Consider the following 57,671-nt stretch of genomic DNA (forward strand, 5'->3'; position numbering starts at 1 on the left):
GTGCTTGATCAATCCCAGCAGGCGTTGGTCTTCCTTGGCGCGCTCACTGTCAGGCGAGCGTAACCAGGCGTAATAACCCGCCCGGTTGACGCGCAATACCCGACACATCGCGCATACCCTGAATTCCCTGCGATGGTCTTGCATGAACGCGTACTTTGCCTTCACCCCTTGGCAAAGTACGCGGCGGCCTTTTTTAAGATGTCGCGCTCCTCGGTCACGCGACGCAACTCTGCCTTCAGCCGCCGAACCTCGGCGCTCTGGTCCACCTCGGCGCGATGCACCACGCCAGGCTTGCCGAACTTGCGCAGCCAGGCGTACAGGCTGTGCGTCGTGACACCCAGTCGCTCGGCGACCTCTGCCACCTTGAACCCACGATCGGTCACTTGCCGGACCGCTTCGATCTTGAACTCATCCGTATACCGCTTGCTGCTCATGGACACCTCCGAATCTGCCATTTTCCATGGCCTTGAGATGTCTAGGAAAGCCTGGGCGTATCAGTTCGGATGTGGTGGTGATCGAGGTACCCAAGAGAACTTCGTTCGCGCAAGCCGATGGAAGGTCGCCGCGGAGTTGGTCGAACAATGCGAGCAGTTCGGTGGCTTCCTGCTGCAGTAGGACCAGAGCGCTCTTGTTGGGTTCATCCATTGCATGTCGTCCGACGGCGCTCCCCAGCGCCCTTGATGCAGGCAAAGCAAACTGCGTGCCAGCGTGGTGCTGAAGACGCAGGCCAGGCAGCCGGCTGAGGCCCGCAATCACTGACCTGCGCCACTCCCGCCATCTCGAGCTGACTGTTCGCTGGCGCAGGCTCGGTCAATGCCGCCGTCAAACCGGCAGCTCACCTCAGCTGTAGTCGAGCTGCCGCTGCGTTTCGGCGTGCATGGCTTCCAGCGTCACCATGCCGGCAATGCGCGCGGCAGACATGGCGCTGCGGTGATCGGGAAACGTGGATGCAAGGGTTGCGCCCGCGAGTTCGCCCGTTTTCCTGCCCGTACTGATCTGTTCGATGCGCCAATCGGCGCTCCAGGTGGCGTCGGTGCCGAGGCTCGGGGCGGCGTGGCAGATCAGCTGATAGCTTCCAAGAAAAATAACCAAACTGTGCTCGGCTCTTCGGTGCGCTGCGAGCATACCGTCGCACGATCATTGCGGCGAGTCCGGCCCCGTCTGCCAGCTGACTGGACCGTGGAGGCACGCTACTTGCATCGGCCTCAACCACACCATCGGTGTCGGGAAACAAGATGCTGACCAGGAAAGCCAAACGCCGTGCCGCCGGGGCCTTGCTGCTGGGTGGCGCCATTTTTGTACTGATCGGTGTGGGCGGCTACTTCACCACCCAGCGCTCGCTGGCCAATGCCGGCTGGGTGACGCACACGCAGGAAGTGCTTGCCGGTATCGACGAAATCCAGGCCGGCCTGCTGTCGGCCGAGTCATCGGTGCGCGGCTATGTGCTGACCGACAACGAGGCGTTTCTGGGCGTGTATGCCGATGCCATCGGGCGCCTGCCCGAGCGTATCGTGCGGCTGGAAGCACTGGTGCAGGACAACCCGGTGCAAAGGCGCAACACGCTGGCGCTTGGCCGCCTGGTGGACCAGCGCCTGGTACAGATCAACGACCTGTTGCACAGCTACCGGACGCATGGCCTGGAGGGCGCGCGCAGCTCGATCGCGCGCGGCGTCTTCCAGACCTCGTCGGCGCTGCGGCGACAGGTGCAGACCATGACCGAGCTGGAACGCCACGCATTGGTGAAGCGTACCGAGGCCACGACGGTCAGCGCACAGTGGGTGCTGCGCATGACGGTAATCGGGATCGTCAGCGGGCTGTTGGTGATGCTGCTGGCCTACCGCCTGTTGGCGCGCGAACTGCAACGCCGCGTGCGTGCCGAGGACGCGGCCAGCCTCGCCAGCGAGCGGCTGGTCGATTCGTTTGCTACGCTCGAACGCACCTCGGCCGGACTGGAAGCGCTGGCGCGCTATTCGGGGCTGCTGCAGAACTGCCGCGACGCCGAGGAGGCACTGGAGATCACCGCTCGCACGATTGCTCCGCTGATTCCCGGCGCGTCGGGAGCGGTGTACCTGCTGCGCGCCTCGCGCGACCGCGCCGAGCAGGTCGTGGCCTGGGGCGCGATGGCCGACGACGGCAACGCCAGCATCGCACCGGATACCTGCTGGGCATTGCGCCGCGATCGCACGCATGTGGTGGAAGACGCCAGCGCCGGCATGCTGTGTCGGCATGCCGGCACCACCGTTGCGGCGCACGCCAGCACGGTCTGCATTCCGTTGTCGGCACAGGGCACCCAACTGGGCATGCTGGCGCTGCGCAGCGACGCGCCCGGTGGCCTGGCCTCGCTGACGGTGGCCGAGGCGGCGGCGGAACAACTGTCGCTGGTGCTGCACAGCCTTCGCCTGCGCGAAACGCTGCGCCAGCAATCGATCCGCGACCCACTGACCGGCCTGTACAACCGCCGCTACCTGGAAGAGGCGCTCAATCACGAACTGGCGCGCTGCACGCGACGGGTGCAGCCGCTGTCGGTCCTGATGCTGGACGTGGACCACTTCAAACGCTTCAACGACCTGCATGGGCATGGCGGCGGCGACCGCGTGCTGGCGGCAATCGGCGAGCTGCTGCTGGCCCAGACCCGTGGTGAAGATATCTGCTGCCGCTATGGCGGCGAAGAATTGACGATCATTCTGCCGGAGGTGGACCTGGCGACCGCCCGCATGATGGCGGAGAAGTTGCGTGCCGGAATCGAGGCCTTGCAGGTGATGGCCGATGGCGTGTCGCTGCCGAAGATCACCGCATCGTTTGGCGCGGCGAGTTTTCCCGAGCATGCCGGTAACGCAGCGCAACTGCTGCGGCGCGCGGACGAGGCGCTGTATCGGGCCAAACAGGGCGGGCGCAACCAGGTGGTCAGCGCACCCGTGGCGGCACGTGCCGAGCTGACGCAGGGGTTTTGAAGTCGGGGAGTTTGCCGGAAACAGCGCAGACGCGCCGCGCGGCAATGCCGCTGCGGGCCGTGACAGGCCGACAAGCGCTTTCACAACGCTGATTACCCCTGACCGCGTCGGCAGTTCTATGCGTCAATATGCATAGCGACCAGGGCATCGCCCGCCAGCGATTGCGCTCCATGCGTGCACGCTCCCAAAAACTTTCGCGCATCCTGCATGCCCGGATACAGCGCATGTCACGCATGGCGACACGCGCCGGATTGTCGTCGTACTGGCACGCGCCTCAACGCGGGGCTTGTCCATCCTCGTCGCCCGGAATCAGGCCGGCGCCAGCCAGCATGCCGTCGATGCGGGTGCGCACATATGCCACGTCGTCAGGCGCGGCGCTACGGAGTTCCGCTTCGGCACGCGCCTGGAAATCGAGGTAGTCGAAGTCTGCGTCCTCGTCGGCAGACAGTTGCGGCAGTGAGTCCTGTAGCGCATCCAGGCGTGTCTCGAGTTCTTCGCGTGTAGGCATAGCAGACTCCAACGACAGAGCCACTACGGTTGCGACAAGGCCGTCAAGGATGTGCGAAGCCTTGCCGGACAACGCTTCATTTTCCTGCCGGCCACTGCGGCACCTTGCATGCTCAACTTTCGCAGCGGCCGGCCGATAATGATGCCGACTCCTACAGAACCTTCCATGTGATCCTCCACCTGCGGCGGGATTTCCGCCTTGGCATCGTCAAGATGCTCGGGCCAATCACCGCGCTGTTGCTTTGCCTCTATGCGGTGTACCTGGCCATCACCGGCCAGGCCGTGGCGTGCCTGATCACCGCCGCACTCGGCATGCTGGCAATCTGGCGTGGCTGGAAGATGCGCAATGCCGAGCGTACCGGCGCTGGTGGCCTCTGGCTGGCATCGATCAACGTCGCAGGCTGTCTGGTGGCTTGCTGGACCGGTGGCGATGGCGCCCTGCCCTGGTTGTTCCCGGTGCTGGCCACCAATTATTTCCTGTGCGGGCCGCAGCGGGCGGTGTTGCTGAGTCTGCCGCTGATGGCCGCGCTGCTGTTCCTGCCCGGTCTGATCGTCAGCCCGGGCCAGGGCGTGTCGACCGTGGTGGTAACGCTGGTGACGCTGGCGGTGGGGTACTCCTTTTCGCTGCGCATGCAGGACGACCGCGTGCATCTGGAAGAGCTGGCCTCGCTGGATGCGCTGACCGGCCTGCCCAACCGGCGCATGCTCGAACGTGCGCTCACCCACCAGATCGACCAGCGCCAGCCGCAGGACCGGCTCAACAGCCTGATCATCCTGGACCTGGACCATTTCAAGGAGGTCAATGATCTGTACGGGCACGCTGCCGGCGATGCAGCGTTGTCGGATCTGGCCACCATCCTGCGCTTCGAAGTGCGTGAGCCGCACCAGGTGTTCCGCTTCGGCGGCGAAGAGTTCGTGGTGCTGCTGCGGGCCGGGTCGCTGGCCGAACTGGAAGCGGCCACCGAGCGCCTGCGCAAGGTGATCCGCAACGGGCTGCGCGGCCCCGGCGGGCGCATCACCGTCTCGCTGGGCGCTGCGCGTCACGATGGCGAGACGCATTGGCAGGACTGGTTTTCGCGCGCCGATGCAGCGCTGTATCTGGCCAAGAACAGTGGCCGTGACAGCGTGCGGGTTGCCGACTGAGCGCAGTGACCTAGCGTTGCTGCGCAGGCAGGAGGTCTGGGCTTGCGATGCGTGATGCCGTGTCTTGCCGGCGTGCCGCGTCCGGGGCAGCGTCAATGCGTCTACACATTCCAGCGTTGCCGGTCCTGGCCGTGTCGCTGACAGCGGCTTATCGGTCGCACGGTAGACGGCCATTGCGATGCTCGCCAAGCGCCTGCGCGTGCTGATCGAGCCATCTGATCCATCGGTCTGATCGCGCGATGCGCGTTTGCTGCTATCTCGCGTGCGCAGCGCGGCAGCCAGCGTGGCCGGAGTGGGGTTTTCACAGGCCCCAGATTTGGTCGATGGCTGACCACTGACGCCGCAGAGTTCGGACAAGCGTGTGATCCCATCGTTGGCAATCGCCATGCAATGGATCACCACCGCGCTATCAGCAAGCACCGGAATTCACGCGTGGTCCCTGCCCGCTTCCGGGCATCGGCCGCGCCCGCCTGACGGCTGTGCGTTCGTTTTATTCGCTGATCTTGCGCAATTGGCACTCGCGCATTAGGCCTGCGCTACGCCTGTCTTATCAGAATGCCCACGTGGCCAGATGCGGCAGCGGACGCCAACGCGCGGCCGTCACGGTGCACCTGTGACTCTGCACAGCGCTTGGTAGATCACCGCCGCATGCCGCATCGACGGGGCGACCTGCAGGCCGCCCCGTCCGCTGCTTATCGGTTGACCACGGCCACCGGTGCGGCAGGTGCTTCGCCCTGTTTCCAGCCGCCCAAGGCCTTGTACACCCCGACCACGCCGACATTGACTGCCGCCTCGGCCTGCGCCAGGGCATCGTCGGCCGCCAGCTGGGTGCGCTGTGCATCCAGCAAGGTCAGGAAGTCCTCCGAACCCTCGCGATAGCGGATCTGCGCCAACTGTTCGGCACGCCGTGCGGCATTGGCCTGCTCGACCACGATGGCCAGGCGCGCCTGTTGGCGGCCGTAGCCGGTCAAGGCGTTCTCCGTGTCTTCCAGCGCCAGCAGCACGGTCTGCTGATACTGCGCCAGCGCACCTTCGGCCTGCGCCTTGCTGGCACGCAAGCGCGCCCGCACGGTGCCGAAATCGAACGCCGCCCAGCTGATCGACGGGGTGATCGACCAGGCCTTGGCATTGCCCTCGGTCAGCCGCGCTGCATCGCCGGACAGGAAGCCGACGAAGCCGCTGACGCTGATACGCGGGAACAGATCGGCCGTGGCCACGCCCACCTGCGCGGTGGCCGCCGCCAGCCGGCGTTCGGCGCTACGCACGTCCGGGCGTTGACGCAGCAATCCGGCCGTATCGCCCAGCGGCAACGGCCGCGCGAATGCCGGCATGCTGCGTGCGACCAGGGTGGCGTCCAGCGCATTGGGCTGTTGGCCAAGCAACACGGCCAGACGGTGGCGGTACTGCGCCTCGGCGGTTTCCAGCAACGGAATATCCGCCTCGATCGCCTTCAACCGCGCCAGGCTGCTCTGCACATCCAGCTCGCTGCCGGCACCCAGGTCCCAACGCGTCTGCGTCAGTTTCTGGGTGTCGCGCAGATTGGTCAGGGTGCGCTTGGAGACATCGAGCTGCTTCTGGGTGCCGCGCAATTCGAAGTAATTGCGCGCCACCTCCGCCGCGACGGTGACCTGCACGTCCTGCAGATTGGCCTGTTCCGCGTCCAGGTCCGCACGCGCGGCTTCCGATGCACGGCGCTGGCGGCCAAACAGGTCCAGCTCCCAGGCCGCATCCAGGCCCAGCGTGGTCTGCTCGGTGAGGAAGCGCTGATTGCCCGCGATCACCTGCTGCTGTTCGCGACGATCGAAGCTGCCTTGTGCGGTGATGTGCGGTGCCTGGTCCAGGCGACGTTCGACGAACACCGCACGCGCCTGCTTGACCCGCGACACCGCAATGCGCAGATCGTGATTGGCGAACAGCGCATCGCGCACCAGCTGTTCCAGCACCGGGTCGTCGAATTGCGACCACCAGTTGCCGACCGGCGATTCGGTGCTGAAGGATGCGTCCTGCGCGCCCTGCAACGTGACCGAGGCCGGCGGGTCGGGCCGGTAATCCGGCCCCACCGCGCAACCACTGAGCACCAGCGCGGCCAGTGCCGTGCCGAGCAATGTTCTTACCATGGCAAGGTGTCTCCCAGATGGGTGAAGCTGCCGGTCGGGCCGTGCGCATCGATCAATGCCATCTGCACGCTGCTGTGCGCGCCCTGCTCGATGTCGATCTCGCCCTCGCCACCGTTCATGTCGGTTTTGACGTAGCCGGGATGAATGGTGTTGACCTTGACCGCGGTGTCGCGCAGCTCGTAGGCAAGATGCACGGTCCAGCTGTTCAAGGCGCTCTTGGATGCGTTGTAGGCCGGCACCTTGAAATTGTAGATCGGCGAGCCAGGGTCGCTGTGCAGCGTCAGCGAGCCGAGAATGCTGGACACATTGACGATGCGGCCGGCCAGCGACCGCTGCAGCAGCGGCAGGAACGCCTTGGTCACGCCGACTACCGCAAACAGATTGGTATCGAAGGTGCGCTTCCAGGTGTCCAGGCTCTGCTCGGACGGCTTGCGCTGGATGTCATCGATCATGATGCCGGCATTGTTGACCAGGATGTCCAGGTGGCCGTGACGCTCCTTCACCGTGCCGACCGCCGCAGCGATGCTGATGTCGTCGTTGACGTCCAGTTGAATCGCTTCCACCGGCAGGCCTTCGGCCTGCAGCTTGAGCGCGGCGGCCACTGCGTCGTCGCGCTTGCGCCCGGCCAGCAGCGTGTGCACGCCGGCCTGTGCGAGTTGACGAACGGTTTCCAGGCCGATGCCGCGAGTAGCGCCGGTGACCAGTGCGATCTTGGTGTTGCTCATGTGGTGAATCCTCTTTAATTGGGGGAAGCGAGTGGCTTACGCCTTGACGGCGTCATGCGAAACGGCAGCCGGTGCAGCGGGCCCACGACGGGTCACCCACTTACGCAGCGCCACATAGAACACAGGCGTCAGAAACAGTCCGAACAGGGTCACGCCCAGCATGCCGGCGAACACCGTGATCCCGGTGACCGAGCGCACTTCGGCGCCGGCGCCATGGCCGAACACCAGCGGCACGGTGCCGGCGATGAAGGCGATGGAGGTCATCACGATGGGGCGCAGGCGCAAACGGCAGGCTTCCAGTGCCGCTTCAACAATGCCCTTGCCATGCATCTCGAGTTCGCGCGCAAACTCCACGATCAGGATCGCGTTCTTGCATGCCAGGCCCATCAACACCACCAGGCCCACCTGCACAAACACGTTGTTGTCGCCATTGGTGAGCCACACACCGAACAACGCAGACAGCAAGGTCATCGGCACGATCAGGATCACCGCCAGCGGCAACGTCCAGCTTTCATACAACGCGGCCAGCACCAGGAACGCCAGCAGCACCGCCATCGGGAACACGATCAGCGCCGAGTTGCCCTGGGTGGACTGCTGATAACTCAGGTCGGTCCATTCGATATTCATGCCGTTGGGCAATACCTGCGGCGCCATGCTGGACAGTTTTTGCATCGCCTCGGTGGAGGACAGCACGCGCGGATCCGCTTCACCGATCAGGTCGGCGGCCGGGTAGCCGTTGTAGCGGATCACCGGATCCGGGCCGTAGGTCTGGCCCAGCGTGACCATGCTGCCGATCGGCACCATTTCGCCATTGGCATTGCGGGTACGCAGGTTGGCGATGTCTTCGACACTGTCGCGGAACTGTCCATCGGCCTGGGCGATCACCTGATAGGTGCGACCGAAGCGATTGAAGTCGTTGATATAGGCCGAGCCCAGGTAGGTCTGCAACGTATCGAACAGGTTGGTCAGCGGCACGCCCTGCGCCTTGGCCTTGTCGCGGTCGACCTTGGCATCGAGCTGCGGCACGTTGGCCTGGTAGGTACCGATCGGGAACTGCATGCCGGGCGTTTGCGAAATCGCACCGGACATCGCATTCACCGCGCTCTGCAGCTGGCCATAGCCCAGGCCCGCGCGGTCCTGGATGTACAGCGAATAGCCCGAGCCCTGGCCCAGCCCCAGAATCGGCGGCGGCATGAAGGCGAACGCAAAGCCCTGCTGGATCTGGCTGATGCGCGCATTGATTTCCGCATTGATCTGCACCGCGCTACGGCTGCGCTGACTGAACGGCTTGAGGGTCAGGAACACCGTGCCGGTATTGGGCGTGTTGGTGAACTGCAGCGGATTCAGGCCCGGGAACGCAATTGCATGGTCCACGCCTTCGGTCTGCAGCGCGATCTGGGTAATCTGACGGATCACCTCATTGGTGCGCTCCAGCGATGCGCCTTCCGGCAGCTTGGCGCCGGCGATCAGGTAGAGCTTGTCCTGGGTCGGAATGAAGCCGCCCGGCACGATCTTGAACATGAAACCGGTGCCGACCAGCAGCAGCAGATACACCATGAACACCGCACCACGCTTGCTCAACGTCCGCGACACCGCACCCTGGTACTTGTGCGAGCTGCTGTTGAAGAAGCGGTTGAACGGACGGAACAACCAGCCGAACAACCGATCGATCAACCGCGACGGGCCGTCCTTGGGTGCGTCGTGCGCCTTGAGCAGCATGGCCGCCAGCGCCGGCGACAGGGTCAGCGAGTTGATTGCCGAAATCACCGTGGAAATGGCGATGGTCACCGCGAACTGCTTGTAGAACTGGCCGGTCACGCCCGACAGGAACGCCATCGGCACGAACACCGCGCACAGCACCAGCGCGATGGCGATGATCGGCCCGGACACCTCGCGCATCGCCTGATGCGCAGCGGCCAATGGGCTCAGGCCTTCTTCGATATTGCGCTCGACGTTTTCCACCACCACGATCGCGTCGTCGACCACGATGCCGATCGCCAGCACCAGCCCGAACAGGCTCAGCGTGTTGATCGAGAAACCCAGCAGGTACAGCGCGGCAAACGTACCGACCACCGACACCGGCACTGCCAGCAACGGAATGATCGAAGCGCGCCAGGTCTGCAGGAACAGGATCACCACCAGCACCACCAGCAGCACCGCCTCCAGCAGGGTGTGCACCACTGCGCTGATGGAGTCGCGCACGAACACGGTGGGGTCATACGCCGCCGACCAGGCCATGTCCTGCGGGAACTGCTTTTCCAGCTCGGCCATCTTGGCGCGCACCGCATCGGACAATTCGATCGCGTTGGCGCCGGGCGACTGGAACACGCCCATACCCACCGCATTCTGGTTGTCAAGCTGCGAGCGCAAGGTGTAGTTGCCCGCACCCAGTTCCAGCCGTGCCACATCGCTCAGCCGCACGATCTCGCCGCTGTTGCCGCTGCGGATGACGATGTTGCCGAACTCCTCTTCGGTGGTCAGGCGGCCCTGCGCGTTGATCGAGAGCAGGAAATCGCTCTTGTTGGGCATTGGTTCTGCGCCGAGCTGGCCGGCGGAGACCTGCACGTTCTGCTCGCGGATGGCGGCGACCACGTCGCTGGCGGTGAGCCCGCGTGCGGCCACCTTGTTGGGATCCAGCCAGATGCGCATGGCGTAATCGCCCGAGCCGAAGATCTGGATCTGGCCCACGCCGGGCAGGCGCGACAGCTCGTCCTTGACCTTCAAGGTGGCGTAGTTGCTCAGGTACAGCGAGTTGTACTTGCCCTTGGGCGAGGTCAGATGCACGACCATGGTCAGCGTCGGCGACTGCTTCTGGGTGGTCACACCCTGGCGCCGCACGTCCTCGGGCAGGCGCGCCTGCGCCTGGCTGACGCGGTTCTGCACCTGCACCTGGGCCTGGTCTGGATCAGTGCCGGGCTTGAAGGTCACGGTGACCACCAGCACGCCATCGGAGCCGGCCACCGACTTCATGTACATCATGTTTTCCACGCCGTTGATGGCTTCCTCAAGCGGCGTGGCAACGGTCTCGGCGATGACCTTGGGATTGGCGCCCGGATACACCGCGCGCACCTGCACGCTCGGCGGTACCACTTCCGGGTATTCGCTGATCGGCAGCAGCGGCATGGCGATCAGGCCGGCCGCGAAGATGATGATCGACAGCACCGCGGCAAAGATCGGCCGGTCGATGAAAAAACGGGAAAAGTCCATTGGGGTGGTCCTGAAAGAGGGTGCCGCCGGGTGGCGGCGCGGCACGGCGGCCCCGAACCGGCCTGGTCACCAGGCCGGTGGTCGAAAGCGCGATGCAGCGATGGATCAGTTCGAGGCGGTGCGCTTGTCCGGTGTCGATGCCATGGCCACGGCCTTGGCATCGACCGGCATGCCGGGCATGAAGATCTTCTGCACGCCATCGACCACGACGCGGTCGCCGGCAGCCAGGCCCTTGCGCACGATGCGTAGCCCGTCGGCGCTGCGACCGAGTTCCACATCGCGGCGCTGCGCCTTGCCGTCCTTGTCGACCACGTACACGTATTTGCGGTCCTGGTCGGTCAGCACCGCCTTTTCGTCGACCAGCATGGCCTTGAACTGCCCGCTGCCCAGCAACTGCACGTGCGCATACAGGCCCGGCGTGAACTGCCGCTGCGCGTTGTCGAGCACGGCACGCACGCGGATGGTGCCGGTGCTGCGGGTCACCTGGTTGTCCAGGAAGTCCACCCGACCAGCGTGCGGAAAGCCCTGCTCGCCGACCAGGCCGATACGCACCGGCAGCTGGCCGCCGCGCTCGTCCGGGCGCTCGCCGCTGCGCGCCATCTGCGAATAACGCAGGAAGGTGCCTTCATCCGCATCGAAGTACACGAACACCTTGTCCAGCGATACCAGGGTGGTCAGCACGCTGGCACTATCGCCGGCGGTGACCAGGTTGCCGGCGGTGACCATTGCACGCCCGGCGCGGCCGTCGATGGGTGCACGCACGCGGCTCCAGTCCAGATTGAGCTCGGCGGTGTCCACCGCCGCCTGCGCGGCCAGCAGGTCGGCATCGGCCTGATCGGCGGCGGCGCGGCGCTGCTCCCAGATCTCGGTGGAAATGGCCTGTTGCTCGGAGAGCTTGCGCGCGCGGGCTGCCTCGCTCCTGGCCAGGGTGGCCTGGGTACGCGCACGCACCAGCGCGGCATTGGCACGCGCGAAGTCGGCGCGGTAGCTGCGGTCGTCGATGCTGAAGAGTACATCGCCCTTCTTCACTTCCGCGCCTTCGGTGTAGTTGACCTTGTCGATGTAGCCGGACACGCGCGGGCGCAGCTCGACGCTTTCCACCGGCTCGATGCGGCCGCTGAATTCGTCCCACTGGCTGATGTCCTTCATCAGCACCGGAGCGACGCTGACGCTGGGCGGCGGTGGTGCGCCGGTCTGCGCGGCACCGCCGCCGCACGCGGCAAGCACGGCCGCCAGGACAGCGGCGGTCAGGACCGGGCGCACGGGAAAACGGAACGGGGTGGCGTTCGGGGTCATGGGGAGATCTCTCGAGTGGTGATAGGCAAATGCAGACCGGCCAGCCGGTCCGCCGACGGAGCGGCATGCGGACGGCGGCTGACGGTCACGATGGGTTGTCCGGGCTGGCCGGGCCCGGCGATCAGGGAAACGGCGGCGCGACCGACATCCACGGCGCGAATCCATTCCGGACACGCGTCCTTGGCACGGCCCGGCGTGCACACCGGCTGCTCGACCGACAGCAGGTGCACGCGAACGCCCAATGGCTTGGCTTCCTCGTGCAGCACCTGGGCCAGCATGCGGTTGGCGGCCGCGGCCACCGAACGATCGCCGTGCGCCGACCATGCGCGCAGCGCGCACGGGCTGCCCAGCAGCAGATAACGGCCGCCGCCATCGGCCTCGGCCAGCAGCGGCAGCAGATGGCGGGCGGCTGCCAGATGCGGCAGCACGTCGCGCTCCAGGCGGCGGCGTAACGCGGCCACCGGCCGATCCAGCAGGCGGCCGGCCTTGGGCGGGCTACCCAGGCTGGCAATCACCGCGCCCAGCGGCCGCGGCCGCTGCGCCAGTTCGGTGGCCAGGCGCTGCGCGGAGGCATCGTCGGCCACCGAGCCCTGCAGGGTGTCCAGCAGCGCCGAATCGCCATGCCGGGCTCGCAGGCCGGCCAGCTTGGCGGCATCGCGCCCGATCGCCAGCACCGGCATGCCGGCATCGAGCAGCGCGGCCACAATGCCGGCGCCCACATCGCCTGCGCCGCCGATGACGGCTGTCTCGGATTGGACCATCCCGCTCATGGGACTTTTGTTCCCGACATCGGGACAATACCGCGCTGCACCCAACGCGAATTCAGTCCAGCCCGCTTCGTCGGCGCACCACCGGCCTGCCGCTTTGGCGAGGCGGCAAAGCGGCGCGAAACGCTGGCGCGCTGGCCTTTCGCCGGAGAGCGCACCGGGTCGAAGGCGCTTTCAATGGCGCTGCGGGCGGGAGAGGACAAGCCGAAGACATCGCACAACCACATGGCCGTGCTCCTGGATGGAAGGGATGCCGCATAAGCTAGGCCTCAAAGCAGCACTTGATTAGTCCGGATTTAGGGGAATAATCGTCCCGTAAGCGGTCTAATCCCTCCTGACCCCCGGAAGGCAGTCCCATGACACACGATCTCAACGACACCCTGATCTTCGTCAAGGTGGTCGAACAAGGCAGTTTCATCGCCGCGGCCAACGCACTTGGCCTGCCCAAGACCACCGTCAGCCGCAAGGTGCAGGAGCTGGAAACGCGCCTGGGCGCGCGCCTGCTGCATCGAACCACGCGCCGCATCGGGCTGACCGAAGCCGGCTCGGTCTATCACGAACATTGCCAGCGCATTGCCCGCGAGCTGGAAGAAGCCGAAAGCGCGGTGGGGCAATTGCAATCCGGCCCACGCGGCTGGTTGCGGTTTACTGTGCCGTATTCGCTGGGCATCACCTGGATTGCGCCGTTGCTGGGCGAATTCCATGCGCAGTATCCGGAAATCCAGCTGGACATGCATCTGGGCAACGAGAAGCTGGACCTGATCGGTGGCGAAGCCGATCTGGCCCTGCGCGTCGGTGCCCTGCCCGACTCCAATCTGGTCGCACGCAAACTCGGCAGCCTGCGCACGCAGGTGTTTGCCAGCCCGTCGTATATCGAACGCTATGGCGAGCCGTTGCATCCGGACGAGTTGCAATTCCACCGTACGCTGGCGCTACGCAAGAACCGCAACGTGCACAACAACCGCTTTTTCTGGTCGCTCAGCGACGGCAGCGACGTGCGCGATTTCCCGGTCAATCCACTGATGGTCGCCAACGATCCGGCCGCGCTCAACGGCGCAGTGCTGTGTGGCGAAGGCCTGTTGCTGACCGGCGACGTGATGGCCAAGCCATTCGTGCAATCGGGCCTGGTGCGCCGCGTACTGGCTGGCTGGACCGGGCCGGAAGTGGATTTCAATGCCGTGTTTGCCGGTGGGCGACTGGTTTCGCCCAAGGTGCGCGCGTTCGTGGACTTTCTGGTCACGCGCATGAACTTCGACGCCGACTACATGATGGCGCAATGCCCTGCCCGGCTGGCTGCGCAAAAGGCCCACAGCGAGGCAGAGGTGGACGTCGAACTGGAGGCCGAGCGTGCGGAAGGCAAGCGCATTCTGGAACACGTGACTGCGTAAGCCGGACCGAGACGAGGCACTGAGCATCCTTCTCCCACCGGGACATTGTCCTCCTTCATGGAGGAGAAGTTGCCCAAAGGGCGGAATAGACGAAGAACTGAAGCCAGCAAATAGTACGCTGCGCTTGCGAGCTCCAGCCGACACCATGAAAAACAGGCCGCTTTCGCGGCCTGTTTTCTTTACTGCTGCGGCGCTAGCGACTGACCCGCCTTGCGCTGCATGACTGCGCGTTACTCAACGCATGCCGGTATTGCTGGCGGCGCCTTCCGCACGCAGCGGAATCAGGCGGATTTCCACGCGACGGTTCTGCGCGCGCCCGGCGTCGGTGCTGTTGTCCGCAATCGGGTAACGCTTGCCGGCGCCCATGGTTTCCATGCGCTCGCGCTGCACGCCCTGCGCGGTCAGGTACTGCGCCACGGCACCGGCGCGTTCTTCGGACAGACGCTGGTTCACTGCATCGCTGCCCACGCTGTCGGTGTGGCCCACCACTTCCACCATGGTCTGGTTGTATTCGCGCAGCGTCGAGGCAACGCCGTTGAGTGCGCTGTAGAACTGCGGCTTCAACGCAGACTTGCCGAAATCGAAGGTGATGCCGTCGGGCAGGTTCAAGGTGATGTTGTCGCCCTGGCGCTGCACGTCGATGCCGGTATTGGCGGTGCGCTCACGCAGCGCGCGTTCCTGGCGATCCTGGTACTGGCCCACGGCCGCACCGCTCAGCGCACCAATGCCGGCGCCGATCATCGCGTGCTGACGACGCTCTGTGGCGCTGTCGCCGGTGAGCAGGCCGGCAGCCACACCAATGGCGGTACCGATCAGCGCGTTGCGCCCGGTGCGATTCTGCTGTTGGGTCTGGTCGCCGTACTGGTCACGCTGCACGTACGATCCGCCGGTAGCGCAGGCGGACAACGCGGTGGCGCTGGCCAGCGCAACGGCAAGACTCTTGGTGGCTGCTGAGGACATGGTGTTCTCCTATCGCCGGATCGTCCGGCACTCAATCGTGTCGGCGAGGATAAACAGCGCCACGCGACTGGCACATGATGAAAGTACACGCTGGAGGCGTGCGGCAGGCTCACCATTCAGGAAAACGTTTTCGGCGACATGGATCGAACCGCCGATCAGCAGTGCGTGTGCCCGCAGCCATCCCACAGAAGTGATAGCGCAGACAAACTCGGAGGTTGAAACGCCGTCACTCCAGACAGCATGCTGACCTCACGCATCGTCGAGGGAGCGGAGTCCGCCACGACCACACCGGATTCCAGTCACAGGCCGATCAAGCCAGCTGCACCACCGTTGCGCAGATCGATGCGGCAGGCAGGTGCTTGCATACGCGCGGCAACGCACGCACGCGGCGCAGTGCGCTACCCGCGTGTCTTTGCATACGCTGCCAGGGCCGCATCGCGCCCCTCGGCCAGCCCGATGATGGGTGAGCGCGGATACTCCGGCGCCAGGCGTGCGAGCGACAACGGATGCTGCCATGGCGCAAAGCGCTCCTTCACTGGCAACTTGCCGAGCTCGGGCACCCAGCGCGTGATGTACGCCGCTTGCGGATCGAATTTTTCCGCCTGTGTCACCGGATTGAACACGCGAAAATACGGCGCGGCATCGGCGCCGGTGCCAGCCACCCATTGCCACCCCATGGTGTTGTTGGCCAGGTCCGCATCCACCAGCGTGTCCCAGAACCAGCGCGCACCTTCGACCCAGTGCACGCGCAGATGCTTGCACAACAGACTGGCCACGATCATGCGCACGCGGTTGTGCATCCAGCCGGTATGCCACAGCTGGCGCATGCCGGCATCGACGATGGGGATGCCGGTGCGCCCGCGTTGCCAGGCCTGCAACGTCACCGGATCGGCCTTGGCCCAGTCGAAGCCTTCGAAGCGCGGATTGAGATTCTGGTTGGTGGTCTCCGGGAAATGGTGCAGCAGGTGATAGGCGAAATCGCGCCAGCCCAGCTGCCGGATATAGCCATCGATCTCTGCACCGTTGCGCGCATTGCGCTGTGCGTTCAACGCAGCGGCGATCCGCCACGGCGCGATCTCGCCGAAGTGCAGGTGCGGCGACAGTTGCGAGGTGCCGACACGATCGGGACGGTCACGATTTTCGCGGTAGCCGGACAGCGCGCCATCGATGAAGATTTCCAGCAGCTCGTGCGCACCGGCCTCGCCTGGCTGCCAGTGCTCCCAGAAACCCTGGTCCCAGCTCAGCGTCGGCACCAGCCCCAGGGTGTCCAGCGCTTCGCTCTTGAGTTTGGCTGGCAACGGCGGCAGGCTTCGCGGTGCCGGCACCGCGTCGGGCAACTGCAGCTGGGTCAGCGCGTTGCGCCAGAACGGAGTGAAGACCTTGTACGGGCCGCCCTGCTGGGTGCTCAGCTGCCAGGGCTCGAACAACAGCGCCGAATTGCAGCTCTGCACCTCGATGCCGCGCTCGCGCAGGCTGCGTTTGATCTGTGCATCGCGCGGCTGGGTGGCCGGCTCGTATTTGCGATTCCAGTACACCGCCACCGCATCGGTTTGCGCGATCACCTCATCGAGCACCCGCGCGCTGTTGCCGGCGCGAATCACCAGGCCGCTGCCCAGCGCGCGCAAGCCCGCATCCAGCGCCGCCAGCGCGCGATGTCGCCAGCTGCGCGAGGCCGCGCCCGGTGTCCACTCGCCTTCTTCGTGCGGCGCATCGATATAGAGCGGGATCGGATGGTGCCCGGCATCGAGTGCGGCACGCAGGGCCGGATTGTCTTCCAGGCGCAGATCGCGACGGAACCAGACGATGGCGTATGACATGCGGACTCGGCAGCGACGGCAGGGCTGCGCAGCATAAGCCAGCAGATGCAACGATGGCGCGATACGGCGGCGGGCGTTTCTGCTGCGGCAAGGACCCTGCAGCAAACTCTCAGCCTCGGTCGAGTGCGCGGTGCCCTCACCGCTGGCGGGACACGCCGTTAACCCGTCCATGCGGGCTCGGTGGCGGCATCCATGCCACCATCGCTTCCGCAATCGGCGAGGACACCGCACCGGACAGTTGCCTGGTGGTTTTTGAAAACTCTACGCACCGACCAACTTGCCTGGTCCTTGCCCGCTCACCGTCGCAGAACCTTTGGCGGCGTGGACGCTGCCGAAGGGCTTACATGTACATGGATGTACTTGCGGCGTGTCCTGCGATGGCGGGCGGGCAAGGACCACCCAGCCAAGCCGCAGATCGCACGTTCTGTACCTGATACATCCGCACCGTATCCGCGCAACGCTGGCGCCCCCCGCGTAGCGCGAGCGCAATAGTCATGCGATCGACTCCATCACCTGCCGACTACTCAAAACTGCCCACCGAATCGTGCGACAGATTGTCGAAGCGGGTGTATTCGCCGAAGAACTTGAGCTTGCAGGAGCCGGTCGGGCCGCCGCGGTGCTTGCCGATGATGATCTCGGCCAGGCCCTTGTCCGGCGAATTTTCCTTGTTGTAGTAATCGTCGCGGTAGATGAAGACGATCATGTCCGCGTCCTGCTCGATTGCGCCGGATTCGCGCAAGTCGGCCATCACCGGGCGCTTGTCGGTACGGGTTTCCAGCGAGCGGTTGAGCTGCGACAGCGCAATCACCGGTACGTTGAGCTCCTTGGCCAGGCCCTTGAGACCACGCGAGATTTCCGAAATTTCGGTCGCGCGGTTCTCGCTATTGCCCGGCACCGACATCAGCTGCAGGTAGTCGATGACGATCAGGCCCAGGTCGTGTTCGCGCTTGAGCCGGCGGCACTTGGAACGCAGCACTTCCGGCGACACGCCCGGCGTGTCGTCGATGAAGATCTTGGTTTCCTTCAGCATCTTGATCGCGCCGGTCACGCGCGCCCAATCCTCGTCTTCCAGCGCACCGGTACGCAGGCGCTGCGCATTGATGCGGCCGTTGGAGGAGATCAGGCGCATCGCCAGCTGCGAGGCCGACATTTCCATGGAAAACACCGCAACGCCCTTTTTGGACTTGATCGCGGCGTATTCGGCAATGTTCAGCGCGAAGGTGGTCTTGCCCATGGCCGGACGCGCCGCCAGGATGATCAGGTCGGTCGGCTGCAGGCCGGCCGTCATCGCATCGAAATCGTTGTAACCGGTCGGCAGGCCGGTGATGTTGCCGCCATTTTCGAAGCGGTTGCGCAACTCTTCGAACGCATCCTTCAAGGCGCCGGGCATTGCCACGAAATCGGTACGCCCGCGCGCGCCGGCTTCGGCGATCTTGAACACGGCTTTTTCGGCCGAGGACAGCAACTCGACGCTGTCGCGCCCCTCTGGCTGGAAGCCATCGTTGACGATCGTGGTGCCCACTTCGATCAACTGCCGCAGCACCGCCTTGTCGCGCACGATTTCCGCATACGCGGCGATGTTGGCTGCCGACGGCGTGGTGCTGGCCAGCTCGATCAAATAAGCACCATCGCCCACCTGCTCCAGCTTGCCCTGCGATTCGAACCATTCGCCCAGGGTCACTGCGTCGAACGGGCGATCCTTCTCGTTCAATTCGCGAATCGCGCGGTAGATCAACCGGTGGTCGCGGCGATAGAAGTCGTTTTCGGTCAGTTGATCGTTGACGCGGTCGAACGCGTCCGGCGCCAGCATCAGCCCGCCAAGTACGGCCTGCTCGGCCTCGACCGAATGCGGCGGTACGCGCAGTTGATCAAGGCGCGGCTCGGGACGATCGTAATCGTCGTCGTCGCGATCGCGATTGCGCTTGGAACGGAAACCAGGACGAGCGGACATGGACAAACAGACCTGACGCAGGGACACGAGGGCAGGAAGCATAGTCACCGGCGACGCCGACGACCATGCACAACTCTGTGGATAACTAGTGGACAGCCGGTGCAGCACTTTTCTACGCCGACCCTGTCGCACCGGCCGCGACCCTTGCCCTGCCTGGGTTTGCCCGCCCCCGCCGGGCCCTGCGGCCCGCGCGATGTCGGCACCACAGGCTGTGATCAACTCAACGCTTCAGGTGCTCGACCAGGCCCAGGAAGGCATCGACGAAGCCCTGCAGGAATTTGCGGCTGTCGGCATTGGCAATGGTGTCGTCCGGGCCGAACAGGCCATCCTTGTAGTGCAAGAACACCTCGGGCTGGCCGAGCACCTGCATGTTCAAATACGCCAGCACGTTGCGCAGGTGTTGCTGCGCGGTCGCGGTGCCGATCGCACCGACCGAGATGCCGACCACCGCCGCCGGCTTGCCGGCAAACGCACTGTCGCCATACGGCCGCGAGCCGGTGTCGATGGCGTTCTTGAGCACGCCGGGGATCGAGCGGTTGTATTCGGGGGTCACGAACAGCACCGCGTCGGCGGCGCGGATCTGTTGCTTCAGGCGCGTGCCTTCGGCCGGGAAATCACCGTCGCGGTCCTGGTTGTACAGCGGGATATCGCCGATCTCCACATACTCGAACACGGCCTTGTCGCCAGCAAGATGCGCCAGCGCGCGCGCCAGCTGGCGGTTATAGGACTCTGCACGCAGGCTGCCGACCAGCACGGCGATGGTGAGCTTGCTCATGGGTACGCTCCGTGGAAACAGGGCCCCACCCTACCCAGCAGCATGCTCAGGGTTGGTGAAACGGCGCCCGGCTCCGGCCACTGCGTCGCAACTGCAGGCAGTGCGCCGATCCCTTCCCGGCCCGATTTCCGATTTCCGATTTCCGAGTCGAAGCTACAAGCAACAGCAACACTCCGCGCACCGCAGTGCCATTTTCAGCACCTAACCACTGCGCGCCGCCACAACCCCGATCAGCGCGTGATGGCCGCGCGTTGTTCGCGCCAGTGCGCCTGCCAGGCCTGGAACATCAGCACCGTCCACAGGTGCGTATGCCATTTGCGTTCGCCGCCGTTGAAGTCGCGCCACAAGCCGGCCACGGTATCGGCGGCAAACACGCCCTCGCGCTGCAGCGTGCCATGCGCCAGCAGATCATCGGCCCAGCCATGCAGATCGCCGCGCAGCCACGCGCTGACCGGCGCGCCGAAGCCGCGCTTGCCGCGGTAGACCATCGGGTCGGGCAGATACCGGCACAGCACGCGCTTGAGCAGGTACTTGCTGACCCCGTCGCGGTACTTCAGCGATAACGGCAACGACCAAGCGAATTCGGCCACGCGCCAGTCCAGCAGCGGCGCGCGCGCCTCCAGTCCCACCGCCATGGTGGTGCGATCCACCTTGCACAGCAGATCGTCGGGCAGATACGCGGCGAAATCGGCCAGCATCATCGCGTCGGCCGGCGTACCCGACCCATGCAGCGGGTCGGCCAGGCTGTAAAAGCTTTCCGGCTCGGTGGCACCCAGCACCACCGCGGCCGGATCGCGCCAGCGCGAGATACGGTTGCGGTAGATGTCGCCGATGCCCCGTGCGCCGGCTTCGGCCACCAGCGCGGCCAGCCCACCGGTACGCGAGGATTCGCCATTGCTGCGCGCTGCCAGCGCCATCAGCCGACGCAGCGGGCCGGGCACCAGCCCATGCATGCGCCAGTTACGCAGCGCGCGCTGGTAACGGCCATAGCCGAAGAACAATTCGTCGCCGCCATCGCCAGACAGCGCCACCGTCACTCCACCGCGCGCCAGCCGCGCCACCAGCGCCGTAGGCACCTGCGAGGCATCGGCAAACGGCTCGTCGAACATGTCCGGCAGGCTCGGCACCACCGCCAGCGCGTCGGCGCCGCTGACGTACAGCTCGGTGTGGTCGGTATGCAGATGCGTGGCCACTTCGCGCGCCAGCGGCGCCTCGTCATGGTGCGAGCCTTCGAAGCCGATGCTGAAGGTGTGCACCGGCTGCGTGCTCTGCGCCTGCATCATCGCGGTGACGATGGACGAATCGGTCCCGCCGGACAGGAATACGCCCACCGGCACATCGGCCACCATGCGCAGCGCCACGGCATCGCGCAGCACGCCGTCCAGCTGGTCTTCGGCCTGCGCATCGGTGCCGGTGAACGGCGTTGCCAGCGCGCGCTGCATCGCCTCGCGCGCATTCCAGAACGGTTGCTGTGCCTGATCGGGTCGATGCGCGGCCGCACCGGCGGCGACAGTCTGCGCATCCACGCGCAGCACCCGGCCCGGCATCAGCTTGAAGGTGTGCTCGTGGATGCAGGCCGGCGCCGGAATGTAGCCCAGCCGCAGCAGCAGGGTCAGCGCATTGCGATCGACCCCGTTGTCGAAGTCCGGGTGCTGCCACAGCGCCTTGAGTTCGGAGCCGAACACCAGCGTGTCGCCGGCCCAGCCGTAGTACAGCGGCTTCTTGCCGACGCGGTCGCGCGCCAGGAACAGGCAGTTGTCGCGCTCATCCCACAATGCGAGGGCGAACATGCCGTTGCAGCGGGTCAGGGTGTCGTCCAGCCCCCACTCCACCACCGCCGCCAGCAGCACTTCGGTATCGGAATGCCCCCGGAAGCGATGCCCCAGCGCGGCCAGCGCGCCACGCAGCTGCGCGAAGTTGTAGACCTCGCCGTTATAGGCCAGCACGTAGCGGCCATCGGCCGAGCGCATCGGCTGATGGCCCAGCGGCGACAGATCCAGGATGCTCAGGCGCTGATGCGCCAGGGCCACGCCGGCCTGCGCATCGCACCAGCTGCCGGCATCGTCGGGGCCGCGATGGCGCAACGCCGCGCCCATCGGCCGCACCAACGCCTCGAGCTGTTCGCCATGCAGCCGCGGCGAGGCCATCAGCAATCCTGCCAGTCCGCACATCGTCAGCGCTCCCCGCGCAATGCAATGCTGCCGGCAACGCACCATCGCGCTGCGGCTGCGGCGCCTGGAGCCCGATCCGAGCGCCGCGCGCCGCTTGGCGCAGGAGAGCGACCATGCAGGCACGACAGTGGCAGGACCGTACCAGACCGGTGGCGCACGCCGCTCATGCCGTCACCGAAACGGGTGCCGGCATCGGCACGCATCCGGGCAGCGCGCGCACGCGCTGCAGCCAGGCGCCGATCGCCGGCCAGCGTTCCAGGTCGAAGCCGCCGTCTTCGGCGCAATGGGTGTAGGCGAACAGGGCGATATCGGCGATGCCGTAGTCGCTGCCGGTAAACCAGGCCTGCTGCTGCAGGTGCTGCTCCATCACTGCCAATGCCTGCTCGCCGCGCACGCGCAGCTGCGGCAGCTCGGCGCGACGCGCCGCATCGGGCGCGGTCCACAGGCTGATGAAACGTGCCACCGCCACGTACGGCTCATGGCTGTATTGCTCGAAGAACATCCAGCTCAGCGCCTGCGCGCGTTGCCATGCGTCGGTGGGCAGGTACGGGGTGCCCTCGGCCAGCCAGAACAGGATCGCATTGGACTCGGTCAGCACGCGGCCATCGTCGCGCTCCACCATCGGCACCTTGCCGTTGGGATTCTTGGCCAGGTACTCGGGCATGCGGGTCTGCCCGGCCACGCTGTCGACCTCGACCCAGTGGTAGCGGCTGCCCAGCTGTTCCAGCAGCAGGCGCACCTTGTAGCAGTTGCCTGAACTGGACATGCCATGGACGGTCAACGGGGGACGCACGGTCGACATCAAGCTGGCTCCGCGGCAGCGACGAGGGGGCTGGCAGTGTCACAGCCCCGTGCGCCTTTGCAAAGCCCTGCGCGCAGCGGCAGCGGCCGGTTGCCACGGCGACAGGGCGGCAGTTCGGGCGGCGTGGATCTCTCGCCCGCCCCTACCCCATCGCGACGATGGCCACCGGCACCCCCAGCAGCGCGCTCACCACACCCAGCAGCGATAGCGCCAAGGCCCAGGCGCCGAAGGCACGGGACCGCGCACAGCCGGTGGCGCCGGCAATCGCCTGCACCGAGCACACCGACCACCACAGCCCGCCCAGCAGCAACAGCAGGATGCACATCGCCAACTGCGCCATACCGGCCGGATCGCTTGCCCCGGTCTGCAACAACGCCACCCGGCCCTTCAAGGCCACCAGCGCGGCGAGCACGCACACCAGCCAGGGCAGCACGCTGCCCGCCACCGCCGGCAGCAGACGTTGCACCTGCGCTGCAGTGCCCATCCAGCGCAGCACGTACATGAGCAACACGCAGCCCAGCGCCAGCAGCGCCGCCACCGCGATGGCACCGGCAACCTGCAGCCACCACGGCAGCGCCTGCAACCACAGCCATGCCGACACCAGCGTGGTCAGTGCGAACACCACCCAAGCGCCACGGCGCAGGCTGTCCTGCTGCGGCATGCGCTGCACCGTGGCATGCGGGTCGAACAGCATCCCGCCCAGTCCACCGCCGCGCCACCAGACCAGACAGGCGAGCACCGCCACCAGCAGCGCCAGCAACGCGGCCAGCGGAAAGCCCAGCGCGCGCCAGTCGGTTGGCTGCCTGCTGCGCCGTGGCTCAAGGTCGTGATCGAAGTACACCAGCGCGCGCGCGCGCTCCATGTCGGCTGCCGCACGCGCCACGCCATCGGCGGGAATGCGGTCGCTGAAGCGCTGCCATTCGCCGACGATGACGATGCGGCCCTCGCGCTGCGAGATCGTGCGCGTGAAGCGGAACCAGGGGTTGGAGATGGTCTGGGTGTCCGCCTTCAGTTGCACCGGCGGGTCCACCTGCACGCGTACGGTCTGCCGCGCCAGCCGCGGGCCGCCCAGCGCCAGGGGACTCTTGCGCACCTCCTTGGGCAAGCTGTCCATCCAGTCGCTCAGCTGGAACAACGGAAACCCGAGTTCGTCGCCCTCCTCTGCCGGCCATTGCAGGCGGTAGCGCTCGCGCGTGCGCACGTTCAACGGATCGGTCGCGTCGATGGTCGGCACATCCACCTGGGTCAGCGCGGTGTAGTACTGCTGCATGAATTCCAGATAGTGCGCGCCAATCGTCTCCGCACCGTCGTTCTCGAAGCTCGCCGCAACGCGCTCGCCACGCCCCTGCCGGTAGAGGGTGTCCACGCTGAAGGTCGCCACCCGCTGCGGCGTGCGCAGCGAGATCACGATGTCTTCGTTCACCTCGACCTGCGGCAACGCCGGCATTGGCGAGGGCACTGCGACCAGCGCGTTCTGCCCGGCCAGTACCGGCAATCCACGCACGAACGGCAGCGGCCGGCGCTGCGCCAGCGGGCCGTCCTCGCGGTCGCGGGTGGCGTCCACCCACACCTCGCCCTGCGGCAGGTGCGCACGCACCACCACATGATCGAACGCGTACGGGCTGGGCAGGCGCTTGTCCAGCGCGCTTCCCTTGTCGCTGCTGACCAGCACCGGCTCGGCCCGGATGCCGGCCAGCTGCAACAGCGCGATCAACAGCGTGGCCTTGTCCTTGCAGTCGCCGTAGCGGTTGCGCAAGGTCACTTCCGGCGCATGCGGGGCGTGCGAGTTCTCGCCCATGTCCAGGCCGACGTAGCGGATCTCGCCCTGCACGAAGGCCACCGCGCGCAGCAACGCGCCCTGCGGGTCGTCGCGACGCAACTGCAGGCTCTGCACCATGCTGGCCGCCACCTGCCGATCGTTGAAGGCATCCGGATACAGCTGCGCCGCCCAGTCCGCCACGGCGGCCCAGTTGCCGGCGGTGGACACTTCGATCAGGCCGTACGGGTCCACATCGTCGGGTGCATCCTTTTCCTGCTGCATGGCCGCGATGCGGCTCGCGGCAATGCTCAACGTGGTGATGCCATCGGCGCTGTCGACGCTGCGGCTGAAACCCGGCGCGCTGATCCGCCACTGCAGCGCCAGGCCGGACGGGTAGCGCAGCCGAACCCGGCGCTCACCCAGCGGCACGCCGTAGCGCGCATCGAACACGTCGTAATAGCCCTTGCCGAATACCGGATTGCTACCGGTGATGGTCACGCCATAGTCCACCCGGTCACCGACGCGAAGATCCGGCAGGGTGATCGACAAGGTCAGCGCTCCGTCGATCAGGCCGTCTTCCAACCCGCTTTCGCGGCGCAACCTGGCGTAATGCGCGCGGTTGCGCATGTCGATGCGTTTGCCATCGCGCCAGACCTCCAGGCTGTTGAGTTCCAGCGTCTGGTACTGCGGCTGGTAGTCGATCGAAATCTGCCCGGCCTCGTCCAGGCTCTTGGCGCGCAGCACGGTATAGCTCAGCCGCCGATAGGCGCGCGCGGCGCGCCCGGTCAGATCGATCTGGTCGGAGACCAGCTCATAGCGCAGCCCGCCTGCGCCAGGCACGCTGTCGGGCACTGCATCGGCCACCACCCAGGCCGGCGCAGGCACCATGGTCGGCGCCTCGTTCGCCAGCGCCGGCGCAATCGTCATGGCGGCCAGTACCCACATCACCCACAGCGCCCGGACCACGCCCGGCACACGCGTCATCACATCCTTGCTGATCAACACCTGCTCCTCGTCAAAACGCATTGAGTCCGGTCAGCGCACGCCCCACCACCAGCTGATGCACGGTTTCGGTGCCTTCATAGGTGATCACCGATTCCAGGTTCAGGGCATGCCGGATCGCCACATGGTCGGTGGTGATGCCGGCCGCGCCCAGCAGATCGCGGCACGCGCGCGCCACGTCCAGCGCCATGCGGCAATTATTCCATTTCGCCAGCGAGATCTGCTCCGGCCGCAGCGTACCCGCCTCTTTCAGGCGACCGAGCTGCAGCGCCAGCAGCTGCGCGGTGGAGATCCGCCGCGCCATCTCCGCCAGTTTGATCTGCGCGCTCTGCGTGGCAGCCAGCGGACGCCCGAACAGGATGCGCTCGCCGGCGTAGGCCAGTGCCTCGCGCAGGCAGGCCACCGCCGCGCCGATCGCGCCCCAGGCGATACCGTAACGTGCCTGGCTCAGACATCCCAAGGGCGCCTTCAGCCCGGCCGCGTTCGGCAGCCGCATCTGCTCGGGCACGAACACGTTGTCCAGGAACAAGGCCGAGGTGACCGAGGCGCGCAGACTCATCTTGTGCGCGATGTCCTGCGCGCTGAAGCCGGGGCTGTCGGTTTCCACCAGAAAGCCGCACACACCATCGTCGGTATGCGCCCAGATGATCGCCAGCGCGGCGATGCTGCCGTTGGTGATCCACATCTTGGCGCCGTTCAAGCGCCAGCCATCGCCGTCGCGCACCGCGCGCGTCGTCATCGCCGCCGGGTCCGAACCGCCTTGCGCCTCGCTCAGGCCGAAACAGCCAATCACCCGGCCGGCTGCCATCTCCGGCAGCCAGCGCTGCCGCTGCGCATCGCTGCCATAGGCGTGGATGGGGTACATGCATAGCGAAGACTGCACGCTGACAAAGCTGCGCAAGCCGCTGTCGCCGCGCTCCAGCTCCTGGCAGATCAGTCCGTAAGACACCGCGCCCAGGCCCGCACCGCCGTCGCTGACCGGCAGGCTGGCACCGAGCAACCCCAATCCGGCCAGTTCCGGCACCCATTCGTGTGGGAAGCGCCCCGCATCGAAGGCAGCGCCGATCGCTGGCAGCACGCGCTCGTTGGTGAAGCGCGCCACCGCATCCTGCACCGCCCGCTCTTCGTCGGTCAGCAATGCACGTACATCGAACAGATCGTCAGGACGCAGCGGCATCGTCGCTTCCAGCCAGGAGAGAAGCGCTAATTATCGGCCAGTTCCCAACGCGATATCGCTGTGTCCACGCACCGGCCAGCCACAAAAAAAAGAGCCGGCAATACCGGCTCTTTTTTTACACACCATGCCGCAGTCGATTACTGGCGGCTGCTCATCGCGTCCTGACGAACGCCGGCATCGCCAGCCGTCGAAGCGGTCTGGGTCACCAGCTGGCCATCAACCACCGCCAGGCGATCGCTGGCCGGCTTGTCGTTCATGCGCACGGTCTTTTCGAAACCGTCGTAGCGGTAGGTCACGTCGTAGGCCACCACGTTATCAGCGTCGCCCAGCGAGATGCGCTCGCCCGGTTTGTTGTCCATCCGCATGGTGCCCGTGGTGCCGTCGGCATTGCGGTAGGTCACGTCATACCCAACCACGCGCGAGGACGAGGAGTTGGCATTTTCGGTGTGGCACTGGCGCTCGGTACGATCCACCACGCGGCCGCCGACATGGTTGCGGTCCACCCGGTTACCGATGAAGCCACCGCCCACCGCACCAGCGGCGGTCGCCAGCTTGCGGCCGTTGCCGCCGCCGACCTGATTACCGATCAGGCCACCGATGACCGCACCGGCGACGGTGCCGCCGACGTTGCCATCGCGCTCAGGCAGGCGCTCCTGCACCACCACGTCGCGGCACACTTCGCGCGGCGACGAACTGGTGGTGGTTTCGCGGATCGCATTGCTGTTGATGACCTGCGCGTACTGCGGCTCGCGCTGGGTGATCGGCGCCACCTTGACCACATCGGCGTATTCCAGACCGCGCGGCGCCGGCTGGCCGTTGGCGACGAAGTCACCGGACGACGGACGGTTGTTCATGAAGGCGGCCGTGGCCACACCTCCAACCAGCAAGGCACCAGCAGCGACCAGTATAGTTGTCGTATTGCTCTTCATAACCAGCTCCCTGCGGACGCACCGCGTTGTTGACGGCGTGATTCCAGCACGGGAACCCTGAACGAAAACGCCCTCGCTCATGAATGGCGCGGTTAAGTTCAGCTAGCGGTTACTTCATGCACTTCTAACAGCGGGAGCCAATGCATGCGAAATCCTCTGACCACACGCGCGCTGGAATGGGCCGGCACGTTGCGCTATCCCACACTGTTCAAGCTGGCAGCTGTGCTGTTTGCGGTGGACCTGTTGCTGCCCGACCCGCTTCCCTTCCTGGACGAGTTGCTGTTCGGACTGACCACGCTGTTGCTGGCGAACTGGAAGACCCGCAAGGCACCGCTGCCGGCACCGGCACGCCGCCCCTGATGGAGTTGATCGACAGTCACTGCCACCTGGACGCCGGCGAATTCGACCATGACCGCGCTGCGGTCATTGCCCGCGCACATGCTGCCGGCGTGATGCAGCAGGTGGTGCCCGCCATCACCGCGGCCAGCTGGCCGGGCTTGCGCGCGGTGTGCGCCCAGGCACCCGGGCTGCATCCGGCCTACGGGCTGCATCCGATCTTTCTGGACCAGCACCGCCCCGAACATCTGGAAGCGCTGGCGGACTGGATCGAGCGCGAGCGCCCCTGCGCGATCGGCGAGTGCGGGCTGGACTTCTATCTGGAGGGGCTGGATGCGCAGGCGCAGCGTGACTATTTCGATGGCCAGTTGCGGTTGGCCAAGCGCTTCGACCTGCCGCTGATCGTGCACGCGCGGCGCGCCACCGAAGAAGTCATCGCCCGCATCAAGGCCATCGGCGGCCTGCGCGGTGTGGTGCACAGCTTTGCCGGCAGCCCCGAACAGGCCCGGCAGCTATGGACACTGGAGTTCATGATCGGGCTCGGCGGGCCGGTAACCTACCCGCGCGCCAATCGCCTGCGCGGGCTGGCGGCGACAATGCCGCTGCAGCACCTGTTGCTGGAAACCGACGCCCCCGATCAGCCTGACGCCAGCATGCGTGGCCAGCGTAATGAGCCGGCCCAGCTGCGCACGGTGCTGGACTGCATCGCCCACCTGCGCGGGGAGGATGCCGCGGTGATCGCGGCGCAGACCACCGCCAACGCACGCCGCTTGTTCGGCTTGCCGCCCAGCTGATTGCCCCGCACGCCGCGCAGGGCCCCGCGCCTGGTGCGATTACGAGGCCGCGGCAATCGCGGCCGCCGGCTTGGCGGCACCGGCCTTGGGCTTGGGCTTGGGCTTGAGCAGCATCTCCAACGCCTTGCCTACCGCCACGAATGCGAAGGTGCCGGTGATATGCGTGGCCGCGCCCAGCCCGGCGCCGCAGTCCAGCTTGAGCGTGGCATCGGCGTCGAGCTGCGGACGGATGCCGCACACGCTGCCGTCGGCCTGCGGATACTTGACGTTCTCCAGCGAGTAAACCGCCGGCACACCGAAATAGCGCTGTGGATTCTTGGGGAAGTTGAACTCGCTGCGCAGCTTCTTCCGGATCAGCGCCAGCATCGCATCGTGCTCGGTACGCGAGACATCGCGCACCCGCACCAGGGTGGGATCGGTGCGCCCGCCGGCGGCACCCACGGTCAGCAGCGGCAGCTTGCGCCGGCGGCACCAGGCAATGGTTTCCACCTTGACCCGGAAGCTGTCGCAGGCATCGATCACCAGATCGAAGCCGTCGCCCAGCAGCGTCTCGATGTTGCCGGCGGTGAGGAAGGATTCCACCGCATCGGCCTCGATCTCGGGATTGATCGCCACGCAGCGTTCGGCCATCGCACGCGCCTTGTTGCGTCCGTAGTGCCCGGCCAGCGCCGGCAACTGCCGATTGGTATTGGACACGCACAGATCGTCCGCATCGATCAGGCGTAGATGGCCCACGCCGGTGCGCGCCAGCGCCTCCACCACCCACGAGCCCACCCCGCCCATGCCGACCACCGCCACGCGGCAGACGGCCAGGCGCTCCACCGTGCCGACTCCATACAGCCGGTCGATACCGGCAAACCGTTCACGCCATTGTGCTTTCATCGCCCTATTTTACGCGCGCCATCCGCGGCGCGTCCGCCCAACTGCACGCCTTGCTGCCGGAGCACTTGTCATGACCGACTCCCCTCCCAATCAATCGCGCGCGGCGCGCTACGCCTTCATGCTGGTGCTGGGCGTGCTGATCGGACTGGTAACCACGGTGATGGTGGCGCGGGTGCTGCAGGCCCGACGTGATCCGGTCCCCGACAGCCTGATGCAGGTCATGGCCTACCAGTTGCGCGCGCTGCAGCAGCCGCCCGGCTCGAGCTGCGCACCGGCGCAGCAACAGGCGCGCCTGCGCTCGCTCCGCCTGCTCGCCGACGAACTGGAGCCCGCATTTGCGAACCTCGGCGAGGACCGCCGCTTTGGGGAACATGCCGAGGCGCTGCGCGCGGCGCTGGACCGCGCGCAACTCGCGCCAGGCGCCGATTGCGCGGCAGTTGCGCGCTTGAAAACGCCGATTTCCGATGCCTGCGACGCCTGCCACCGTGACTTTCGATGAACCGGATGCTCTGGTTTCGTTAAGCCTGGAGTGATCCAGTTGGCAAACCGTTCACCTGGACCATCAGAGGATGACGTCGCCGCGGCCCCGACCGCCTTCAGAACATCCGGAGACACCTCATGAAGACCCGACTGCTCGTTATCGGCCTGGCTGCAACCGCGACCCTGGTCGGCTGCGCCACGTCCCAGCCCCAGTACGGCAGCTACCGTGGCGACCGTGGTTATGACCAAGGGTATTCGCAGCAGGCTCCGCGTTGCGTGGACTGCGGCATCGTCACCCGCATCGATGAAGTCGGCCCCACCCGCACCGCACCGACCGGCACCGGCGCCGTGCTTGGCGGCATCGTCGGCGCGGTGGCCGGCCGCCAGATTTCCAAGGAAACCGGCGGCAGCAAGGGCAACAAGAATGTGTCGGCCGTGGCCGGCGCGGCTGCCGGCGCACTGGCCGGCAACGCCATCCAGAACAATGTCACCAGCGACAGCTTCGACGTGCAGGTGCGCATGGACGACGGCCGGGTGATCGTGGTGAACCAGCGTGACCTGGCCGGCGTGCGCGAGAACGCGTACGTGCGCGTGGTCAACGGACGGGTGGTGTTGCGCTGATCAGCGCACCACGCATCTGGCAGACAGCAGAAAGGCCCGGTGACGGGCCTTTCTGCTGTCTGCGCAGTGTGCTCATGCTGCGGCCGATCAGACCACCTGCACTGCATCGGCCTGCAGGCCCTTCTGGCCCTGCACGACGGTAAAGCTGACCTTCTGGCCTTCCTTGAGGCTCTTGAAGCCCTGGATCTGGATTGCACGGAAATGGACGAAGACGTCTTCGCCGTTTTCGCGACTGATGAATCCAAAGCCCTTGGCATCGTTGAACCACTTCACGACACCATTCTCGCGTTCGATGTTGGACATCTCGACTGACTCCCTACGACACTGTGATGGACCGGCGGTGGTGGCTGTGATTGCAAGGAGGAAGCGAGGTACAAGGATGTAGCGGATCGGAGGATCTACCGCATCAGGCCACGATTCACGGTGACCTTTGCAAACAGCAGCGGCTGCAACTTAACCCGCACAAAATGAATTTTCAAGCACCCCTTGCGTATTTCCGTCAAGCCTGAAATAGGACATTTCTAAACGATCATGGACACGACTGTCGTCTACTACGTACTGGCCGCAGCGCTGGTGTTGATTGGCCTGGCCGGGGTCATCCTGCCGGCCCTGCCGGGCCTGCCACTGGTGTTCGCCGGGCTGCTGCTCGCGGCCTGGGCCGATGGGTTCACCCACGTGGGATGGATCGCGCTGGTGATCCTGGGCGTGATTACCGCACTGTCGTTCCTGATCGACTTTCTGGCTACCGTCTACGGCGCCAAGCGCGTGGGCGCCAGCAAGATGGCGTTGTGGGGATCGGTGGTCGGCGCCATCGCCGGCATCTTCTTCATGCCGATCGGCCTGTTCGTCGGCCCGTTCGCCGGCGCCTGGATCGGCGAGTACTACCAGACCCGCAAGACCGATCAGGCCACAAAAGTGGGCATCGGCACCTGGCTGGGCATCGTGCTGGGCACGGCGACCAAGCTGGCGTTGGGCCTGTGCATGCTGGGCGTGTTCGCGATCGCCTGGTTCTTCTGAATTACCGCGCTTCCGAGCCTGGCTCTTGTAGAAAGAGCGCTCCCGGCAACCGCACCGGCAGATGTCAGGCATGCACTGTGTGGCGTGGGCAGCGCAGCACAGCGCCGTGCAACCCCATTCCCAGTTGCATGTTATGCCACCGTGTACACACGGCGTATGCAGACGCGACCGTTAAGCTGCGCGTCTTCGCGCCGGCCTGGCGCCCTCACTTCGGCCAGACCGTCATGTCCACGCACCGTACCCGCCCTTTGATACTGATTGCCCTGGCCGCTGCGCCATTGGCACACGCGCAGGAAATCGCACCGCAGCCCGCCTCGCCGCAGGCCTGTACCTCGGTCACCTCGGACGCGGCGCGTCTGGCCTGTTATGACCAGGCGCTGGGCTATACCCCGCAGGCCGTCCAGGAGGCGGACGCGGCAGCGCAACTGGCCAAGCAGGCCGCCGCCAAGCCCGACGACGCCCGCACGCTCAGCCGCGTGGGTGACTTCTTCCGCGCCGATGGCCAGGACCCGTCGAAGGAAGAAGCCGTGGCCAATGCCGGGCGCGGCTCGTTGCTGGACCGCCGCTGGGAACTGGCCAAGGATTCCAAGCTGGGGACCTTCCAGTTGCGCGGCTACAAGCCGGTGTACCTGCTGCCAGCATTCTGGACCAGCGATACCAACCGCACCCCGCAGTCGCCGAACCCGGCCAACTCGGTGTCCACGCCGCAGCAGCTGGACAGTGCGGAACTGAAATTCCAGCTCAGTTTCAAGACCAAGGTGGCCGAGGACCTGTTCGGCGACAACGGCGACATCTGGATGGGCTACACCCAGAGCTCGCGCTGGCAGGCCTACAACTCCGAGGCCTCGCGCCCCTTCCGCGAGACCAACTACGAACCCGAAGCGATGCTGGTGTTCCGCAACAACTACAGCATCTTCGGCTGGAAGGGCCGCATGAGCGGCATCAGTCTCAACCACATGTCCAACGGCCGCGCCGATCCGCTGTCGCGCTCCTGGAACCGGGTGATCCTCAATATCGGGCTGGATCGCGAGAACTGGGCATTGACCCTGCGCCCGTGGTTCCGCATCAAGGAAGACCGCGCCGACGACAACAACCCGGACATCGAGGATTACATGGGCCGTGGCGATGCCACCCTGGTCTATAACAAGAACGGCCACGAAGTGGCGCTGATCGCCCGCCACTCGCTGCGCGGCGGCGACCGCTCGCACGGCTCGTTGCAGGTGGACTACGGGTTTCCGATCACCAACCTGCTGCGCGGCCACGTCCAGGTCTTCGATGGCTACGGCGAAAGCCTGATCGACTACAACCACAAGGCCACCTACATCGGCCTGGGCGTGTCGCTGCTGGAATGGTTCTGAGCGCGATAGCCCGGACCTGAGCCGGCCCGGGCTGAGGGTCGCCGGATGCCGTTGCGATCCTGAGCGGCCGTCACTTGCGGTAAGCGCCCTGGGCTGGGAGCATGTACATCACGCTCCCTTAACAGCCAGTCCCTGGCTGTGCAGCCGACAGGATGTCCCGTGGCCAAGCCCAATCGATCGTTTTTTGCCTATGCCTCGGCCATGCTCGGGCTGCTCAGCCTGATGGGTGTGGTCTGCTTTCACTTTCCCGATCTGCTGACCAGCCGCGAATTCCGCGCCGCCTACAACGAACAGTTCGCCCGGCACCTGTTGCTGATCGGGCTGGTGGCGTCGTTCGTGCTGGGCACCTTCGCGATCCTGCGCGACCGCAACAAGCGCATTGCGACCATCGGTGTGGGCAGCGCCACGCTGGCGGTGCTGCTGGGCGGTACCAACGTGCAATTCGACACCATCGGGCGGACGCCCTACTCGCTGGGCCTGGATTGGTTCGTCATTTCACTGTTCTTTTCGGCGCTGGTATTCGTTCCGCTGGAACGTTACCTGGGCAAGCGCAAGCTATCGCCGCTCCGCGCCGGCTGGCGCACCGACATCGGCTACTTCTTCATGAGCCATGTGCTGGTGCAGTTCATCCTGATCCTGGTGACGGCCTCGACATCCAGCATTGCCGGGCTGGCCGCGTTTCCGGCGTTGAAAACCGCGATTCAATCGCTGCCGGTCTGGGCACAGTTTTTGATTGCGGTATTCGTGGCCGACATGGCGCAGGCGTCGCTGCATCGCGCGTACCACAACATTCCGTGGCTCTGGCGGTTCCATGCGGTGCATCACTCCAGCCGTGCAATGGATTGGCTGGCCGGCTCGCGCATCCATTTCGTCGAGATCGTGCTGACCCGCAGCGCCGTGCTATTGCCGCTGCTGATCCTGGGGTTTTCCACGCCGGCAGTGAACGCCTACGTGATCCTGGTCGGCCTGCAGGCGGTACTGGCGCACTCCAACATCGGCATCCGTTTCGGCTGGCTGGAATACGTGCTGGTCTTGCCGCGCTACCACCATTGGCATCATGCGCGGCAGCAGGAGTATATCGACGTCAACTACGCCATCCACCTGCCGGTGGTGGACATGTTGATGGGCACCTTCAAACTGCCGCCGCAACGCGATGCGTGGCCGGAGGAATATGGCGTCATGAAGCTGGAAACCGTGCCCAATGGCATCGTGCACCAGCATGCAATGCCATTCCGTCGCCGCAAGACCTTCGACGACTATGTCGACTGAGAACCGGTCGCTTCGGATCGCGCCCGAAGCGGATGCAGTCGGGCGCGACTTGATGACATCGCGCGTCGCCACGCAAGGCAGTCGCCTTGCGCAGCGTCGCCGCCGGACGAACGATCAAACGTCGAAGAAATCGACCTTGCCGTCCTTCAACGTGTAGTAGGCGCCGACCACCTTGCACGCGCCGGTGCGCAGCGGTTCGAGCAGCGCCGGTTCGGAGGCGCCGCGCAGGCGATCAACGGTGCGCTTGACGTTGGACTTGACCGAGGCGGCCAGCAGATCGTCGCCCCCCTTGGCCTTGGCGGTCAGCACGGCCGGAACGATGGGCTCGATCATGGCGCCGATCGCACCCGGGAAAAACGCGTTCTGCTCCACCACCGAAACTGCCGCCGCCACCGCACCGCAACTCTCGTGGCCCATTACCACCACCAGCGGCACGCCGAGCTGGCTCACCGCGTATTCGATCGAGCCCAGCGCGGTAGTGTCCACGGTATTGCCGGCATTGCGGACGATGAACATCTCGCCCAGCCCGCGGCCGAACAACAGCTCCGGCGGCACGCGCGAATCCGAACACGACACCAGGATCACGAACGGTGTCTGGCCAAGCGCCAGCTCCAGCCGGCGGCGGCTGTCGGAGATCACCTTCTTGGGACGGTTTTCGACGAAGGCGGCATTGCCGTCGCGCAGAATCTGTAGCGCCTGGTCGGCATTCAGATCGGTCTTCTTCGACGGCGCGGCGCGCACCGCAAAGGGAAGCGATGCGGTGGCCGCGGCGATCGGCGCGCAACACACGCACTGCAGCAGCTTTCGACGGGATGCGGAATGCGACATGGACGAGCCCCTGCTCTCTGGTTGGTGCCGCGATCGTACTATGTGACTTGACGCGCAGAACGACTCATCTGGAGGTTATGCGCACAGAAGTTCGCTGCCGCGCGCCGCCGGTTCAGGTCCAGTCCGCCAAACCCTCGCGGCGATAGGTTTCCTGAAATGCCGGGCGCGCTTTCATACGCTGCGCATGCGCCTGCAGCGCAGGCCAGGTGTCGGTTGGCCGGGGCATGTTGCGCGACCAGCGCATCAGCATGGTGAGCATGAAGTCGGCTGCCGACAGCTGCTGGCCCAGCAGGTATGGGCCGTGCGCCTGCAGATGCGCATCCACCTGCGCCCAGGCCGCTTCCAGCCTGGCACGTGCCTGCGCCTGCGCAGCGTCGGCATGCGCGGCACCGGCTGGTTCGTCGGGGTAGAACCAGGCGCGATACGCCGGCTGCAAGGTGTTGGCGCAGAACAACATCCACCTGTAGTACGCCGCGCGCTTGGGCGTGGCAACCGGCGGCGCCAGCCCGGCTTGCGGGGACAGGTCGGCCAGATGCAAGACAATCGCCGCCGCTTCGGTCAGCACCTGCCCGTCCAGCACCAGGGTCGGCACCACGCCGGCCGGATTGAGCGCCAGATACTCGGGCGATTTCTGCTCGCGCTGGTCGAAGTCCAGCGGATGCAACACGTGGGGCACGTCGAGTTCGATCAGCAGCCAGTGCACGACCAGGGCGGCGGTGCTGGGGGTGTGGTACAGCGTGGCGACCATGCGTGCTCCGAAAGTCAGTTGGTACAGGCGCGCAGGCAGGCAAGCTTGCGCGGTTCGCAGCGACTGTCGTCGCTCTGTTGGGTGCAGTCGAACACCTGCGCCATGCAATTGGCCCGCTGCGCCGGGTTCTGCACGTCGTCGCAGCGCTGCCCACGCGGTGCCGCCCGGCTGCTGCAACTGGCCTCGCTGGGCCGGTCGCGGCGGCATTGCCTGGCGCTGTCATTGCATTGCGCGATGCAGCGGTCCGCCACGGCCGGCCCGTTGAACCGCGTGGCGGTGTCGTCCTGCTTGAGCGGCCTGGGCTCCTGGAAGCGCACCGGAGCGGCGGGCGGCGGCGCGTAGTTGCTGGACGGAAACAACACCGTCGGCGCCTTTTGCTGCTGCGCCAACGCACTCAGGCCCAGGCACGACAGCAGCACGATGCAGATGCGTCGGAGCATTCCTATTCTCCTTGGGGACCAGCAGATGCGCCGAGCATAGCCGCTTCCTGCGTGGCAGTGCCGCACACGTTGGCGAGTTGGCGGGTCGGCGGGTCGGCGGGTCGGATCATCTCGCCAGCGTCGCAGGAGCGCGACGGGGAGCTATCGGTAACGCCGCGTCGCGCCGGGTGCGCTTCTGCCAGTCTGCCCTGTCGCTGCGTCGGATGGCTTCATGTCGACGAAGCGACGATGCAAATCTGCATCGGCTGCCTCCCATTCCCGGTACGCAGAGCAGGTTGTTTCCTGCAACCACGTCTGTTCGATTGCCTGCGAGAAACGATGTGGCGAGGCGTAGCTTCGCCTTGCCGTTCCGGACCAGAGCTGTCAGTGGCAACGCGCGCAGCCTGGCAGTCGATCAGTCAGATGCATCCAATGCAGATCACGCGCAGTGGACGCATGGTCCATGACGCCGATGGACACCGGCCACGCCTGCCTGACGGCGGCACAGCCGGTCCAATCGCCGTGCTTACTCCACCACCACCGGAATCTTGCCGATGCGCGACTGCCACTGCCGCGGGCCGGTCTTGTGCACCGACTCGCCGGTGGAATCCACCGCCACGGTGACCGGCATGTCCTTGACCTCGAATTCGTAGATCGCCTCCATGCCGAGATCTTCGAACGCCAGCACGCGCGCGGCCTTGATCGCCTTGGACACCAGATACGCCGAGCCGCCGACCGCCATCAGGTACACGGCCTTGTTGTCGCGGATCGCATCGATCGCCGCATCGCCACGCTCGGACTTGCCGACCATGCCCAGCAGCCCGGTCTGTTCGAGCATCTGGCGGGTGAACTTGTCCATGCGCGTGGCGGTGGTCGGGCCGGCCGGGCCCACCACTTCATCGCGCACCGGGTCGACCGGGCCGACGTAATAGATGAAGCGGTTGGTGAAGTCGACCGGCAGGGTTTCACCCTTGTTGAGCATGTCGATCATGCGCTTGTGGGCGGCGTCACGGCCGGTCAGCAACTTGCCGTTGAGCAGAATGACTTCGCCCGGCTTGAAGCTGGCGACTTCTTCGCGGGTGATGGTGTCCAGGTTCACCCGGCGCGCATTGGTCGGGTTGTAGGTGAGCTTGGGCCAGTCTTCCAGCGATGGCGGGTCCAGCATCACCGGGCCGCTGCCGTCCAGGGTGAAGTGGGCGTGGCGGGTGGCGGCGCAATTGGGGATCAAGGCCACCGGCAGGTTGGCGGCGTGGGTCGGGTAATCCTTGACCTTGATGTCCAGCACCGTGGTCAGGCCGCCCAGGCCCTGCGCGCCGATCCCGAGCGCGTTGACCTTTTCGTACAGCTCCAGGCGCAGTTCTTCGGCGCGATTGGAGGCACCACGCGCCTGCAGGTCGACGATGTCGATCGGCTCCATCAGGGCCTCCTTGGCCAGCAGCATCGCCTTTTCGGCGGTGCCGCCAATGCCGATGCCGAGCATGCCCGGCGGGCACCAGCCGGCGCCCATGGTCGGCACGGTCTTGAGCACCCAATCGACGATGGAGTCGGACGGGTTGAGCATGGCGAACTTGCTCTTGGCTTCCGACCCGCCACCCTTGGCGGCGACGATCACGTCAAGATGGTCGCCTGGCACGATCTTGGTGTTGACCACCGCCGGGGTGTTGTCGCGGGTATTGGCACGCTTGCCGGCCGGATCGGCCAGCACGCTGGCGCGCAGCTTGTTGTCGGGGTGGTTATAGGCGCGGCGCACGCCCTCGTTGACCATGTCCTCCACACCCATGGTCGCGTCGTCCCAACGCACGTTCATGCCGATGTCCAGGAACACGGTGACGATGCCGGTGTCCTGGCAGATCGGGCGGTGGCCTTCGGCGCACATGCGCGAATTGATCAGGATCTGCGCGATGGCGTCCTTGGCGGCCGGCGATTCTTCGCGCTCGTAGGCGGCGGACAGGTTCTTGATGTAGTCGACCGGGTGGTAGTAGCTGATGTACTGCAGCGCATCGGCGACGGACTGGATGAGGTCTTCCTGCTTGATCGAGGTCACGGCTGGCTCTACGGCTGGCGGGGGCAATCCGGGCATTTTAGAGCAAACCGCCGGCCAGACCGGCGCGGCCGCGGGAAGGCTGCGTTGCGAAAGGGCGTACCACGGCGTCGCCTGCGCCCATCACCCTGCCAGACCGTGGGTAGGCTGGCCTGCCCGGCGGCGACCAGCTCTCCCGACGACGCCCAACACTCCCGGCGCACGCTGCGCCCGGCACACTATGCGCATGCCAGCTTCCCACTCCGGCGCCACTGCGCCCGCTCCCCGTACCGGCCCCACCCTGCGCGAACGCCTGGATGCGCTGCGCAACCTGCCCCCCTTCCTGCGCCAGATCTGGCAGACCAGCCGTTGGTTGAGCGCCAGCAGCATCGGCTTGCGCGTGTTGCGCGCGCTGATGCCGATTGCCACGCTCTACATCGGCAAGCTGATCATCGACGAGGCGATCCACCTGGTGGGCCAGCCACCGGCGTTCGAGTCATTCGCACAGGCGCTGGGCAGCGGCCGCCTGAACCGGCTGCTGGAACTGCTGGCGCTGGAGCTGGCACTGGCGATCGGCTCGGACCTGCTCGGCCGCATGGTCGGTTATGCCGACGCGCTGCTGTCGGAGTTGTTCAACAACGCCGCCAGCGTGCGCCTGATGGAACATGCCGCGCAGCTGGATCTGGAGGATTTCGAAGACCCGGACCGCCAGGACAAGCTGGACCGCGCGCGGCGCCAGACCATGAACCGCATGAACCTGATGAGCCAGTTGTTCGGCCAGGTGCAGGATGCGATCACCGTGATCAGCCTGGCGGTGGGCCTGGTGGTGTATGCGCCGTGGCTGATCGTGCTGCTGGCGATCGCCCTGATTCCGGCCTTCATCGGCGAGGCGCATTTCAATGCATTGGGCTATTCGCTCAACTTCCAGTGGACGCCGGAGCGGCGCCAGCTCGACTACCTGCGCCAGGTGGGCGCCAGCGTGGAGACGGCCAAGGAAGTCAAGATCCTCAACCTGCACCGGTTCCTGATCGCGCGCTACCGCCGGCTGGCCGACAAGTTCTTCCAGGCCAACCGCGCGCTGGCACGCAAGCGGGCGCTGTGGGGCGCGCTGCTGGCGGCGCTGGGCACGCTGGGCTATTACGCCGCCTATGGCTACATCGCCTGGCGCACGGTGCGCGGCGATTTCAGCATCGGCGACCTGACCTTCCTGGCCGGCAGCTTCCTGCGCCTGCGCCAGCTGCTGGAAGGCTTGCTGATCGGCTTTTCGCAGGTCGCCGGGCAAGCCCTGTATCTGGACGACCTGTACTCGTTCTTCAATATCGTGCCGGAAATCCGCTCGCGCCCTGACGCGTTACCGGTGCCGCGCCCGATCCGCCAGGGCTTCGTGTTCGAGGACGTGGGTTTCCGCTACCCGGAGGCGGAGCAATGGACGGTGCGCCACCTGGATTTCGAATTGCGCGCTGGCGAAGTGCTGGCGCTGGTCGGCGAAAACGGCGCCGGCAAGACCACGCTGGTGAAACTGCTGGCACGGCTGTACGACCCCGACGAAGGCCGCATCCTGCTCGATGGCCGTGACCTGCGCGATTACGATCTGGACGACCTGCGCGCCAATCTGGGGGTGATCTTCCAGGATTTCGTGCGTTACCACCTGAGCGTGGGCGAGAACATTGGCGTGGGCCAGGTGGATGCGATGGACGACACCGACCGCATCCAGGCCGCCGCGCAGCGCGCGATGGCCGGCGAGCTGATCGCCGGGCTGCCCCAGGGTTACGACCAGTTGATCGGGCGCCGCTTCAAGAACAGCGTGGACCTGTCCGGCGGGCAATGGCAGAAGATCGCCATCGCCCGCGCCTACATGCGCGATGCGCAGCTGATGATCCTGGACGAACCCACCGCCGCGCTGGACGCGCGCAGCGAGTTCGAGGTGTTCCAGCGCTTCAAGGAGCTGTCGGACAACCGCACCGCGGTGCTGATCTCGCACCGTTTCTCCAGCGTGCGCATGGCCGACCGCATCCTGGTGCTGGTGGCAGGGCGCATCGAAGCCAACGGCACCCACGAAGAACTGATGGCCCAGGGCGGGCGCTATGCGGAGCTGTTCGAGCTGCAGGCGGCTGGGTATCGGTGAGGCTGGGAATCGGGAATCGGGAATCGGGAATCGTTAAAAGCAGCGTTCCCGCTGCCTGATCGGTGCTGAGCGTCTTGCCACGGGGCATCCGGGATCCTTATGCAGCTGCCCCCATTCCCCATTCCCGATTCCCCATTCCCCATTCCCCATTCCCCATTCCCGGCCAAATGAGAGTTCATCTCATTTGGCCGGCTTGAGGTAGAATTGGCCGGGTACTCCTCCCACGACACTCACCGGTATGTCTTCCGCTTTTGGCGCCGAAACGGTGCTCGAGGTCCGTCACTGGACCGATGCCTACTTCAGCTTCACCACCACCCGCGATCCCGGTTTCCGTTTCGAGAACGGCCAATTCGTGATGATCGGCCTGGAAACCGAAACGCGCCCGTTGCTGCGCGCGTATTCGATCGCCAGTGCCAACTGGGAAGAGCAGCTGGAGTTTTTCAGCATCAAGGTGCCCGATGGCCCGCTGACCTCGCGGCTGCAGCACATCCAGCCGGGCGACAAGGTGCTGGTCGGCAAGAAGCCTACCGGCACGCTGCTGATCAGCGACCTGCACCCGGGCCGCAACTTGTACCTGCTGGGCACCGGCACTGGTCTGGCGCCGTGGCTGTCGATCATCAAGGACCCGGAAACCTACGAGCGTTTCGACAAGGTGATCCTGACCCAGGGCGTGCGCTTCGTGCAGGATCTGGCCTACCGCGATTATTTCGAGCGCGAGCTGCCGCAGCACGAATTTCTCGGCGACATCCTGCGCGACAAATTGCTGTACTACCCGGCAGTGACCCGCGAAGCCTTCGCCAACCAGGGCCGGCTGACCGAGCTGATGGCCGATGGCCGCATGCAGCAGACGCTGGGCCTGCCCACGCTGGACCCGGCCAATGACCGCTTCATGATCTGCGGCAGCCCGCAGATGCTGGCCGACCTGCGCACGTTGCTGGACGCGCGCGGTTTCCAGACCTCGCCGCGCATCGGCACGCCGGGGCATTACGTGTTCGAGCGAGCGTTCGTCGAGAAGTGAGCGTGCTCCTGCGATACCTCGGTATCGCAGGCTCGCAGGAGCGCACCCGCGCGCAATGGGCATTCCCGGGAAAGCTTCATCGCGCCGCGGCGCGCTCCGAGGCTGTGCAAGGCGTTGGCGAGCTGGCCCGACGCATCCGATGGATCTTTTGCATCGTCGATCTGTCGACGTGACGTTGCATGTTGCATGCGACACACCATATCAGACCTGCACGAGCATGCCGGCGCGCAACGGGCGTTATCGGTCACGCCGCAACTGCGCTCTTGCGCGGAGCTGCGCGCTGGTCTGCCACCACTGCCACGCCTCACGCGCATCGCAGCCCCGGCATGTGCGCCAGCTGCAGCGCGCCGGCACACCGCGACGTACACCGCACGGCGATGCAGGCTACCGCGCGTTGCGCATCAGCCCAGTGCGCGCTCGATGTCGGCCGCGATGGCTTCGGGCTTGGTGGTCGGCGCATAGCGTTCCAGCACCGCGCCGTCGCGGCCGATCAGGAACTTGGTGAAATTCCATTTGATGGCTTCGGACCCCAGCACGCCGCGTTGCTCGTGCTTGAGCCACTGCCACAGCGGATGCGCCCTGCTGCCATTGACCTCGATCTTGGACGACAACGGAAAATCCACCGAATAGTCCAGCGAACAGAACTGCCGGATCTGCGCCTCGTCGCCCGGTTCCTGATGCCCGAATTGGTCGCAGGGGAATCCGATCACCACCAGCCCGCGCTCACGGTAGCGCTGCCACAGCGCCTGCAATCCGGCGTATTGCGGGGTAAAGCCGCACCTGGACGCCACATTCACCACCAGCACCACCTTGCCCAGGTAATCGCGCATCGCCTGCGTACGACCGTCCAGGTCAGTGAATTCGAAGCTGGAAAGATCGCGCATGGCTGGCTCGATGTATGGGAAGACCGCAGGGTAACGCGTCTGCCTGCGCTGCTGCAGCGCAGCTGTGTCATGCCGTAGGTCGCCATGCGGCATGCCCTGCGCTGCTCCCTACACGCTCGGATATGCCTACCGCACAACCCCGGTCCACGCACGATGTCCCCCGGCAAAACGCCACGGCTACACACCGCCCCGCGGCCGCGCCCGCCTTGCCAGGTCGTCAGCGCTTGCCCTGACCCATGCACCAACGCTGCCCGGGCATGCCTTTTGTCACAGGCCTATGCGGGCGGGCTGGGTTAGCCTCGGCGGTTCGCACTTTGGAGCAACCCTCTTGACCACCCGTCTCGCTTTTGCCCTGGCCGCTTCCCTGGGACTTGCCATGCCGTCCTACAGCATCGCCGCGCCTGCCACCACGCAGGCCGCCACCCAAGCCAACCCCTTCTTTGCAGACAGCACCCTGCCGCTGCACTACCCGCAGTTCGACAAGATCACCGACAGCGACTTCGCACCCGCCTTCGATGCCGGCATGGCCGAGCAGTTGAAGGAAGTGGACAAGATCGCCAACCAGAAGGCCAAGCCGAGCTTCGAGAACACCATCATCGCGCTGGAAAAGAGCGGCGCCACGCTCGACCGCGCCACCACCGTGTTCTTCAATCTCGTCGGTGCCGACACCAACGATGCGCGCAAGAAACTGCAGGCCGACTATTCGGCCAGGTTCGCCGCGCATCGCGATGCGATCTCGCTCAACGGCAAGCTGTTTGCGCGCATCCAGACCTTGTACGACCAACGCGCCAAGCTGGGCCTGGATGCACAAGGTGTGCGCCTGGTCGAGAAGTACTACAGCGACTTCGTGCGCGACGGCGCCAAGCTCTCCGATGCAGACAAGACCACGCTCAAGGCGATGAATGCCGAGCTGGCCAAGCTGGGCACCACCTTCAGCCAGAACGTACTGGCCGAGGTCAACGCCGCCGCGGTGGTCGTGGATGACGTCAAGCAGCTCGACGGCCTGTCCGAAGAACAGATCGCCGCTGCTGCCGAAGCGGCAAAGGCGCGCAAGCTCGATGGCAAGTACGTGATTGCGCTGCTCAACACCACCGGCCAGCCGCCGCTGACCCAGCTCAAGAACCGCGAGCTGCGCAAGAAGATCTACGAGGCCTCGGTGTCGCGCGGCAGCCATGGCGGCCAGTACGACAACACCGCGCTGGTGTCGCGCATCATGAAGCTGCGCGCCGACAAGGCAAAGCTGCTTGGCTTCCCGACCTACGCAGCCTATTCGCTGGAAAACCAGACCGCCAAGACCCCGGAAGCGGTCAACGCGATGCTCGGCAAGCTGGCACCGGCTGCGGTCGCCAATGCCAAGCGCGAAGCCGCCGACCTGCAGGCGATGATCGACAAGGAACAAAAGGCCGCGCGCAAGCCGACGTTCAAGCTCGAAGCCTGGGACTGGGCCTACTACAGCGAGAAGGTGCGCCAGGCCAAGTACAACTTCGACGAATCCCAGCTCAAGCCGTACTTCGAGCTGAAGAACGTGCTGGAAAACGGCGTGTTCTATGCGGCCAATCAGGAATACGGCCTGACCTTCAAGCAGCGCACCGACCTGCCGACCTACCGCGACGACATCACCGTCTACGATGTGTTCGATGCCGACGGCAAGCAGCTGGCGATCTTCATCGCCGACATGTACGCACGCGAATCCAAGCGCGGTGGCGCCTGGATGAACTCCTATGTGTCGCAGTCCGAGCTGACCGGTTTCAAGCCGGTGGTGGCCAACCATCTCAACATCCCCAAGCCGCCGGCCGGCCAGCCGACGCTGCTGACCTGGGATGAAGTGACCACCATGTTCCATGAGTTCGGGCATGCGCTGCACGGCATGTTCTCCGACGTCAAATACCCGTATTTTTCCGGCACCAGCGTGCCGCGCGACTTTGTCGAGTTCCCCTCGCAGGTCAACGAGATGTGGGCCGACGAACCGTCCATCCTGAAGAACTACGCCAAGCATTATCAGAACGGCACGCCGATGCCGCAGGCCCTGCTGGACAAGGTGATTGCTGCGTCCAAATTCAACCAGGGCTTTGCCACCACCGAGTACCTGGGTGCGGCGATGCTGGACCAGAACTGGCACCAGGTCAGCGCCAGCGACGTGCCCGATGCGGCCGGCGTCATGGCGTTCGAAGCCAAGGCCCTGCAGCAGGATGGCATTGCCTATGCGCCCGTGCCGCCGCGCTACAAGACGCCGTATTTCAGCCACATCATGGGCGGCTACGCAGCTGGTTACTACGCCTACATCTGGTCCGAGGTGCTGGATGCCAACACCCAGCAGTGGTTCAAGCAACATGGTGGCCTGAGCCGTGCCAATGGCGACCGCTTCCGCAAGACCCTGCTCTCGCGCGGCGGCAGTGTGGATGCGATGGAGCTGTTCCAGAACTTTGCCGGCCATGCGCCGCAGATCGAGCCACTGCTCGAAAAGCGCGGCCTGAGCGCGCAGGGTGGCGATGGCGCCACACCAGAGGCACCGCAGTCCAAGCCGTAACCCGGCCTGCAGCCTTGCTCCAAACACAGCGCCGCCCGGAGCGATCCGGGCGGCGTTTTTGATGTACGCAGGCGTGGGGCGTGCCGCACACAAGACATGGCCCGCCTGGCGAAAACCAGTGCGCGGCGAAGACCGTCACGCTGGCATATATCGCGCGTCTCGCGTCTGCCGCGCGCCTTCCCGCCAGCCCGCCAAGACACATTGACCGCCGCTAGGGCTCCACCGCATCCACGCCATCGAGCAGCTTCTTCAACAACTTCTCCAGGCGCACCTGTTCGGCATCGCTGATGCCGGCCGTTTGCGCATTCAACAGCGTGCACGCTTCCGGCAACAGGCTTTCGATCAAGGCCAGCCCTGCCGGCTGCAAGGTCAGTACGATCTTGCGCCGATCGTCGGGGCTGCCGCCGCGGGCGATCAAGCCCTTCTCGCAGAGTTGATCGGTGAGCCGGGTGATGTTGGCGGGTTTCTCGCTGGCCGCCTCGGCCACTTCGGTAGGCGTGATGGCCTGCTCCGGCGTGCCGTAGAGCATCATCAGGATTTCGTATTCCGGCGGGCTGATGCCGTACGGCTTGAGCCGCACGCAGCTTTGCGTGTGCATTCGCTTGTAGAGATGCTTGATCAACCTCACCAGGACGGCCGGTTCCCGCGGGAATTCCGGGTAACGCGCGCAGGTGTGGTCCACGCGGTTTGCGGTTGGATCGAAACTACTCATATCACCCGTTGGAGTACATTACTGAATGGTCGAGCCATTCAATCACATCGACTGCGGGGCGATACATCAGCGAGCGAAGAGATGTACATATTCCGGCGCGACCCACGGTAGCAATGTGGATGCAGCCACGTCGGCGGTTTGCGTGCCATCCGAGTACGGCCCCACCTGGTACGGAGGAAACACGAAACGCAATGCAGTGATCTGCCCGGCCGCATTCAACACCGGGACGAACTGCGCGAAGTTGTCCACCTGCGCGGCAGTGCCCTCGGCGATCATGCGATCGGCCGATGCCACCTGTTCGGCTTGTTCTTCGATCGGCAAGCGATCGGCTTCCACGCGCTGGGTGGCGGCGGCATGCAGCTGTGCGGCCACCGCACTGCCGATCTTGCCCCACCCCGCTGCATCCGGAATCAGCGCCTGCGCAGTCAACTGCTTGCGCTCCTTGACCAGCCACACGAAACGCGCCACCAGTGGCTCGCCATGCGCACCGCCGGTATAGCGGCTGCCGTCGGCAGAGATCACGATCAGGTCGGCGGTCTGCAACACCGTTTCGAATGCCAATGACAACTCGTAGGGCGCGGCGGGCTTGTCGTTGCCGAGACCGGCGACGGCCTGCATCAATTCGCTGCGCGCATCCTGCGCGTACGTGCGGATCAACGCGGTCAGTTCCGGATAGGCATTCAGGCCGCGCGGGTAGCTGATACCCACCATGTAGGCAGGCGCATGCTCGATCACGTCTTCCAGCGGGCCACTCTGCGCCATTGCCGGCTCGACCGGTGGCGGTGTTGCCACGGCCGCATCGGCCGCCGGTTCGGCCGGCTCGGCGGTTGCCGGCTCGCGCTGCGTACAGCCCGTCAGCAGTGCCAGCACCAGCAGGCCCCGCACCCCATTTCCTGCAAGCAACCGCCCCATTCCCACCCGCTCCCCTGATTGACTTGCTGCTGCCGACGTCAGGCCAGCAGATCCTGAAACTGTGGATGTCCACGCATGTAGGCCTGCGCATAACTGCACGCGGGTACCACCTTCAGCCCGGATGCCCGGGCAAACGCCAGAGCGGCCTCGACCAACGCGGCAGCGATCCCGCGTCCGCCGATCGCCTCCGGCACCAGCGTGTGAGTGATGGTCATGCCTGCACTGTCGCGGCGGTACACCAGCTCGGCACGTTGTCCATCGGTGTCTACAACGAAATGCTGCTGCGTCGGGTCGTGGTCGACGTGCACTGTCGCTGCCTTCATCGTGGTCTGCACCGCTGCCAAGTGCGGCCAGTGTGACCAGCGCGACGCCGCGCCTGCGTGAAAATGAATCCACGCTGTGACCGGCCGCCCGGCTCGGCGACGACCTGCTCAAGTTCGCTGCAGCACCGCCGATAGCTGACTCGATGGCGCTCGCTGCAACCGGTCTCCGGCATGCCTGGCGCCCTCGTCTTACCTATGAGGAGTCACCGCATGCACAATGATTCGGCAGGAAACAACGCGCAGAGCGACAGCTCGCTGCTGGAAGGGCTGTTCCAGTTCGCCATCACCGGCGACACCCATAATCCCGACTTCGCGCAGCTCAACGACACGGTCTACCAGCGCCTGCAGCAGGCTTATGGCGCAGTGTCCGGTTCGGCACTTGCCACCGATCAGGAACGCACTGCGGCCTGAGGCCGGCACTGCTCATCCGCCAGGACCGTCATGCACCACCACGGTCCTGGCCTGGTTGACGTCTGCAACCCGGGGCCTGCACCAGGCCGCCGGGACACGCGCCCGCCGTTGCGGGCTGCCACTCAGCCGAAGCGCGGGTTGGACAGCTGCTCCAGGAAGATCTGCAGCACCCGCGGCTCCATGATCAGCATGAACATCACACCGAAGGCCGCACCGGCCAGGTGCGCGCTGTGGTTGATGCGATCGCCGCCGCGGCGGTCCATCCACAGGCTGTAGCCGACGTAGAACACCGCATAGATGATCGCCGGTGCCGGAATGAACAGCACCAGGATGATGGTCCATGGCTGCAGCAGGATGAAGGCGAACAGCACCGCCGACACCGCACCGGAGGCGCCCAGGCTCAAATAGTTGGGGTTGTTCTGGTTCTTCAGATAGCTGGGCAGGATCGACACCACCAACGCAGCCAGATAGAACAGCGGATAGGTCAGCACGCTGCCGGTGATCTGCAGCATCACCCGTTCGATGACCCGCCCGAAGAAGAACAGCGTGATCATGTTGAAGACCAGGTGGCCCAGGTCGGCATGGATGAAGCCGTAGGTCACCAGCCGGTCGTATTGCTTGTGCTTGTCCACGGCCGGCGGCCACAGGATCAGGCGGTCGTTCAACTTGCGGTTGTTGAACGCCATCCAGGAGACGATGCCGGTGATGGCGATCAGGATCAGGGTAATCATGCGGACCTCAGGCAGAACGATAATTGTCGACCATGCGATAACCGCGCGCATACAGGCCGAAGGCCAGTGCCGCCAGGAATGCGAAGGCCGCGAAGAAGAACATCAGGAACGCCGCTTCGCTGAGCCCAGTATCGGCGATATGCGCGGTCACCGTCGCGTTGCGCACCGCCACGTTCGATAGCAGCACCCACAGGTTGCCGACCGTGGTGGTCAGATACCAGAAACTCATCACCACGCCCTTCATCGACGGCGGCGCCTGGCTGTAGGCAAACTCGATGCCGGTGGCCGACACCAGCACCTCGCCGAAGGTGAGCAAGGCATAGGGCAGGATCTGCCAGGCGATGTGCATCGGCTCGCCGCCATCCATCACCACCTGGATCGCCCCCACCACGATCCAGGCCACGCCGCTGAAGGCGATGCCGCTGGTCATGCGCCGCAACGGCGTGGGCTCCCAGCCAACCCGGCGCAGCAGCGGGTACAGCACCAGGTTGTTGAACGGAATCAGCAGCATCACCAGCAGCGGATTGATCGCCTGCATCTGCGACGCGGTGAACCAGGCCGGCATGGTCATCTCGCGCCCCTGCAGCACCCAGGTCGAGGCCTTCTGGTCGAACAGCGAGAAGAACGGCGTGACCAGCGCGAAGATCACCAGCACCCGCAGCAAGGCGCGCACGCCTTCCACCGCCGCATCCGGATGCGTGCCGCGCGCGCGCTCCAGCTGCCACCAGGTCCCACCGCCGATGCCGGCCAGCAACAGCACCAGCGCGATGCACAGGCAGATGACGATGCCCAGCGGCTCCACCCAGGCGAAACTCGCCAGCGCCAGCACCACCGAGAGCGAGGCCAGCACCAGGCCCGGACGGCCCTGCCCCGGCACGCGCGTCAGCAGCGCGGTGCGCACCACCGCGCCGAATCCGTGCGGATCCTTCGGCGGCAGCGGCACCCGCACATACCGGTTGCGCCCTAGCCAGAACACCAGCGTGGCCACGAACATCAGGATGCCGGGGATGCCGAACGCCCAGGACGGACCCAGATTCTTCAGCGCCAACGGAATCAGCAGCGAGGCGAACAACGAGCCGAAATTGATGATCCAGTAGAAGGCGTCGAACACCACCTTGGCCAGATGCTTGTTGGACTGGTCGAACTGGTCGCCCATGAACGAGGCCACCAGCGGCTTGATACCGCCCGCGCCCAGCGCGATCAGCCCCAGCCCGACGAAGAAGCCGCTGCGGCTGCCTTCGAACATCGCAAGGCACGCGTGCCCGGCGCAGTAGACCAGGCTGAACCACAGGATGGTGTTGTATTTGCCGAACAGCCGATCGGCCAGCCAGCCACCCAGCAGCGGAAAGAAATACACCCCGATCATGAAGCTGTGCAGGATGTGCTTGGCTTCGGCCTCGCGGCCTGGGCCACCGATCTCCTGCAGCAGCAGCGAGGTGATCAGGAACTGCACCAGGATGTTGCGCATCCCGTAGAAGCTGAAACGCTCGCAGGCTTCATTGCCGATGATGAAAGGAATCTGGCGCGGCAGGCGCGCGCCGGCAGTGGGGCCGGGCAAGGTCGTGGTGGTCAAAGGCGGTCCGGTCGAACTGGTGACAGGCCCTATCGTACCGGCGCCAGCTGGTTGGCCGCCATGCGGCCGGACAGTGCTGCATCCATCCGGTTGCAACTGTGCACCGGGTGAGTCGGCAGAAAGCTGCGCAGCGAACGTCCCCAGCTGGCGACGCAGCACGTGGTCGTGGCCGCTTGAACAATGCGCGCATGTCGCAGTGCAGATTGGCCTGCCGCGCCGGCTCGGCTACATTGCAAACGTTTTCCTGGAACACCGGACCGCTGGATGCCCCGCTACACCCGCCTGGCCTTGGGCCTGTTGTTGTCGACTTCCGTTTCCACTGCGCTTGCCGCCGAGCCGCTGACCAGCGTGGCCGAGCGTAGCGGCTTCGTGCAGACCGGCCGCTACGACGAAGTCATCGCGCTGTGCGATGCGTTTGCGCAGCGCTATCCCCAGGCGGTGCGCTGCACGCAGTTCGGCACTACGCCCGAAGGCCGGCCGATGAAGGCGCTGGTCGTCTCCACCAGCGGCGCGCTGGATGCAGACGCCGCCGCGCAACGCAAACTGCCGGTGGTGCTGATCCAGGGCGGCATCCATGCCGGCGAGATCGATGGCAAGGACGCCGGTTTCCTGGCCTTGCGCGAGCTGCTCGAGGGCAAGGCCAACAAAGGCGTGCTCGACAAGCTGGTGTGGGTATTCGTACCGGTGTTCAACATCGATGGACATGAACGCTTCGGCGCCTGGAACCGCCCCAACCAGCGTGGCCCGGAACAGATGGGCTGGCGCACCACCGCGCAGAACCTCAACCTCAACCGCGACTACGTCAAGGCCGACGCGCCGGAAATGCAGGCCATGCTGCGCCTGGTGCAGCAATGGGACCCACTGATGGTTGTGGACCTGCACGTCACCGACGGCGCCAAGTTCGAGCACGATGTCTCGGTGCAGGTGGAGCCGGTGCATGCGGGCGACACCGCCCTGCAGCGCGATGGCGCCCGTTGGCGCGATGCGGTGCTGGCCGACCTGCGCAAGCAGGGCTCGCTGCCGCTGCCGTATTACCCCTCTTTCGTGCGCGAGGACGATCCTACCTCCGGCTTTGCCGACGACGTGTCGCCGCCGCGCTTCTCGCATGGCTATTTCCTGCTGCGCAACCGCTTCGGCATGCTGGTGGAAACGCACTCGTGGAAGGATTACCCCACGCGCGTGCGGGTCACCCGCAACGCCATCGTTTCGGTGCTGCAGCAGGCCGCCAGACATGGCACCGCCTGGCGCGCCGATGCGCTGGCCGCCGACCAACGCGCCAGTCGCCTGGCCGGCACGTCCGAACCGCTGAGTTTTGCGGCCGGCCCCAAGGCACGCACAGTGGCATTCCGCGGCTATGCGTACACGCGCACACCCTCGCCGATTTCCGGCGCGTTGATGACGCGCTACGACGAGAACACACCGCAAATCTGGAACGTGCCGCTGCGCGATCAGATCGCCCCCGATCTGGTGGTCGACGCACCCCGCGGCGGCTATCTGGTACCAGCCGCGCAGGCCGCCTTCGTGGCAGAGAAGTTGCGCCTGCACGGCATCGCCTTCCGCACCATCGACAGTGCTGCCGACTACCCGGTACAAAGCTTCCGCGCCGAAGACACCCGTTTTGCGGCACGTTCCAACGAAGGCCATCAGACCGTGGAAGTCAGCGGGCAATGGCGCGAGGAACGCCGCGCCGTCCCGGCCGGCTCGCTGTTCGTGCCGATCGCCCAGCCCAAGGCGCGCCTGGTGATGGCAATGCTGGAACCGCAGGCGCCGGACTCGTTGCTGCAGTGGGGCTTCTTCAATACTGCCTTCGAACGCAAGGAATACATGGAGGCCTACGTCGCCGAAGACGTGGCGCGCGACATGCTGGCCCGCGATGCCGGCCTGAAGGCGCAGTTCGAGCAGCGCCTGGCCAACGACAAGACCTTTGCCGCCGACCCACAGGCGCGGCTGGAATTTTTCGCCCGGCGCCATTCCTCCTGGGACGAGCGCTATCAGCTGTATCCGGTGCTGCGGACCGCGCAGACCGACTTCTGACGGCCCCGCCAGTTCGGCGAGCGGCCAGGCGCGCCAGAGCGCCATCCGATCCGGGCACCGCGGTGCCCGACCCGTTTTGACATGACCCGTAATAGAAGGACACCCCGTGCCACATCCCGATATGAAAACGTTTACACACCCCATCTCTCGTCCGCGCCCGTTGGTGCTGGCGGTGGTGATCCGCCTGGGCATGGCCCTGGCTGCACCGGCGGCGGTGGCGCAAACGGCAGCGGCGCCGCAGCCGTGGATGGATACCGCACTGACGGCGGACCAGCGTGCCGACCGGCTGCTCGCCCAGATGAGCGAAGACGAAAAATTCCAGATGCTGCGCAGCTATTTCGGTCTGGGCACCGACAAGATCCCCAAGCCCGAGGGCGCGTTGGGCTCGGCCGGCTATGTGCCCGGTATTCCACGGCTGGGCGTCCCGGCGCAGCAACTGGCCGATGCTGGTGTCGGCGTCACCAATCCCGGCGGCATCCGCAAGGGCGACTACGCCACCGCGATGCCATCGGGCCCGTCCACCGCGTCCAGCTGGAATCGACAGCTGGCCTTTGAGGGCGGCCGGACCATGGGCCGCGAATCCTGGCAGCAGGGCTTCAACGTGCTGTTGGCCGGCAGCGTCAACCTGCAGCGCGACCCACGCAACGGCCGCAATTTCGAATATGCCGGCGAAGACCCGCTGCTGGCCGGCAGCATGGTCGGCGAATCCATCCGCGGCGTGCAGAGCGAACACGTGTTGTCGACGATGAAGCACTTCGCGCTCAACGACATGGAAACCCGGCGCAACTTCCACAGCGCCGAGATTGGCGAACAGGCGATGCACGAGTCGGACCTGCTGGCCTTCGAGATCGCGCTGAAGATCGGCGACCCTGCCTCGGTGATGTGCTCCTACAACAAGATCAATGGCATCTACGGCTGCGAGCACGATTACCTGCTCAACCAGGTGCTCAAGCAGGAATGGCACTACCCCGGCTACGTGATGTCCGATTGGGGCGGCGTGCATAGCGGCTCCAAAGCCGCGCTGGCCGGGCTGGACCAGCAATCGGCCGGCGAAGTGTTCGACGCGGCGGTGTTCTTCGATGCGCCACTGCGCATGGCGGTGGGTGCCGGCGTGGTGCCGCGCGCCCGCTTCGACGACATGGTCAAGCGCGTGTTGCGCAGCCTGTTTGCGCATGGCGCGTTCGATCACCCCACCCAGCGCCAACCCATCGATGGCAAGGCCGGGCAACTGGCGGCGCAGCATGTTGCCGAAGAAGGCGGCGTGTTGCTGCGTAACGAGCAGGCCACCTTGCCGCTATCCAGCCAGGTGCGCCGCATCGCGGTGATTGGTGGCTACGCCGACAAGGGCGTGATGTCCGGTGGCGGCTCCTCGCGGGTGGACTACACCATCAATGGCGGTAACGCGGTGCCCGGGCTCACCCCGACCACCTGGCCGGGCCCGGTGATCATCCACCCGTCTTCGCCGTTGCAGGCACTGCGCGCGGCATTGCCGAACGTGCAGATCGACTACGTGGATGGCACCGACTGCGCCGCTGCCGCACGCGCGGCCAAGGCCGCCGACGTGGCGATCGTGTTCGCCACCCAGTGGGCGGCCGAATCGGTGGACCTGCCGGACATGCGGCTGCCCGACAACCAGGACGCCTTGATCGAGGCGGTGGCCAAGGCCAACCCCAAGACCACCGTGGTGCTGGAAACCAACGGGCCGGTGCGCATGCCCTGGGCCGAGCGCGTGCCTGCGGTGCTGCAGACGTGGTACCCGGGCATCGGCGGCGGCGAGGCGATCGCCAACCTGCTCACCGGCGCGGTGAATCCGTCCGGCCACTTGCCGGTGACCTGGCCGGTGGACGAATCGCAGCTACCGCGCCCCTCGATTCCCGGCCTCGGTTTCAAGCCGGCCAAACCCGGCGAGGACACCATCGATTACGCCATCGAAGGCGCCAATGTCGGCTACAAATGGTTTGCCGCACGCAAGCTCACCCCGCGTTATCCGTTCGGACATGGCCTGTCGTACACCCGCTTTGACATGGGCAACCTGCAGGTGGATGCAAAAGGCAGCACGCTCACTGCGCGTTTCGACGTGGAGAACACCGGTGAACGCGAAGGCGCTGCAGTACCACAGCTCTACCTCGTGCTTCCGGAGGGCCACGCCACCCCGCTGCGCCTGATCGGCTGGCAGAAGCTCACGCTCAAGCCCGGCGAGAAGCGCCGCGTGCAGGTCGTGGCCGAGCCGAAGACGCTGGCCGATTTCGATGCGAAGGCGCGGCACTGGAAGATCGCAGCCGGTACCTACCGCGTGCAGCTGGCGCGCTCGGCAAGCGAGCCGGTGCAGAGCGCGGAGGTCAAGCTGCAGGCTGCGCAACTGCCATAAGCGCGTATCGCGGCGGACGTACAACGCGTGCGTCCGCCGTGCCGCGTTTTTCAGGTCGCCGGCAGGCACCGGCCACCTCCAAAAATTTGTCCGGGATGCGTTGACAGCTTCGCACGCAACTTGCACAATTCGTCCCCTGAGTCGCCCAGGTGGCGGAATTGGTAGACGCACTAGCTTCAGGTGCTAGCGGGGGCAACTTCGTGGAGGTTCGAGTCCTCTCCTGGGCACCACGACTCACGGTAGATCGTAAAAAACCTCGCTTCGGCGGGGTTTTTTGCGTTTGGGCAGTGCCAAGCATTAACGCCGCCGCGTACATGACGCCAGTGGGCAGCTGCTCGATCGGGCGTTGTTTGTCGGTAGCCGGGCGACAGGCTGCCAGAGCCGAAGACCTGACCGGGCGCGGCATTTAGCTACCTGCAGGTCAGGCCAGCTGCCGGGCCCAGCGCCGCATGAGCACCTGGATGACGCAGCGCTGGTGGGATTGTTCGCCCAACAACTGATGTACTGCACCAGTGCATCACTGGTCGCATGCGCCGCACATAACCAAGCAGGCTTCTTATGGGATTCGGCCAGTCAAAACCAACTCCGGAAACTGCAGGTGCGCGTGCCATCGCAATTCATGGCAACGCGCTGGAGCGCTTTGACCAAGGCATTTAATCGCAATAGAACGACGCGACGCGATCGGTTGCCCGCACCTCGGCGCTGCGAATCGTCCCGTGCAAGCCCGCACCGTTTCGCCGACCTGCCAGGAGACCTGCACGCCTGCACCGTACTCGCAGACGGCATAAATGCCATGCGGGTCCGGTACGTCAAACTTCCAGATCCATCGCTCGGTACCGCCCGATTGCTGCTCGTCCTCATTGCGAGGCACCAGTGCAGCACGCTCACGGGGATGTCCCGAATACACGCCGATCGACGACAACCGCAACGGACGGCGCTGATCAAGGCCAAGGCGCGCTTCTGCAGGCACGTCCGGGCTCTGCAGCACAGCGCTGGAGATGCGAAGCGTCGACGGACACTGCAAGGTTTGCGCTGCAAAAAACAGATGGGGCAATAGCCGGCAGAAGCAGCAGCGTCAGGCAACGCAGCACACCGGCGCAAGACGTTACTGGCATGATCGTGAACTCTCAAAAAAAGCGACTAGCGGCTATTGGCAGCAACACGTGCCGTCAAAGACGATGACGCATGCAGGCCTGCATGCGCATCGCCAGATTTAATTGGCGTCTGCCACTTGTTCCTGGTACTCCGTCAGATGATGCTCGGGATTGATCTGCTCGGAAGCACCGGGGTCGTAGCCAACGCGCACGGGCTTCGGTGCGCCAGGCAGATACAACTCGCCGCTCCCTTCGTTGAGGATCAACAGCACATACGGCCGCCCTTTCAGCTGAACCGTATACCGCTTATCTTTCTGCGTGGCATCGATGCTCGCCAGAAGGATCCTGTCATCGATTTCGCTGTCGGCTCCGGTCACCTGCAGCAGCGCCTGGTTCTTGTCGCGCGATCCATAACGCAGGGTGGAGACCTTCGTACCGTCGCTCGAACGATAGGCCTTGGCCTGTTTTGCGACCTCTGGACGCTGGACTGCCGACTCCGCCAATGCGACGAAGCCAAGGGAAAGAAACGGGATAAGCAAGACGGTCGCAGACACGCAGCGCAGCCGGGATCGAAACATCATCGAAGCTTCCTTGTCATGTTGAAAATGCGGGCGGCATGCCAACGCACTGAGTCGCTCATCGCTCTACCAGCGCCAAGGCCACACTTGCCGCAGCGCGCATGCTACTGCATGCAAGCATGGCGCTGCTGGCGCCGTAGCTGCATGCCGCATCGGGCATCTCGCAGACGGGACGCGTGGAATGAGCCGGACCGCAATAACACGGCGAGGCAGTTGTTCGAACGATCAAAACCCCGCTCGCCAGCGGGGTTTTGATTAAGTCGGCAATGACTCAATGCCCACCTGCCGCCGCCGCGCCACCGGCGCCCGCGCCGAACGGCGGCTTGGCCAGCCACAGGAAGAAGATGATCGCCAGGAAGGTCCAGCCAAGCAGATAGAAGATGTCGTTGAAGCCCATCTGCGAGGCCTGGTGGTTGATCATGTTGTTGAGAAAGGCCGCGCCACGTTGCAGATCGCCCTGCCCCATGGCGGTGACCTGCTCCTGCATGCCGGGCGTATAGACCGAGATGTGTTCGGTGATATGCGCATGGTGCACTTGCGTGCGGCGCGCCCATAGATAGGTGGTCAGCGAGGCAGCGAAACTGCCGCCCAGCGTGCGCAGGAAGGTGGCCAGCCCCGAGCCTGCCGCAATCTCGCGACCATCCAGATCCGACAGCAAAATCTGCAGCACCGGCATGAAGAACAGCGCCACGCCCACGCCCATCACCAGCTGGATCGTGGCCACATGGGCAAAGTCCACCTGCAGGTTGAAGTTGGAGCGGAAGAAGCTGGTGAACGACATGAACACGAAGGCGATGGTGGCCAGCATGCGCAGGTCGAAGCGCAGCGCGTACTTGCCTACGAACGGCGTCATCAGCACCGGCAGGATGCCGATCGGTGCGGTCGCAAGGCCAGCCCAGATCGCGGTATAGCCCATGTCGCGCTGCAGCCATTGCGGAATCAGCAGGCTCACGCTGAAGAATGCCGCATACGCCACCACCATCGCCAGGGTGCCGGCGCGGAAGTTGCGATGCCGGAACAGTTTGAGATCGACGATGGGATCCTTGTCGGTCAGCTCCCAGATCACGAACACCACCAGCGCGATCGCGGCAACGCAGGCCAGCACGATGATCTTGTCCGAGGAAAACCAGTCTTCGTCATTGCCCAGGTCCAGCACCAGCTGCAGGGCACCCACGCCCACCACCAGCAGGATCAGGCCGATATAGTCCATGCGCGGCTTTTCGAGCTGTTCGGGACGATGCCGCAATTGCGAACCGACGATGCTGCTGGCGATGATGCCCAGCGGCACGTTGATCAGAAAGATCCATTCCCAGCTGTAGTTATCGGTAATCCAGCCGCCCAGGATCGGGCCGGCGATCGGCGCCACCACCGTGATCATCGCCAGCAACGCCAGCGCCTGCCCGCGTTTGTCGCGCGGGTAGATCGACACCAGCAGGCTTTGGGTGATGGGATACATCGGGCCGGCCACAAAGCCCTGCAGCGCGCGCGCCACCACCAGCATGCCCATGCTCTGCGCAAGCCCGCACAACAGCGAGGCGACGGTGAAGGCCAGCGTGGACCACACGAACAACTTGGTTTCGCCGAAACGCCGGCTCAGCCAGCCGGTCAGCGGCAACGCGATCGCGGTGCTCACCGCGAACGAGGTGATGACCCAGGTGGCCTGCTGCGAACTGGCGCCGAGATTACCGGCGATGGTGGGCAGCGAGACGTTGGCAATGGTGGTGTCCAGCACCTGCATGAACGAGGCCATCGCCAGGCCCACGGTGCACAACACCACGCTTGCCGGGCGAAAGCCGGCCGCGGGCGCCGGTGCCGCCGGGCCTCCGGGCGCGGTGGGAGCTTGCGAAGACATGGTGGCTCAGCCCGCCTTGGTGGCAGCCTGCGTCGGCAGGTTGTCCTGGATGATGCGATGGATGTCGGCATCGGCAGCCTGGAGCTGCTGCGCATACACATCGGTGGAAAACACCGCGCCCGTGGCCGCCTTGGCCGGCAGCACGCGGCCCTGCTGGTCGTGCAGGTTCACATCGACCTTCATCGACAGGCCGATGCGCAACGGGTTGCTGGCCAGCTGCTTGCTGTCCACCACGATACGGACCGGCACGCGCTGCACGATCTTGATCCAGTTGCCGCTGGCGTTCTGCGCCGGCAGCAGCGAGAACGCGCTG

The 57,671-nt window shown here is 65.4% G+C and carries 49 protein-coding genes, 1 tRNA gene and 1 pseudogene (1 of these 51 running past the window's edge); 17 read left to right on the forward strand and 34 right to left on the reverse strand.

Translation table 11 applies throughout. The features are described 5' to 3' along the window. Together A7D17_RS22770 and A7D17_RS10390 are read right to left on the reverse strand one after the other, a co-directional pair. Positions 1-434: pseudogene (locus A7D17_RS22770) on the reverse strand (transposase); the annotation flags it as partial. A gap of 406 nt (positions 435-840) precedes the next feature. Beyond that, a complete protein-coding gene (locus tag A7D17_RS10390) occupies positions 841-1,092 on the reverse strand; it encodes a hypothetical protein (protein ID WP_064509007.1) in 252 nt (83 codons plus the stop codon). A 143-nt stretch (positions 1,093-1,235) separates the two neighbouring features. Between A7D17_RS10390 and A7D17_RS10395 the strand changes: the two genes are divergently transcribed. Beyond that, positions 1,236-2,951 (forward strand): sensor domain-containing diguanylate cyclase, encoded by a 1,716-nt coding sequence (locus A7D17_RS10395; protein ID WP_064509008.1) that lies wholly within the window; start codon positions 1,236-1,238, stop codon positions 2,949-2,951. A gap of 274 nt (positions 2,952-3,225) precedes the next feature. Here A7D17_RS10395 and A7D17_RS10400 read toward each other — a convergent pair whose 3' ends face one another. Further along, a complete protein-coding gene (locus A7D17_RS10400) occupies positions 3,226-3,531 on the reverse strand; it encodes a hypothetical protein (protein WP_082861879.1) in 306 nt (101 codons plus the stop codon). 95 nt (positions 3,532-3,626) lie between these two features. Here A7D17_RS10400 and A7D17_RS10405 point away from each other — a divergent pair, with 95 nt between their 5' ends. Further along, a complete protein-coding gene (locus tag A7D17_RS10405; RefSeq protein ID WP_064509009.1) occupies positions 3,627-4,601 on the forward strand; it encodes a GGDEF domain-containing protein in 975 nt (324 codons plus the stop codon). Positions 4,602-5,293: 692 nt separating this feature from the next. Here the strand turns inward: A7D17_RS10405 and A7D17_RS10410 are convergent. The 6 genes from A7D17_RS10410 to A7D17_RS10435 all read right to left on the reverse strand — a co-directional run bounded on the left by A7D17_RS10410 (position 5,294) and on the right by A7D17_RS10435 (position 12,940). After that, a complete protein-coding gene (locus A7D17_RS10410; RefSeq protein ID WP_064509010.1) occupies positions 5,294-6,718 on the reverse strand; it encodes an efflux transporter outer membrane subunit in 1,425 nt (474 codons plus the stop codon). Further along, positions 6,712-7,443: an SDR family oxidoreductase gene (locus A7D17_RS10415; RefSeq protein WP_064509011.1), complete on the reverse strand. Its 732-nt coding sequence runs from the start codon at positions 7,441-7,443 to the stop codon at positions 6,712-6,714. Before A7D17_RS10415 ends, A7D17_RS10410 begins: the two co-directional genes overlap by 7 nt. Positions 7,444-7,479: 36 nt before the next feature. After that, positions 7,480-10,650: an efflux RND transporter permease subunit gene (locus A7D17_RS10420; RefSeq protein ID WP_064509012.1), complete on the reverse strand. Its 3,171-nt coding sequence runs from the start codon at positions 10,648-10,650 to the stop codon at positions 7,480-7,482. A 105-nt stretch (positions 10,651-10,755) separates the two neighbouring features. Further along, positions 10,756-11,946, reverse strand: coding sequence for an efflux RND transporter periplasmic adaptor subunit (locus A7D17_RS10425; RefSeq protein WP_064509013.1), 1,191 nt, complete (start codon positions 11,944-11,946; stop codon positions 10,756-10,758). Continuing rightward, entirely contained in the window at positions 11,943-12,716 is a 774-nt protein-coding gene (locus A7D17_RS10430; RefSeq protein ID WP_064509014.1) for an SDR family oxidoreductase, read from the reverse strand. The genes A7D17_RS10425 and A7D17_RS10430 overlap by 4 nt, the downstream gene beginning before the upstream one ends. Beyond that, on the reverse strand, positions 12,713-12,940 hold the full coding sequence (locus A7D17_RS10435; protein WP_064509015.1) for a hypothetical protein: 228 nt from the start codon (positions 12,938-12,940) through the stop codon (positions 12,713-12,715). The genes A7D17_RS10430 and A7D17_RS10435 overlap by 4 nt, the downstream gene beginning before the upstream one ends. A gap of 129 nt (positions 12,941-13,069) precedes the next feature. Here A7D17_RS10435 and A7D17_RS10440 point away from each other — a divergent pair, with 129 nt between their 5' ends. Continuing rightward, positions 13,070-14,101 (forward strand): XC_2801 family transcriptional regulator, encoded by a 1,032-nt coding sequence (locus A7D17_RS10440; RefSeq protein WP_064509016.1) that lies wholly within the window; start codon positions 13,070-13,072, stop codon positions 14,099-14,101. Between the two features lie 234 nt (positions 14,102-14,335). Here the strand turns inward: A7D17_RS10440 and A7D17_RS10445 are convergent, their stop codons facing one another. The 9 genes from A7D17_RS10445 to A7D17_RS10485 form a co-directional block, all read right to left on the reverse strand. Then, entirely contained in the window at positions 14,336-15,061 is a 726-nt protein-coding gene (locus A7D17_RS10445; protein ID WP_064509017.1) for a YiaD family glycine zipper/OmpA-like lipoprotein, read from the reverse strand. A gap of 398 nt (positions 15,062-15,459) precedes the next feature. Further along, positions 15,460-16,878 carry a cryptochrome/photolyase family protein gene (locus A7D17_RS10450; RefSeq protein WP_064509018.1) on the reverse strand — a complete coding sequence of 473 codons (1,419 nt, stop codon included), beginning with the start codon at positions 16,876-16,878 and terminating at the stop codon, positions 15,460-15,462. A 520-nt stretch (positions 16,879-17,398) separates the two neighbouring features. Next, positions 17,399-18,829 (reverse strand): replicative DNA helicase, encoded by a 1,431-nt coding sequence (locus A7D17_RS10455; RefSeq protein WP_064509019.1) that lies wholly within the window; start codon positions 18,827-18,829, stop codon positions 17,399-17,401. A gap of 220 nt (positions 18,830-19,049) precedes the next feature. Next, the gene (locus A7D17_RS10460) at positions 19,050-19,604 is read right to left on the reverse strand and encodes an NADPH-dependent FMN reductase (RefSeq protein WP_064509020.1); all 555 of its coding nucleotides are present in this window, start codon (positions 19,602-19,604) and stop codon (positions 19,050-19,052) included. Positions 19,605-19,834: 230 nt separating this feature from the next. Next, positions 19,835-21,775, reverse strand: a complete 1,941-nt coding sequence (asnB, locus tag A7D17_RS10465) for an asparagine synthase (glutamine-hydrolyzing) (RefSeq protein WP_064509021.1) — start codon at positions 21,773-21,775, stop codon at positions 19,835-19,837. 163 nt (positions 21,776-21,938) lie between these two features. Next, the gene (locus A7D17_RS10470) at positions 21,939-22,577 is read right to left on the reverse strand and encodes a glutathione S-transferase family protein (RefSeq protein ID WP_064509022.1); all 639 of its coding nucleotides are present in this window, start codon (positions 22,575-22,577) and stop codon (positions 21,939-21,941) included. A gap of 142 nt (positions 22,578-22,719) precedes the next feature. Beyond that, complete coding sequence (locus A7D17_RS10475) at positions 22,720-25,263, reverse strand: DUF3857 domain-containing protein (RefSeq protein ID WP_064509089.1); 2,544 nt, start codon at positions 25,261-25,263, stop codon at positions 22,720-22,722. Positions 25,264-25,351: 88 nt separating this feature from the next. Further along, positions 25,352-26,527: an acyl-CoA dehydrogenase family protein gene (locus A7D17_RS10480; RefSeq protein ID WP_161946541.1), complete on the reverse strand. Its 1,176-nt coding sequence runs from the start codon at positions 26,525-26,527 to the stop codon at positions 25,352-25,354. A gap of 125 nt (positions 26,528-26,652) precedes the next feature. Continuing rightward, complete coding sequence (locus A7D17_RS10485; protein WP_064509024.1) at positions 26,653-27,444, reverse strand: glycine zipper 2TM domain-containing protein; 792 nt, start codon at positions 27,442-27,444, stop codon at positions 26,653-26,655. A 144-nt stretch (positions 27,445-27,588) separates the two neighbouring features. Between A7D17_RS10485 and A7D17_RS10490 the strand changes: the two genes are divergently transcribed. After that, entirely contained in the window at positions 27,589-27,804 is a 216-nt protein-coding gene (locus A7D17_RS10490; protein ID WP_064509025.1) for a DUF6116 family protein, read from the forward strand. Beyond that, complete coding sequence (locus tag A7D17_RS10495) at positions 27,804-28,574, forward strand: TatD family hydrolase (RefSeq protein ID WP_064509026.1); 771 nt, start codon at positions 27,804-27,806, stop codon at positions 28,572-28,574. Before A7D17_RS10490 ends, A7D17_RS10495 begins: the two co-directional genes overlap by 1 nt. Positions 28,575-28,613: 39 nt before the next feature. Here A7D17_RS10495 and A7D17_RS10500 read toward each other — a convergent pair whose 3' ends face one another. Beyond that, complete coding sequence (locus A7D17_RS10500; RefSeq protein ID WP_064509027.1) at positions 28,614-29,456, reverse strand: tRNA threonylcarbamoyladenosine dehydratase; 843 nt, start codon at positions 29,454-29,456, stop codon at positions 28,614-28,616. A 70-nt stretch (positions 29,457-29,526) separates the two neighbouring features. On the opposite strand from A7D17_RS10500, the gene A7D17_RS10505 reads away from it, so the two are divergent. Next, complete coding sequence (locus A7D17_RS10505; protein ID WP_064509028.1) at positions 29,527-29,955, forward strand: hypothetical protein; 429 nt, start codon at positions 29,527-29,529, stop codon at positions 29,953-29,955. A 119-nt stretch (positions 29,956-30,074) separates the two neighbouring features. Next, positions 30,075-30,557, forward strand: coding sequence for a glycine zipper 2TM domain-containing protein (locus A7D17_RS10510; protein ID WP_029221049.1), 483 nt, complete (start codon positions 30,075-30,077; stop codon positions 30,555-30,557). Between the two features lie 87 nt (positions 30,558-30,644). Here the strand turns inward: A7D17_RS10510 and A7D17_RS10515 are convergent, their stop codons facing one another. Then, positions 30,645-30,860 (reverse strand): cold-shock protein, encoded by a 216-nt coding sequence (locus A7D17_RS10515; RefSeq protein ID WP_003483561.1) that lies wholly within the window; start codon positions 30,858-30,860, stop codon positions 30,645-30,647. 228 nt (positions 30,861-31,088) lie between these two features. Here A7D17_RS10515 and A7D17_RS10520 point away from each other — a divergent pair, with 228 nt between their 5' ends. From A7D17_RS10520 to A7D17_RS10530, 3 genes are all read left to right on the forward strand, one after another. After that, on the forward strand, positions 31,089-31,574 hold the full coding sequence (locus tag A7D17_RS10520; RefSeq protein ID WP_064509029.1) for a DUF456 domain-containing protein: 486 nt from the start codon (positions 31,089-31,091) through the stop codon (positions 31,572-31,574). Positions 31,575-31,798: 224 nt separating this feature from the next. Continuing rightward, positions 31,799-32,932, forward strand: a complete 1,134-nt coding sequence (locus tag A7D17_RS10525; protein ID WP_064509030.1) for a phospholipase A — start codon at positions 31,799-31,801, stop codon at positions 32,930-32,932. A 159-nt stretch (positions 32,933-33,091) separates the two neighbouring features. Beyond that, on the forward strand, positions 33,092-34,201 hold the full coding sequence (locus tag A7D17_RS10530) for a sterol desaturase family protein (protein WP_064509031.1): 1,110 nt from the start codon (positions 33,092-33,094) through the stop codon (positions 34,199-34,201). A gap of 114 nt (positions 34,202-34,315) precedes the next feature. On the opposite strand, the gene A7D17_RS10535 is transcribed toward A7D17_RS10530, so the two are convergent. The 4 genes from A7D17_RS10535 to A7D17_RS10550 all read right to left on the reverse strand — a co-directional run bounded on the left by A7D17_RS10535 (position 34,316) and on the right by A7D17_RS10550 (position 38,240). After that, on the reverse strand, positions 34,316-35,029 hold the full coding sequence (locus A7D17_RS10535; protein WP_193395332.1) for a carbonic anhydrase: 714 nt from the start codon (positions 35,027-35,029) through the stop codon (positions 34,316-34,318). Between the two features lie 112 nt (positions 35,030-35,141). After that, on the reverse strand, positions 35,142-35,777 hold the full coding sequence (locus A7D17_RS10540; protein WP_064509032.1) for a glutathione S-transferase family protein: 636 nt from the start codon (positions 35,775-35,777) through the stop codon (positions 35,142-35,144). A 14-nt stretch (positions 35,778-35,791) separates the two neighbouring features. Further along, positions 35,792-36,217: a hypothetical protein gene (locus A7D17_RS10545; RefSeq protein WP_064509033.1), complete on the reverse strand. Its 426-nt coding sequence runs from the start codon at positions 36,215-36,217 to the stop codon at positions 35,792-35,794. Positions 36,218-36,722: 505 nt separating this feature from the next. Next, complete coding sequence (locus A7D17_RS10550) at positions 36,723-38,240, reverse strand: fumarate hydratase (RefSeq protein ID WP_064509034.1); 1,518 nt, start codon at positions 38,238-38,240, stop codon at positions 36,723-36,725. A gap of 223 nt (positions 38,241-38,463) precedes the next feature. Between A7D17_RS10550 and A7D17_RS10555 the strand changes: the two genes are divergently transcribed. Further along, complete coding sequence (locus A7D17_RS10555) at positions 38,464-40,341, forward strand: ABC transporter ATP-binding protein (RefSeq protein ID WP_064509091.1); 1,878 nt, start codon at positions 38,464-38,466, stop codon at positions 40,339-40,341. Between the two features lie 238 nt (positions 40,342-40,579). Further along, positions 40,580-41,359 (forward strand): ferredoxin--NADP reductase, encoded by a 780-nt coding sequence (locus tag A7D17_RS10560; protein WP_064509035.1) that lies wholly within the window; start codon positions 40,580-40,582, stop codon positions 41,357-41,359. A gap of 401 nt (positions 41,360-41,760) precedes the next feature. Here A7D17_RS10560 and A7D17_RS10565 read toward each other — a convergent pair whose 3' ends face one another. Next, complete coding sequence (locus tag A7D17_RS10565; RefSeq protein WP_064509092.1) at positions 41,761-42,243, reverse strand: glutathione peroxidase; 483 nt, start codon at positions 42,241-42,243, stop codon at positions 41,761-41,763. A 328-nt stretch (positions 42,244-42,571) separates the two neighbouring features. On the opposite strand from A7D17_RS10565, the gene A7D17_RS10570 reads away from it, so the two are divergent. Next, entirely contained in the window at positions 42,572-44,770 is a 2,199-nt protein-coding gene (locus A7D17_RS10570; RefSeq protein WP_193395333.1) for a M3 family metallopeptidase, read from the forward strand. 211 nt (positions 44,771-44,981) lie between these two features. On the opposite strand, the gene A7D17_RS10575 is transcribed toward A7D17_RS10570, so the two are convergent. From A7D17_RS10575 to A7D17_RS10585, 3 genes are all read right to left on the reverse strand, one after another. Next, positions 44,982-45,482 carry a MarR family winged helix-turn-helix transcriptional regulator gene (locus A7D17_RS10575; protein ID WP_064509037.1) on the reverse strand — a complete coding sequence of 167 codons (501 nt, stop codon included), beginning with the start codon at positions 45,480-45,482 and terminating at the stop codon, positions 44,982-44,984. A gap of 66 nt (positions 45,483-45,548) precedes the next feature. Continuing rightward, complete coding sequence (locus tag A7D17_RS10580; protein WP_064509038.1) at positions 45,549-46,394, reverse strand: DUF3298 and DUF4163 domain-containing protein; 846 nt, start codon at positions 46,392-46,394, stop codon at positions 45,549-45,551. 38 nt (positions 46,395-46,432) lie between these two features. After that, positions 46,433-46,717: a GNAT family N-acetyltransferase gene (locus A7D17_RS10585; protein WP_064509039.1), complete on the reverse strand. Its 285-nt coding sequence runs from the start codon at positions 46,715-46,717 to the stop codon at positions 46,433-46,435. A gap of 210 nt (positions 46,718-46,927) precedes the next feature. Here A7D17_RS10585 and A7D17_RS10590 point away from each other — a divergent pair, with 210 nt between their 5' ends. After that, positions 46,928-47,128, forward strand: coding sequence for a hypothetical protein (locus A7D17_RS10590; protein ID WP_064509040.1), 201 nt, complete (start codon positions 46,928-46,930; stop codon positions 47,126-47,128). 122 nt (positions 47,129-47,250) lie between these two features. Here the strand turns inward: A7D17_RS10590 and A7D17_RS10595 are convergent, their stop codons facing one another. Then, positions 47,251-47,859: a rhomboid family intramembrane serine protease gene (locus A7D17_RS10595; RefSeq protein ID WP_064509041.1), complete on the reverse strand. Its 609-nt coding sequence runs from the start codon at positions 47,857-47,859 to the stop codon at positions 47,251-47,253. 7 nt (positions 47,860-47,866) lie between these two features. Continuing rightward, on the reverse strand, positions 47,867-49,432 hold the full coding sequence (locus A7D17_RS10600; RefSeq protein ID WP_064509042.1) for a POT-type proton-dependent oligopeptide transporter: 1,566 nt from the start codon (positions 49,430-49,432) through the stop codon (positions 47,867-47,869). A gap of 264 nt (positions 49,433-49,696) precedes the next feature. Here A7D17_RS10600 and A7D17_RS10605 point away from each other — a divergent pair, with 264 nt between their 5' ends. From A7D17_RS10605 to A7D17_RS10615, 3 genes are all read left to right on the forward strand, one after another. After that, positions 49,697-51,466: a M14 family metallopeptidase gene (locus tag A7D17_RS10605; protein WP_064509043.1), complete on the forward strand. Its 1,770-nt coding sequence runs from the start codon at positions 49,697-49,699 to the stop codon at positions 51,464-51,466. Between the two features lie 178 nt (positions 51,467-51,644). Then, a complete protein-coding gene (locus A7D17_RS10610; RefSeq protein WP_193395334.1) occupies positions 51,645-53,834 on the forward strand; it encodes a glycoside hydrolase family 3 C-terminal domain-containing protein in 2,190 nt (729 codons plus the stop codon). 143 nt (positions 53,835-53,977) lie between these two features. Next, positions 53,978-54,064: transfer RNA gene (locus A7D17_RS10615), tRNA-Leu, on the forward strand. Between the two features lie 326 nt (positions 54,065-54,390). On the opposite strand, the gene A7D17_RS25095 is transcribed toward A7D17_RS10615, so the two are convergent. From A7D17_RS25095 to A7D17_RS10635, 4 genes are all read right to left on the reverse strand, one after another. Then, complete coding sequence (locus tag A7D17_RS25095; RefSeq protein WP_323210068.1) at positions 54,391-54,888, reverse strand: STY0301 family protein; 498 nt, start codon at positions 54,886-54,888, stop codon at positions 54,391-54,393. 159 nt (positions 54,889-55,047) lie between these two features. Further along, the gene (locus tag A7D17_RS10625; RefSeq protein ID WP_239692166.1) at positions 55,048-55,509 is read right to left on the reverse strand and encodes a hypothetical protein; all 462 of its coding nucleotides are present in this window, start codon (positions 55,507-55,509) and stop codon (positions 55,048-55,050) included. Between the two features lie 268 nt (positions 55,510-55,777). Continuing rightward, the gene (locus tag A7D17_RS10630) at positions 55,778-57,358 is read right to left on the reverse strand and encodes a DHA2 family efflux MFS transporter permease subunit (RefSeq protein ID WP_064509046.1); all 1,581 of its coding nucleotides are present in this window, start codon (positions 57,356-57,358) and stop codon (positions 55,778-55,780) included. Positions 57,359-57,364: 6 nt separating this feature from the next. Beyond that, positions 57,365-57,671, reverse strand: the final stretch of a protein-coding gene (locus tag A7D17_RS10635; RefSeq protein WP_064509047.1) for an HlyD/EmrA/EmrK family protein. It continues 887 nt past the right edge of the window; 307 of the gene's 1,194 nt are visible here — the last part of the coding sequence; the start codon falls outside the window, past its right edge; it ends in the stop codon at positions 57,365-57,367.

The organism is Xanthomonas floridensis, assembly GCF_001642575.1.
Taxonomy (GTDB): Bacteria; Pseudomonadota; Gammaproteobacteria; order Xanthomonadales; family Xanthomonadaceae; genus Xanthomonas; species Xanthomonas floridensis.

Bases quoted from the DNA above. Each gene is read 5' to 3' on its own strand.
- A7D17_RS10395 (WP_064509008.1), top strand. From the start codon at position 1,236: ATGCTGACCAGGAAAGCCAAACGCCGTGCCGCCGGGGCCTTGCTGCTG.
- A7D17_RS10410 (WP_064509010.1), bottom strand. From the start codon at position 6,718: ATGGTAAGAACATTGCTCGGCACGGCACTGGCCGCGCTGGTGCTCAGT.
- A7D17_RS10415 (WP_064509011.1), bottom strand. From the start codon at position 7,443: ATGAGCAACACCAAGATCGCACTGGTCACCGGCGCTACTCGCGGCATC.
- A7D17_RS10420 (WP_064509012.1), bottom strand. From the start codon at position 10,650: ATGGACTTTTCCCGTTTTTTCATCGACCGGCCGATCTTTGCCGCGGTG.
- A7D17_RS10425 (WP_064509013.1), bottom strand. From the start codon at position 11,946: ATGACCCCGAACGCCACCCCGTTCCGTTTTCCCGTGCGCCCGGTCCTG.
- A7D17_RS10430 (WP_064509014.1), bottom strand. From the start codon at position 12,716: ATGAGCGGGATGGTCCAATCCGAGACAGCCGTCATCGGCGGCGCAGGC.
- A7D17_RS10435 (WP_064509015.1), bottom strand. From the start codon at position 12,940: ATGTGGTTGTGCGATGTCTTCGGCTTGTCCTCTCCCGCCCGCAGCGCC.
- A7D17_RS10440 (WP_064509016.1), top strand. From the start codon at position 13,070: ATGACACACGATCTCAACGACACCCTGATCTTCGTCAAGGTGGTCGAA.
- A7D17_RS10445 (WP_064509017.1), bottom strand. From the start codon at position 15,061: ATGTCCTCAGCAGCCACCAAGAGTCTTGCCGTTGCGCTGGCCAGCGCC.
- A7D17_RS10450 (WP_064509018.1), bottom strand. From the start codon at position 16,878: ATGTCATACGCCATCGTCTGGTTCCGTCGCGATCTGCGCCTGGAAGAC.
- A7D17_RS10455 (WP_064509019.1), bottom strand. From the start codon at position 18,829: ATGTCCGCTCGTCCTGGTTTCCGTTCCAAGCGCAATCGCGATCGCGAC.
- A7D17_RS10460 (WP_064509020.1), bottom strand. From the start codon at position 19,604: ATGAGCAAGCTCACCATCGCCGTGCTGGTCGGCAGCCTGCGTGCAGAG.
- asnB (WP_064509021.1), bottom strand. From the start codon at position 21,775: ATGTGCGGACTGGCAGGATTGCTGATGGCCTCGCCGCGGCTGCATGGC.
- A7D17_RS10470 (WP_064509022.1), bottom strand. From the start codon at position 22,577: ATGTCGACCGTGCGTCCCCCGTTGACCGTCCATGGCATGTCCAGTTCA.
- A7D17_RS10475 (WP_064509089.1), bottom strand. From the start codon at position 25,263: ATGACGATTGCGCCGGCGCTGGCGAACGAGGCGCCGACCATGGTGCCT.
- A7D17_RS10485 (WP_064509024.1), bottom strand. From the start codon at position 27,444: ATGAAGAGCAATACGACAACTATACTGGTCGCTGCTGGTGCCTTGCTG.
- A7D17_RS10490 (WP_064509025.1), top strand. From the start codon at position 27,589: ATGCGAAATCCTCTGACCACACGCGCGCTGGAATGGGCCGGCACGTTG.
- A7D17_RS10495 (WP_064509026.1), top strand. From the start codon at position 27,804: ATGGAGTTGATCGACAGTCACTGCCACCTGGACGCCGGCGAATTCGAC.
- A7D17_RS10500 (WP_064509027.1), bottom strand. From the start codon at position 29,456: ATGAAAGCACAATGGCGTGAACGGTTTGCCGGTATCGACCGGCTGTAT.
- A7D17_RS10505 (WP_064509028.1), top strand. From the start codon at position 29,527: ATGACCGACTCCCCTCCCAATCAATCGCGCGCGGCGCGCTACGCCTTC.
- A7D17_RS10510 (WP_029221049.1), top strand. From the start codon at position 30,075: ATGAAGACCCGACTGCTCGTTATCGGCCTGGCTGCAACCGCGACCCTG.
- A7D17_RS10515 (WP_003483561.1), bottom strand. From the start codon at position 30,860: ATGTCCAACATCGAACGCGAGAATGGTGTCGTGAAGTGGTTCAACGAT.
- A7D17_RS10520 (WP_064509029.1), top strand. From the start codon at position 31,089: ATGGACACGACTGTCGTCTACTACGTACTGGCCGCAGCGCTGGTGTTG.
- A7D17_RS10525 (WP_064509030.1), top strand. From the start codon at position 31,799: ATGTCCACGCACCGTACCCGCCCTTTGATACTGATTGCCCTGGCCGCT.
- A7D17_RS10535 (WP_193395332.1), bottom strand. From the start codon at position 35,029: ATGTCGCATTCCGCATCCCGTCGAAAGCTGCTGCAGTGCGTGTGTTGC.
- A7D17_RS10540 (WP_064509032.1), bottom strand. From the start codon at position 35,777: ATGGTCGCCACGCTGTACCACACCCCCAGCACCGCCGCCCTGGTCGTG.
- A7D17_RS10545 (WP_064509033.1), bottom strand. From the start codon at position 36,217: ATGCTCCGACGCATCTGCATCGTGCTGCTGTCGTGCCTGGGCCTGAGT.
- A7D17_RS10555 (WP_064509091.1), top strand. From the start codon at position 38,464: ATGCCAGCTTCCCACTCCGGCGCCACTGCGCCCGCTCCCCGTACCGGC.
- A7D17_RS10560 (WP_064509035.1), top strand. From the start codon at position 40,580: ATGTCTTCCGCTTTTGGCGCCGAAACGGTGCTCGAGGTCCGTCACTGG.
- A7D17_RS10565 (WP_064509092.1), bottom strand. From the start codon at position 42,243: ATGCGCGATCTTTCCAGCTTCGAATTCACTGACCTGGACGGTCGTACG.
- A7D17_RS10575 (WP_064509037.1), bottom strand. From the start codon at position 45,482: ATGAGTAGTTTCGATCCAACCGCAAACCGCGTGGACCACACCTGCGCG.
- A7D17_RS10580 (WP_064509038.1), bottom strand. From the start codon at position 46,394: ATGGGGCGGTTGCTTGCAGGAAATGGGGTGCGGGGCCTGCTGGTGCTG.
- A7D17_RS10585 (WP_064509039.1), bottom strand. From the start codon at position 46,717: ATGAAGGCAGCGACAGTGCACGTCGACCACGACCCGACGCAGCAGCAT.
- A7D17_RS10590 (WP_064509040.1), top strand. From the start codon at position 46,928: ATGCACAATGATTCGGCAGGAAACAACGCGCAGAGCGACAGCTCGCTG.
- A7D17_RS10595 (WP_064509041.1), bottom strand. From the start codon at position 47,859: ATGATTACCCTGATCCTGATCGCCATCACCGGCATCGTCTCCTGGATG.
- A7D17_RS10605 (WP_064509043.1), top strand. From the start codon at position 49,697: ATGCCCCGCTACACCCGCCTGGCCTTGGGCCTGTTGTTGTCGACTTCC.
- A7D17_RS10625 (WP_239692166.1), bottom strand. From the start codon at position 55,509: ATGATGTTTCGATCCCGGCTGCGCTGCGTGTCTGCGACCGTCTTGCTT.
- A7D17_RS10630 (WP_064509046.1), bottom strand. From the start codon at position 57,358: ATGTCTTCGCAAGCTCCCACCGCGCCCGGAGGCCCGGCGGCACCGGCG.